This window comes from Streptomyces sp. NPDC051677 (assembly GCF_044453465.1).
In the GTDB taxonomy this organism is placed as follows: Bacteria; Actinomycetota; Actinomycetes; order Streptomycetales; family Streptomycetaceae; genus Streptomyces.
On record NZ_JBITCT010000037.1, the window covers coordinates 55,131 to 109,798 of the forward strand.

At 71.0% G+C, this 54,668-nt stretch carries 59 protein-coding genes and 1 pseudogene (2 of these 60 cut by a window edge); 20 read left to right on the forward strand and 40 right to left on the reverse strand.

Translation table 11 applies throughout. From position 1 onward, the window contains the following. A protein-coding gene (locus ACIBAF_RS34220) for a hypothetical protein (RefSeq protein ID WP_399468088.1) crosses the window boundary here: on the reverse strand, positions 1-562 show its 5' portion. The gene continues 95 nt to the left of window position 1, outside the view; the window shows 562 of its 657 coding nt (coding positions 1-562); its start codon is at positions 560-562; its stop codon lies off the left edge, out of view. Positions 563-676: 114 nt separating this feature from the next. Continuing rightward, positions 677-1,096, reverse strand: a complete 420-nt coding sequence (locus ACIBAF_RS34225) for a helix-turn-helix domain-containing protein (RefSeq protein WP_399468089.1) — start codon at positions 1,094-1,096, stop codon at positions 677-679. Between the two features lie 135 nt (positions 1,097-1,231). Here ACIBAF_RS34225 and ACIBAF_RS34230 point away from each other — a divergent pair, with 135 nt between their 5' ends. Continuing rightward, positions 1,232-1,756: an ATP-binding protein gene (locus ACIBAF_RS34230; RefSeq protein ID WP_399468090.1), complete on the forward strand. Its 525-nt coding sequence runs from the start codon at positions 1,232-1,234 to the stop codon at positions 1,754-1,756. Positions 1,757-1,766: 10 nt separating this feature from the next. Here the strand turns inward: ACIBAF_RS34230 and ACIBAF_RS34235 are convergent, their stop codons facing one another. From ACIBAF_RS34235 to ACIBAF_RS34250, 4 genes are all read right to left on the reverse strand, one after another. Beyond that, on the reverse strand, positions 1,767-3,878 hold the full coding sequence (locus ACIBAF_RS34235; RefSeq protein WP_399468091.1) for a HelD family protein: 2,112 nt from the start codon (positions 3,876-3,878) through the stop codon (positions 1,767-1,769). Between the two features lie 72 nt (positions 3,879-3,950). Then, a complete protein-coding gene (locus tag ACIBAF_RS34240; RefSeq protein ID WP_399468092.1) occupies positions 3,951-4,604 on the reverse strand; it encodes a helix-turn-helix domain-containing protein in 654 nt (217 codons plus the stop codon). Positions 4,605-5,225: 621 nt separating this feature from the next. Next, positions 5,226-7,361: a phosphotransferase gene (locus ACIBAF_RS34245; RefSeq protein ID WP_399468093.1), complete on the reverse strand. Its 2,136-nt coding sequence runs from the start codon at positions 7,359-7,361 to the stop codon at positions 5,226-5,228. A gap of 256 nt (positions 7,362-7,617) precedes the next feature. Further along, the gene (locus ACIBAF_RS34250; RefSeq protein WP_399468094.1) at positions 7,618-8,490 is read right to left on the reverse strand and encodes a winged helix-turn-helix domain-containing protein; all 873 of its coding nucleotides are present in this window, start codon (positions 8,488-8,490) and stop codon (positions 7,618-7,620) included. A 169-nt stretch (positions 8,491-8,659) separates the two neighbouring features. Between ACIBAF_RS34250 and ACIBAF_RS34255 the strand changes: the two genes are divergently transcribed. Then, a complete protein-coding gene (locus ACIBAF_RS34255) occupies positions 8,660-8,845 on the forward strand; it encodes a hypothetical protein (RefSeq protein WP_399468095.1) in 186 nt (61 codons plus the stop codon). Positions 8,846-9,064: 219 nt separating this feature from the next. Here the strand turns inward: ACIBAF_RS34255 and ACIBAF_RS34260 are convergent, their stop codons facing one another. Then, the gene (locus tag ACIBAF_RS34260) at positions 9,065-9,877 is read right to left on the reverse strand and encodes an HAD family hydrolase (RefSeq protein ID WP_399468096.1); all 813 of its coding nucleotides are present in this window, start codon (positions 9,875-9,877) and stop codon (positions 9,065-9,067) included. Beyond that, the gene (locus ACIBAF_RS34265) at positions 9,826-10,704 is read right to left on the reverse strand and encodes a winged helix-turn-helix domain-containing protein (RefSeq protein ID WP_399468097.1); all 879 of its coding nucleotides are present in this window, start codon (positions 10,702-10,704) and stop codon (positions 9,826-9,828) included. The genes ACIBAF_RS34260 and ACIBAF_RS34265 overlap by 52 nt, the downstream gene beginning before the upstream one ends. A gap of 154 nt (positions 10,705-10,858) precedes the next feature. On the opposite strand from ACIBAF_RS34265, the gene ACIBAF_RS34270 reads away from it, so the two are divergent. Continuing rightward, positions 10,859-11,053 (forward strand): hypothetical protein, encoded by a 195-nt coding sequence (locus ACIBAF_RS34270; protein ID WP_399468098.1) that lies wholly within the window; start codon positions 10,859-10,861, stop codon positions 11,051-11,053. On the opposite strand, the gene ACIBAF_RS34275 is transcribed toward ACIBAF_RS34270, so the two are convergent. The 3 genes from ACIBAF_RS34275 to ACIBAF_RS34285 all read right to left on the reverse strand — a co-directional run bounded on the left by ACIBAF_RS34275 (position 11,043) and on the right by ACIBAF_RS34285 (position 14,210). Next, on the reverse strand, positions 11,043-11,951 hold the full coding sequence (locus ACIBAF_RS34275; RefSeq protein ID WP_399468099.1) for a winged helix-turn-helix domain-containing protein: 909 nt from the start codon (positions 11,949-11,951) through the stop codon (positions 11,043-11,045). The genes ACIBAF_RS34270 and ACIBAF_RS34275 overlap by 11 nt on opposite strands. A gap of 323 nt (positions 11,952-12,274) precedes the next feature. Beyond that, positions 12,275-13,516: a GNAT family N-acetyltransferase gene (locus ACIBAF_RS34280; protein WP_399468100.1), complete on the reverse strand. Its 1,242-nt coding sequence runs from the start codon at positions 13,514-13,516 to the stop codon at positions 12,275-12,277. A 127-nt stretch (positions 13,517-13,643) separates the two neighbouring features. After that, positions 13,644-14,210 carry an aerial mycelium formation protein gene (locus ACIBAF_RS34285; RefSeq protein WP_399468101.1) on the reverse strand — a complete coding sequence of 189 codons (567 nt, stop codon included), beginning with the start codon at positions 14,208-14,210 and terminating at the stop codon, positions 13,644-13,646. A gap of 160 nt (positions 14,211-14,370) precedes the next feature. Between ACIBAF_RS34285 and dtd the strand changes: the two genes are divergently transcribed. Next, on the forward strand, positions 14,371-14,796 hold the full coding sequence (gene dtd / locus ACIBAF_RS34290) for a D-aminoacyl-tRNA deacylase (protein ID WP_399468150.1): 426 nt from the start codon (positions 14,371-14,373) through the stop codon (positions 14,794-14,796). Positions 14,797-14,833: 37 nt separating this feature from the next. Here dtd and ACIBAF_RS34295 read toward each other — a convergent pair whose 3' ends face one another. From ACIBAF_RS34295 to ACIBAF_RS34320, 6 genes are all read right to left on the reverse strand, one after another. After that, positions 14,834-15,799, reverse strand: a complete 966-nt coding sequence (locus ACIBAF_RS34295; RefSeq protein WP_399468102.1) for a YgfZ/GcvT domain-containing protein — start codon at positions 15,797-15,799, stop codon at positions 14,834-14,836. A 10-nt stretch (positions 15,800-15,809) separates the two neighbouring features. Further along, positions 15,810-16,256 (reverse strand): Fur family transcriptional regulator, encoded by a 447-nt coding sequence (locus ACIBAF_RS34300; RefSeq protein ID WP_399468103.1) that lies wholly within the window; start codon positions 16,254-16,256, stop codon positions 15,810-15,812. Positions 16,257-16,282: 26 nt separating this feature from the next. Beyond that, positions 16,283-16,858, reverse strand: a complete 576-nt coding sequence (locus ACIBAF_RS34305; protein ID WP_399468104.1) for an FABP family protein — start codon at positions 16,856-16,858, stop codon at positions 16,283-16,285. A gap of 238 nt (positions 16,859-17,096) precedes the next feature. Then, complete coding sequence (locus ACIBAF_RS34310; RefSeq protein ID WP_399468153.1) at positions 17,097-17,243, reverse strand: hypothetical protein; 147 nt, start codon at positions 17,241-17,243, stop codon at positions 17,097-17,099. Then, positions 17,240-17,482, reverse strand: a complete 243-nt coding sequence (locus ACIBAF_RS34315; RefSeq protein WP_399468154.1) for a hypothetical protein — start codon at positions 17,480-17,482, stop codon at positions 17,240-17,242. Before ACIBAF_RS34315 ends, ACIBAF_RS34310 begins: the two co-directional genes overlap by 4 nt. After that, on the reverse strand, positions 17,403-17,690 hold the full coding sequence (locus tag ACIBAF_RS34320; protein ID WP_399468105.1) for a hypothetical protein: 288 nt from the start codon (positions 17,688-17,690) through the stop codon (positions 17,403-17,405). Before ACIBAF_RS34320 ends, ACIBAF_RS34315 begins: the two co-directional genes overlap by 80 nt. 183 nt (positions 17,691-17,873) lie before the next feature. Between ACIBAF_RS34320 and ACIBAF_RS34325 the strand changes: the two genes are divergently transcribed. Further along, positions 17,874-18,236 carry a DsrE family protein gene (locus ACIBAF_RS34325; protein ID WP_399468106.1) on the forward strand — a complete coding sequence of 121 codons (363 nt, stop codon included), beginning with the start codon at positions 17,874-17,876 and terminating at the stop codon, positions 18,234-18,236. Between the two features lie 31 nt (positions 18,237-18,267). Here ACIBAF_RS34325 and ACIBAF_RS34330 read toward each other — a convergent pair whose 3' ends face one another. From ACIBAF_RS34330 to ACIBAF_RS34365, 8 genes are all read right to left on the reverse strand, one after another. After that, on the reverse strand, positions 18,268-18,540 hold the full coding sequence (locus ACIBAF_RS34330; protein ID WP_399468107.1) for a DUF3099 domain-containing protein: 273 nt from the start codon (positions 18,538-18,540) through the stop codon (positions 18,268-18,270). Positions 18,541-18,619: 79 nt separating this feature from the next. Continuing rightward, positions 18,620-18,907 carry a DUF1416 domain-containing protein gene (locus ACIBAF_RS34335; protein WP_020122955.1) on the reverse strand — a complete coding sequence of 96 codons (288 nt, stop codon included), beginning with the start codon at positions 18,905-18,907 and terminating at the stop codon, positions 18,620-18,622. A 33-nt stretch (positions 18,908-18,940) separates the two neighbouring features. Beyond that, complete coding sequence (locus ACIBAF_RS34340) at positions 18,941-19,780, reverse strand: sulfurtransferase (protein WP_399468108.1); 840 nt, start codon at positions 19,778-19,780, stop codon at positions 18,941-18,943. Between the two features lie 136 nt (positions 19,781-19,916). Further along, positions 19,917-20,000, reverse strand: coding sequence for an Ms5788A family Cys-rich leader peptide (locus ACIBAF_RS34345; RefSeq protein ID WP_350818853.1), 84 nt, complete (start codon positions 19,998-20,000; stop codon positions 19,917-19,919). A gap of 211 nt (positions 20,001-20,211) precedes the next feature. Further along, the gene (locus ACIBAF_RS34350) at positions 20,212-20,949 is read right to left on the reverse strand and encodes a DUF2993 domain-containing protein (RefSeq protein ID WP_399468109.1); all 738 of its coding nucleotides are present in this window, start codon (positions 20,947-20,949) and stop codon (positions 20,212-20,214) included. A 117-nt stretch (positions 20,950-21,066) separates the two neighbouring features. Further along, a complete protein-coding gene (locus tag ACIBAF_RS34355) occupies positions 21,067-22,350 on the reverse strand; it encodes a hypothetical protein (RefSeq protein WP_399468110.1) in 1,284 nt (427 codons plus the stop codon). A gap of 2 nt (positions 22,351-22,352) precedes the next feature. Continuing rightward, positions 22,353-22,607, reverse strand: coding sequence for a MoaD/ThiS family protein (locus ACIBAF_RS34360; RefSeq protein WP_399468111.1), 255 nt, complete (start codon positions 22,605-22,607; stop codon positions 22,353-22,355). A 37-nt stretch (positions 22,608-22,644) separates the two neighbouring features. After that, positions 22,645-23,484, reverse strand: a complete 840-nt coding sequence (locus tag ACIBAF_RS34365) for an alpha/beta hydrolase (protein ID WP_399468112.1) — start codon at positions 23,482-23,484, stop codon at positions 22,645-22,647. Between the two features lie 203 nt (positions 23,485-23,687). On the opposite strand from ACIBAF_RS34365, the gene ACIBAF_RS34370 reads away from it, so the two are divergent. The 6 genes from ACIBAF_RS34370 to ACIBAF_RS34395 all read left to right on the forward strand — a co-directional run bounded on the left by ACIBAF_RS34370 (position 23,688) and on the right by ACIBAF_RS34395 (position 29,441). Next, positions 23,688-24,476, forward strand: coding sequence for a winged-helix domain-containing protein (locus ACIBAF_RS34370; protein ID WP_399468113.1), 789 nt, complete (start codon positions 23,688-23,690; stop codon positions 24,474-24,476). Positions 24,477-24,581: 105 nt separating this feature from the next. Further along, a complete protein-coding gene (locus tag ACIBAF_RS34375; RefSeq protein WP_399468114.1) occupies positions 24,582-25,604 on the forward strand; it encodes a LacI family DNA-binding transcriptional regulator in 1,023 nt (340 codons plus the stop codon). A 152-nt stretch (positions 25,605-25,756) separates the two neighbouring features. After that, a complete protein-coding gene (locus ACIBAF_RS34380) occupies positions 25,757-26,866 on the forward strand; it encodes a S1C family serine protease (RefSeq protein WP_399468115.1) in 1,110 nt (369 codons plus the stop codon). Between the two features lie 29 nt (positions 26,867-26,895). After that, positions 26,896-27,138: a hypothetical protein gene (locus tag ACIBAF_RS34385; RefSeq protein ID WP_399468116.1), complete on the forward strand. Its 243-nt coding sequence runs from the start codon at positions 26,896-26,898 to the stop codon at positions 27,136-27,138. A gap of 117 nt (positions 27,139-27,255) precedes the next feature. After that, positions 27,256-27,993: a response regulator transcription factor gene (locus ACIBAF_RS34390; RefSeq protein WP_399468117.1), complete on the forward strand. Its 738-nt coding sequence runs from the start codon at positions 27,256-27,258 to the stop codon at positions 27,991-27,993. Continuing rightward, entirely contained in the window at positions 27,990-29,441 is a 1,452-nt protein-coding gene (locus tag ACIBAF_RS34395) for an ATP-binding protein (RefSeq protein ID WP_399468118.1), read from the forward strand. Before ACIBAF_RS34390 ends, ACIBAF_RS34395 begins: the two co-directional genes overlap by 4 nt. Here the strand turns inward: ACIBAF_RS34395 and ACIBAF_RS34400 are convergent. The 6 genes from ACIBAF_RS34400 to ACIBAF_RS34425 all read right to left on the reverse strand — a co-directional run bounded on the left by ACIBAF_RS34400 (position 29,416) and on the right by ACIBAF_RS34425 (position 31,875). Then, positions 29,416-29,775, reverse strand: a complete 360-nt coding sequence (locus ACIBAF_RS34400) for a hypothetical protein (protein WP_399468119.1) — start codon at positions 29,773-29,775, stop codon at positions 29,416-29,418. The genes ACIBAF_RS34395 and ACIBAF_RS34400 overlap by 26 nt on opposite strands. Continuing rightward, entirely contained in the window at positions 29,772-30,119 is a 348-nt protein-coding gene (locus ACIBAF_RS34405; protein WP_334578861.1) for a DUF6247 family protein, read from the reverse strand. The genes ACIBAF_RS34400 and ACIBAF_RS34405 overlap by 4 nt, the downstream gene beginning before the upstream one ends. 136 nt (positions 30,120-30,255) lie before the next feature. After that, a complete protein-coding gene (locus tag ACIBAF_RS34410; protein ID WP_399468120.1) occupies positions 30,256-30,471 on the reverse strand; it encodes a DUF397 domain-containing protein in 216 nt (71 codons plus the stop codon). Beyond that, positions 30,468-30,671, reverse strand: coding sequence for a DUF397 domain-containing protein (locus ACIBAF_RS34415; RefSeq protein WP_399468121.1), 204 nt, complete (start codon positions 30,669-30,671; stop codon positions 30,468-30,470). The genes ACIBAF_RS34410 and ACIBAF_RS34415 overlap by 4 nt, the downstream gene beginning before the upstream one ends. Further along, entirely contained in the window at positions 30,668-31,492 is an 825-nt protein-coding gene (locus tag ACIBAF_RS34420) for a helix-turn-helix domain-containing protein (protein WP_399468151.1), read from the reverse strand. The genes ACIBAF_RS34415 and ACIBAF_RS34420 overlap by 4 nt, the downstream gene beginning before the upstream one ends. 227 nt (positions 31,493-31,719) lie before the next feature. Beyond that, on the reverse strand, positions 31,720-31,875 hold the full coding sequence (locus tag ACIBAF_RS34425; protein WP_399468122.1) for a hypothetical protein: 156 nt from the start codon (positions 31,873-31,875) through the stop codon (positions 31,720-31,722). Positions 31,876-31,943: 68 nt separating this feature from the next. Here ACIBAF_RS34425 and ACIBAF_RS34430 point away from each other — a divergent pair, with 68 nt between their 5' ends. Continuing rightward, positions 31,944-32,213, forward strand: coding sequence for a hypothetical protein (locus ACIBAF_RS34430; RefSeq protein ID WP_399468123.1), 270 nt, complete (start codon positions 31,944-31,946; stop codon positions 32,211-32,213). Between the two features lie 80 nt (positions 32,214-32,293). Next, complete coding sequence (locus ACIBAF_RS34435; protein WP_399468124.1) at positions 32,294-34,396, forward strand: pectinesterase family protein; 2,103 nt, start codon at positions 32,294-32,296, stop codon at positions 34,394-34,396. 115 nt (positions 34,397-34,511) lie between these two features. Here ACIBAF_RS34435 and ACIBAF_RS34440 read toward each other — a convergent pair whose 3' ends face one another. The 4 genes from ACIBAF_RS34440 to ACIBAF_RS34455 all read right to left on the reverse strand — a co-directional run bounded on the left by ACIBAF_RS34440 (position 34,512) and on the right by ACIBAF_RS34455 (position 41,656). Beyond that, positions 34,512-37,160 (reverse strand): hypothetical protein, encoded by a 2,649-nt coding sequence (locus tag ACIBAF_RS34440; RefSeq protein WP_399468125.1) that lies wholly within the window; start codon positions 37,158-37,160, stop codon positions 34,512-34,514. Positions 37,161-37,383: 223 nt separating this feature from the next. Next, positions 37,384-39,399 (reverse strand): trypsin-like peptidase domain-containing protein, encoded by a 2,016-nt coding sequence (locus ACIBAF_RS34445; protein ID WP_399468126.1) that lies wholly within the window; start codon positions 39,397-39,399, stop codon positions 37,384-37,386. Between the two features lie 5 nt (positions 39,400-39,404). After that, entirely contained in the window at positions 39,405-39,713 is a 309-nt protein-coding gene (locus ACIBAF_RS34450) for a trypco2 family protein (RefSeq protein WP_399468127.1), read from the reverse strand. A gap of 140 nt (positions 39,714-39,853) precedes the next feature. Continuing rightward, positions 39,854-41,656, reverse strand: a complete 1,803-nt coding sequence (locus ACIBAF_RS34455) for a bifunctional metallophosphatase/5'-nucleotidase (RefSeq protein WP_399468128.1) — start codon at positions 41,654-41,656, stop codon at positions 39,854-39,856. Between the two features lie 169 nt (positions 41,657-41,825). On the opposite strand from ACIBAF_RS34455, the gene mshD reads away from it, so the two are divergent. Then, positions 41,826-42,752 carry a mycothiol synthase gene (gene mshD / locus ACIBAF_RS34460; protein ID WP_399468129.1) on the forward strand — a complete coding sequence of 309 codons (927 nt, stop codon included), beginning with the start codon at positions 41,826-41,828 and terminating at the stop codon, positions 42,750-42,752. Between the two features lie 226 nt (positions 42,753-42,978). Here the strand turns inward: mshD and ACIBAF_RS34465 are convergent, their stop codons facing one another. The 5 genes from ACIBAF_RS34465 to ACIBAF_RS34485 form a co-directional block, all read right to left on the reverse strand. Then, entirely contained in the window at positions 42,979-43,593 is a 615-nt protein-coding gene (locus ACIBAF_RS34465; RefSeq protein ID WP_399468130.1) for an ABC transporter, read from the reverse strand. Between the two features lie 74 nt (positions 43,594-43,667). Then, positions 43,668-45,215, reverse strand: a complete 1,548-nt coding sequence (locus ACIBAF_RS34470; RefSeq protein ID WP_399468131.1) for an ABC transporter permease — start codon at positions 45,213-45,215, stop codon at positions 43,668-43,670. Beyond that, complete coding sequence (locus ACIBAF_RS34475) at positions 45,212-46,093, reverse strand: ABC transporter ATP-binding protein (RefSeq protein ID WP_399468132.1); 882 nt, start codon at positions 46,091-46,093, stop codon at positions 45,212-45,214. The genes ACIBAF_RS34470 and ACIBAF_RS34475 overlap by 4 nt, the downstream gene beginning before the upstream one ends. A gap of 157 nt (positions 46,094-46,250) precedes the next feature. Further along, complete coding sequence (locus ACIBAF_RS34480; protein WP_399468133.1) at positions 46,251-47,093, reverse strand: zf-HC2 domain-containing protein; 843 nt, start codon at positions 47,091-47,093, stop codon at positions 46,251-46,253. Positions 47,094-47,160: 67 nt separating this feature from the next. Next, a complete protein-coding gene (locus ACIBAF_RS34485; protein ID WP_319677857.1) occupies positions 47,161-47,712 on the reverse strand; it encodes an RNA polymerase sigma factor in 552 nt (183 codons plus the stop codon). 207 nt (positions 47,713-47,919) lie between these two features. Between ACIBAF_RS34485 and ACIBAF_RS34490 the strand changes: the two are divergent. From ACIBAF_RS34490 to ACIBAF_RS34515, 6 genes and pseudogenes are all read left to right on the forward strand, one after another. Further along, a pseudogene (locus ACIBAF_RS34490) lies at positions 47,920-48,288 on the forward strand (GntR family transcriptional regulator); the annotation flags it as partial. Positions 48,289-48,455: 167 nt separating this feature from the next. After that, entirely contained in the window at positions 48,456-49,376 is a 921-nt protein-coding gene (locus tag ACIBAF_RS34495) for an ABC transporter ATP-binding protein (RefSeq protein WP_399468134.1), read from the forward strand. Next, positions 49,373-50,407 (forward strand): ABC transporter permease, encoded by a 1,035-nt coding sequence (locus ACIBAF_RS34500; protein ID WP_399468135.1) that lies wholly within the window; start codon positions 49,373-49,375, stop codon positions 50,405-50,407. Before ACIBAF_RS34495 ends, ACIBAF_RS34500 begins: the two co-directional genes overlap by 4 nt. Continuing rightward, positions 50,404-51,408 carry a hypothetical protein gene (locus ACIBAF_RS34505; protein WP_399468136.1) on the forward strand — a complete coding sequence of 335 codons (1,005 nt, stop codon included), beginning with the start codon at positions 50,404-50,406 and terminating at the stop codon, positions 51,406-51,408. The genes ACIBAF_RS34500 and ACIBAF_RS34505 overlap by 4 nt, the downstream gene beginning before the upstream one ends. Before the next feature lie 231 nt (positions 51,409-51,639). Next, positions 51,640-53,997 carry an RNA degradosome polyphosphate kinase gene (locus tag ACIBAF_RS34510; protein ID WP_399468137.1) on the forward strand — a complete coding sequence of 786 codons (2,358 nt, stop codon included), beginning with the start codon at positions 51,640-51,642 and terminating at the stop codon, positions 53,995-53,997. Continuing rightward, positions 53,978-54,668, forward strand: the 5' portion of a protein-coding gene (locus ACIBAF_RS34515; RefSeq protein WP_399468138.1) for a CHAD domain-containing protein. 452 nt of this gene lie beyond the right edge of the window; 691 of the gene's 1,143 nt are visible here — the first part of the coding sequence; the start codon lies at positions 53,978-53,980; the stop codon falls past the right edge of the window. Before ACIBAF_RS34510 ends, ACIBAF_RS34515 begins: the two co-directional genes overlap by 20 nt.

The following is a 54,668-nucleotide window of genomic DNA, read 5'->3' on the forward strand; positions in this document are numbered from 1 at the left end:
TCTTGGCCTCGGCCGGAGCGGGCTTCGGCTCCGCCTTGGCCGCGGTCGGCTCGGCCGCGGGCTCGACCACGATCGCCAGCTCCTCGATCTCCTCGGCGGCCTCGCCGCGCCAGGTCTTCACGGCCTGCTCGCCGTGCTCGGCGACCTTCTCGTACGTCTCACGGGCCTTGACGGCGTACTCGGCGGCGACGCCGACGCTGCGCAGCGCGAGGTCCTGGGCGGACTCGCCGAGCTTCTTCAGGTCGGCGTCGAGGGTGCTGCCGAGCTTCTTGATGTCCCCGTCGAGGGTGCCGATGAAGTCGGTGACCTTGGCCTGGAGGGCCTCCTGCGCCTCCTTGGCGCGGGCGGTCGCCTCCTTGGCGCGGGCGCCGGCCTTCTCCTGGACGGCCTTGGGGTCTGTGTTGCGGACGGCCTCGAAACGGGCCGGGGCCTCGGTGCGCAGCTGCTCCACCAGGCCCGGCACCTTCTTCGCCTGCTGCAGGGCGAGGTCGGCGGTGCCTGCGGCGAAGTAGAGCGGAGTCGGGTCGCTGAAGGTCTTGCGCAGGTCGTCGGTGATGGCCATGGTGAAGGTCCTCCCGGATTCACGTTCTCGGTGTACGTCGTGTATGTCGTGTACGTCGTTTTTCGGCTGAGGGTCGTGCAGGTCCGCAGTGGGGCGGCCGGTCCCCTGGTCCGGTCAACCGGCCGTCTGCTGCGGATCGGCGTCGCTCTCGTGGTCCTGGGCGTCCGCCGCACCGTCGCCGTCCACGAATCCGTTCTCCTTGCGGAAGGACTCGTAGATCTGGAGCAGCACCTGCTTCTGCTGCTCGGTCAGCGTGGGATCGGCGAGGACGACGGCGCGCGTCTCCACTTCGTCCCGGTCCCGCTCCGCATCGAGAATCCCGGCCCGCACGTACAGCGTCTCGGCGGAGATCCGCAGGGCCTTGGCGACCTGCTGCAGCACCTCCGCGCTCGGCTTGCGCAGCCCGCGCTCGATCTGGCTCAGATACGGATTGGACACCCCGGCGGCGTCGGCAAGCTGCCGCAACGACAGCTGCGCGTTGCGCCGCTGCTCGCGCAGGTACTCACCGAGATTGCCGACGTTGAGCGATGCCATGTCTCCACTGTGCCCCACCCCCGCTAACTATTGCAAGCACATGCTTGCAATAGTGTCTCGCGCCACCCTCTCCGAACCGGCTCACGACACCAAGCGCTCGTTTCCGGGGGGCGTGGGGCGCTAGCGTCAGGGTGCATGATCGTATGGCTCAACGGCACTCACGGCGCGGGCAAGACGACGACCAGTGCACTCGTGCAGCGGCTGATCCCGGATTCGCGGGTGTTCGACGCCGAGAAGGTCGGCGAGACACTCATGGACATCACGCCGGGGCTGCCCGTGACGGACAACTTCCAGCACTGGGCGCCGTGGCGGCCGCTCGTCGTCGAGACCGCCCGCCGGGTGCTCGACTACACCGGCGGCACCCTGGTGATGCCCATGACCGTCCTGGTCGAGGAGTACTGGCGCGAGATCAGCACGGGCCTCGCCCAACACGCCATTCCCGTACGGCACTTCGTCCTCCACGCCGACCAGGACACTCTCCGTGGGCGCATCGCGGGCGACATGGTTCTCGGCCCCGACTCCCCGTTCCGCCTCCAATACCTGGAGCCCTACGCCGAGGCGGCCCGCACCTGGCTGCACGACGAGGCCGAGGTCATCGACACCACGCACCTCACCCCCGCCCAGGCCGCCCAGCAGATCGCGGAGGCCCTCAAGAACTGAGGCCCGCCACTCATCCCTCCCAGGGCAGTTCCCGTGCGTGGACCACGTCCAGGCGGGACACTGCGCGGGTCAGGACCACGTAGAGGCGGTTCAGGCCTCGTTGTTCCGATTCTGCGATGGCGGACGGCTCGACGGCGACGACGTGGTCGTACTCCAGGCCCTTGGCGAGGGTCGCGGGGACCATCGTCACCCGGGCGGCCGGGTCGTCGGGGCCGGAGCTCGGGATGCCGGCCGCGGTGAGGGCCTCGCGGACGCCGTCGAGCTGTGCGTCCGCGGCGATGACGCCGACCGAGCCCTCGTGGGTGAGTGCGTCGCGTACGGCGGCGACGACCGCGGCGTGCAGGTCGCCGTGCGCCCGCCGGATGCGCAGCTCGCCGTCCCGGCGCAGGGAGTGGGCGCGGGGCACGTCGGCGTCGAGGCGGTCGAGGAGGCGGGTCGCGAGGGTGAGGACGGCGGCCGGGACCCGGAAGCCCGCGGTCAGGGGGACGATCGTCGCGTCCGGCTTGCCCAGGTGGGCCAGTTGCACCGGCCAGGAGGTCGCCGCCCAGGGGGCGGTGCCCTGGGCCAGGTCGCCGAGGACGGTGAGCGAGCCGAAGGGGACCCGGCGGGCGACGGCCCGGCACTCCATCGGGGAGAGGTCCTGGGCCTCGTCGACGACGACGTGGCCGTACCCCTGCGGGTGGGCGAGGAGGCCGGCGATCTCGTCGAGGAGGACCAGGTCGGCGGCCGACCAGCGCGCCGACTTGAACGAGCGGGGCGGGCGCGGCCAGTGCAGGGCCTGCTGCTCGTCGGGGTCGAGGAGCCCGGCCGCGGCCCGCGCCAACTCCTCGGGGCAGGTGAGGAGTTGGGCCAGCACCTCCTCCGGGCGCGTCTTCGGCCACACGGCGTCCACGCACTCGCTGACCGCCCGCGCCCGTTCGATCCGGCGGATCCAGGCTCCCGGGGGCGGCCCGCTCCGGCGTTCGGCCTGCTCCTGGATCCGGCGGACGATCCGGCTGCGCACCCGCTCCCGCCCGGTCTCGTAGGGCAGCTCCTCGGCGAGCACACCGGCGACGATCTCCGCCAGCGCGGGGCCCGGGACGCGCCAGCAGTAGGAGCCGTCCGGGACGGAGAGACCCTCGGCGCGGTCGGCCCTCACCCGCCCGTACAGCGCGCGGCGCAGCACCTCGGCCATCCGGGCGTCGTGCTTGACGGCGGCGGTCTCGTCGGGGTCCGCGCCGGTCACCGGGTGGCGGGCGATCTCGTCGTGGAGGGTCGACTGTCGTACGCCGGTCTCGCCGAGGGAGGGCAGGACCTCCGCGATGTAGCTGAGGAAGGTGCGGTTGGGGCCGAGGATCAGCAGACCGCCGCGCTGGATGCGACGCGGATGGGTGTAGAGGAGGTAGGCGGCCCGGTGCAGGCCCACGGCGGTCTTGCCGGTGCCGGGCGCGCCCTGCACGCACACCGACTCGGTGAGTTCGCCGCGTACGAGGTCGTCCTGCTCGGGCTGGATGGTCGCGGCGATGTCCCGCATGGGGCCGACGCGGGGGCGTTCGATCTCGCGGGCGACGATGCCGCCCGGCGCCGCGGGCCCGCCTGGGCCGAGCTGTCCGTCGGCGGGCCGCTCACCGCTGCCCAGGCGCTCGTCCTCCAGGCCGGTGAGGTCGGTGGAGTCGCCGCGGCTGCCGGGGGCCCAGCCGAAGCGGCGGCGGACGGCCACGCCCTGGGGGTCGCGGGCGCTCGCCTGGTAGAAGGCGCGGGAGACGGGGGCCCGCCAGTCGACGACGAGGGGCGGGGCGGCGGGGTGCTCGCTGATGCGGAGCCGGCCGATGTGCTGGGCGAGACCCTCGTGCTCGCCGCCCGTTCCGTGCGCGAAGTCGAGCCGGCCGAAGAACAGGGGACCCTCGGGCAGCTCGTGCAGAGCCTTGGCGTGGCTGCGCAGCCGGTATCCGAGGACTTCGGCGTCGGCGCCGGACGCGGAGACGTCCTCGCCGGTGATCACCTGGAGGTCGGCGCCCTCGACCATCGCGGTGAGGGCGGTGCGGCAGGTCTCGTGGTGGGCGCGTTCCTGGAGGAGGGCGGTGTCGAGGTCCTGTGAGTCGGGGGCCGCGGAGTCCTTCGGGGTGAGTTCGGGTGCCGTCATACGGCCAGGGTAACCAATAACGTGACCGAGTTACATGTTTTACCGAGTATCGATATGGCGTCGGGGTCAGGATCAGGTCAGCCGCGGCAGACCCGCCGCCAGCACGGCGAACGCACGCTCCGCCTCCGCCACCGCGTCCTCCCGGACGTCCTCCAGCCGCTCCCCCGCCGAGATCCGCCGCCAGTTCTCCTCGGCGAGGATCCGCCGCACGGCGACGATCTGGCCGGCCGCCAGGCGGGCGTCGAGGGCGCCGGGCCGGTCGTCCCCTACCGAGACGCCGAGCGCGTCCGCGAGGGCCTCGGCGAGGGCGGCCTCCGAGCGCTCCAGGTAGCCGTACAGGCGGGCGACCAGGGACGGAGTGCCGTAGAGGAGGTCGTAGAAGGCGCGGACGCCCGGGTGGTCGTTGAGGCCGGTGACGGGGTCCTCGGCGGCCAGTCCGTCGAGGAAGTGCCGGCGCAGGGCGGGCAGCGGGGCGACCCCCTCGGCGTGCGCCGCGGCGACGACCCGCGCCGCCTCCTGCTCGTGATCGGCGAGCCGGTGCAGGACCAGGTCCTCCTTGGCCGGGAAGTACCGGAACAGGGTCGGCTTGGAGATCTCGGCGGCGGCGGCGACCTCCGCGACGGACACCGCGTCGAACCCGCGCTCGATGAAGAGCCGGACGGCGACGTCCGACACGGCCTGGAACATCCGCTGCCGCTTGCGCTCACGCAGCCCGGTCTCACTCATGGGGCGAGCCTACGGCGACCCGTCCCCGCCTGACCTCATCCGCGGCCATGGTCCAAGACCTCACACACGCACACCCAATCGACGATGCACCGACCGATCCCGGTCCGGCGACTGGTCCCGCTCCGGCGACCGATCCCAGTCCGGCGGGCGGCCCCAGTCCGGCGGGCGGCCCCAGTCCGGCGGCCGATCCCAGTACGACGACCGGCCCCGATACGGCGACCGATCCCAGTACGACGACCGATCCCGCTCCGCCGACCGGCCCCAGTACGACGACCGATCCCAGTACGACGACCGGCCCCAGTTCGACGACCGATCCCAGTACGACGACCGGCCCCGATACGGCGACCGATCCCAGTCCGGCGGCCGATCCCGCTCCGGCGGCCGATCCCAGTACGACGACCGGCCCCAGTACGACGACCGATCCCAGTACGACGACCGGCCCCGATACGGCGACCGATTCCAGTCCGGCGGCCGATCCCGCTCCGGCGGCCGATCCCAGTACGACGACCGGCCCCAGTACGACGACCGATCCCAGTCCGGTGGCCGATCCCAGTCCGGCGGGCGGGCCCAGTCCGGCGGGCGGGCCCAGTCCGGCGGGCGGGCCCGGTACGGCGGGCGGGGCTAGGCCAAGGCTCGTGCCAGGTATGGGTTTGCCGTTCTTGATACCGGGAGGCCCAGGGAGGCGGTGGCGGCTGCGAGGGTGCCGGCGTAGGAGTCGACGGCCCGTCGGACGTTGGGGGCGTCCAGGCTTGCGCGGGTGGCGAGCCGGTCGAGGTCGATGTACGCGGAGCGGACGATCTCGATCCAGCGGTAGACCGACCAGTCCTTGTTCCAGTCGCTCGTGTACCGCTGCGGCAGCTTCTGCTCCCACCGCCGGAACATACGCGTCCGGATCTCCGGCCGGGTCGGGGTCAGGTGCATGTGCCGGACCAGGTCGTAGAGCGGATCGCCGACCAGGGCCATCTCCCAGTCGATGATGGTCAGGGCCAGCTCGTCGTTGCGGCGCACCAGGTTCCACGGGTTGAGGTCGCCGTGCAGCAGGGCCGGCGCCCGGTGGCTCACCCGGTGCCGGGAGAGGATCTCCCGCAGCCGCCACTCGTCGGGCAGCCCCAGCGTGCGGGCCAGCTGAAGCGACTCCTTCGGCAGGTTCCGCACCAGGCCGACGAGTTGCTCCTTCAGCCACTCGTAGAAGTCGACCCGCCCGGCGTGCGGGTCGATCGACGCGTGGTCCACGCCCGTCAGTTGGCACAGCTGGTCGATGAGCGCGTCCGCCTCGTGCGGGAGCAGACCGTTGACGGGATGGCTCGGCGGCTGGTCGATGCGGGTGCCGACGTAGGTGTGGATGCTGAAGGCGTCGTCCGGGTAGCTCTCGCCCAGCGCCAGGACCTTCGGCGCGGCCACCCGCACCCGGGACTCCTGGATGGCCCGCAGGACGGCGTGCTCGCTCAGATAGCTCGGCTCCCGCCGTGAGACGTTGCGCAGCTTGCGGCGCACGACCACGGGGGTGGGCATGTCCCGCACCCAGACCACCGAGTTGAGATGCGCGGTCCCCTTGAACACCCGGTCCGCGGGCGCGGCCCCCTCCGCGAGCAGGGCCTCCCGCACGGCGGACGCCGGGAAGAGCGGGTTCTCGGGCAGCCGCGGGTCCGGCTGCCAGGCGGTGGCCTTCGCGATCCAGTGCCGGCCGCTGACCCCTCCGTCGCCCCGCGACGCCAGCCAGCGGAAGAGGGCGCTGGCGATCTCGTCCTTCGCCGGGACGTTCCTCAGCCGCAGCGGCTCCGCCGCCGTCTCCAGCGCCCGGCGGACCTCCGCGGTGGCCTCGTCCATGCTCTTCTGCGTGAACGACTCCTGCAGCGACCGTGCGGCCCGCATCACGTCCGGGTAGACGGACTGCGCCCGCTCGAACGCGACGTAGTGGCGCAGATCCTTGGTCCGGCCCTTGACCGCGCTGGGCCGCAGCTCCTGCATGGCCTCCTCCCACGCGTTGACCACCTCGTCCCACTGGTGGTCGGGGTACTGCATGCGCACCAGGTGGGTGGCGAGGTCGTGCAGGGGGTCGCCGTAGGTCGCCAGCTCCCAGTCGACGCAGACGAGCGGCGGGGCGCCGTCGTAGGAGACGATCAGGTTGTCCCGGTGCAGGTCCGCGTGGAGCAGGCTGTACGGCCGCCGGGTCATCGCGGGCACCCGCTCGGCCAGCCGGAGCAGGGCGTCGTCGGCGATGCCCAGCGCCTTGAACAGACCGCCGAACTCACGCCAGTTGGGCTTGCGGATCTGTTCGTCGGCGAGATGGGCGAGGGTCTTCAGGAAGGCCTGGCTGTCGCTGTGGTTGGCGGGCCAGGAACTCGGCAGGTCCGGCAGCGCCGCCCGGCGCACCTGGGTCATCCGCGCGAGCAGCCCGGCCAGCGCCTTCATCAGCAGGGTGTCGACAGGCTTACCGTTTCCGCAGATGGTGGAGAGCGGTACGCCTTCCACATGGCTGTGGATGGCGTAGCCCGGTGTCTTGAGCAGGCACTCGGGCGCGTGCGGCAGGGCGCCGTGGACGGCGTCGAGGATGTCCGCCTCGTCCTGCCAGGTCCTGATCACCACGGGCAGCGCGTCGGAGCGCCGGATGCGCACGATCACCGAGGCGCCGGCCTCCCGGCCCACCAGCCGGGCCACGCCCTCGGTCAGGGGTAGCACATAGTTGCGATTGTGATGGCCGCTGGATTCCTTCATCGATTCGGCGGCCCTGACAAAGGCCCGGAGCACCCCGGGCATGTCCTCGGCGGCTCGTTCCCCGAGGTGACGAGGGGGAACAAGGTGGTCGACCACTGGCCGCTCCGGATACTCGCGCTGGGCTGGTTAGGGCAAACGTAAAGGCGCCGCACGACCGGAGCGATGATCAAGTGAGCCAATGGGTGGTGTGCCACTCATCCACGTCAGGCCGTCCGAGACTGGCTGGTTCGCCGTCTCATACGTATGGACGGGAGCGATTGCTCGCGCGATTGAGGAATGCTAGCGCACGCCGTCCCCGCTATTCGGCGAGAAGGTTCCATACGGAGTCGAACCACGCCTGCCAGCTGTCGACGAACACGGTGCCCTGTGAGGTCGGGTCGTCGTCCTTCACGTAGTGGGTGAGCGTGGCCCCGAGACCCAGCACGTCGAGAGCGGTGATCTCTTCGCCGGAGTCCAGGCGGATGGGCCGTTGCATCACCTCGTACGGTCCGAGCAACGCCTCCGTGCCGTTGAGGAGGTACAGCTTGAACGCCGGCGTCAGGGAAGCGTGCCGGATCTGGATGTCGACGGACGGCACCAGTCGCTCGGTCTCGAGGTCCTGCAGGACCCCGGTGAGCGATTCGGTGTGCCGCCGGGTGATCGCCAGCAGCCGACGGCGCAGACGGGGGTCGTTCCTGTCGTCCTTGGCCGTCGGATAGGGCAGCTCCAGGCTCTCGGCGGGCAGGAGCATCCGCAGGCCGATGTGCTGGGGGGCGATCAGTCCCATGTGCATCCGCTCGGCCTGAAGCCGGATGTGCCCGTACAACGACTCGGACGTCAACGTGTAGACGTCCAGGGTGACTTCCGGCTGTTCGAAGGCCTCGCTGAGCAGTGGCTGCAGGGTGACGCCCTGACGCTGGCGGGTGGCCTTGGCCGTCGAGGACTGGATCCGCTGCCGCTTGACCACCCGGGACCCGCTGCCTTGACGGGACTGGATCCACCCCTCGCTGGCGAGTTCCCGCAGCACGCGTTGGACCGTGTCCCGGGAGACCCCGAACTCACCGGCCAGGTCGCGTTGGGACGGCAGGAAGGAACGCAGCGGATACGTCCCGTCCGTCATCCGGGCACGCAGTTCGTCGGCGACACGGTGGAACTCCCTGCCGCCGACGTCAACGGTCCGCTTTTCGCCCACAGACCGACCGTACCGCCATCGGTCCACGAGCAAACCAGTGTCAGTCAAATCCCGGATGACACAGGCCGATTAAGGATCAACAAGCCAGGGGAAAGCCACTTCAAGGCAACCAGTCCAATTGGACCGGGACTTGCAAGGTTCACTGAGAATGGCAGGGAGGTGGAAGGCCATGCTCCTGTTATCGGCAGTCTGGGAACTCCTCGCGTTCTTCGCGGGATGGACGGTGCAGGCCAAACTCGGGGCGGTGGGCGTGATGCTGCTGCTCACCGTGGCCGTGGGCGTCCGGGCCCGGCACAACGCGCTCGCCGTCGGAGCGGCCGTCGTACTCGTGGCCCTGCTGCTCAGATCTCCCTGACCGCTACTCAGGTCTCCCTGGCCGCTGCTCAGATCTCCCTGGCCCCTGCTTCAGGTCTCCCTGACCGCTGCTCAGGTCTCCCTGGCCGCTGCTCAGGTCTCCCTGGCCGCTGCTCAGGTCTCCCTGGCCCCTGCTTCAGGTCTCCCTGGCCACTGCTTCAGGTCTCCCTGACTCCTACTCAGGTCTCCCTGGCCGCCGCTCAGGTCCGGTGGACGGCCCTCAGATCTGGCGGGCCGCCTCCAGCACCGGCTCCAGCGAGTTCACGACCCGGGTCGCGCCCGCGCCCCTGAGCACCTTCTCCTTGCGCTCGTTACGCGCGTAGCCGAGGAAGGGCACGCCCGCCTCCCGGGCGGCCAGGAAGTCCGAGGGGGTGTCGCCGATCATCAAGGCGGTGCCGGGCGCCGAGCCCATCGCGCGCAGGGCGCGGTTCAGACAGTGCGGGTGGGGCTTGAGGTGGCGCAGCTCCTGGGTGCGGCCGTAGATGTGCGGCGCGAAGCAGGAGGTGAGGCCGCGGGTGTCGAGGTAGGTGTCAACCACCCGCGGGGAGTTGTTCGTGGTGATCGCCAGGCGCTGGCCACGGGCGGTCAGCGTGCGTATCAGGGGGTCGGCGTAGGGCGTGGGCATCGCCGTGGACGTGGCCTTGAGCTCCTCCTGGGTGAGGCGTTCCTCCAGCTCCGTGACCAGGTCGCTGCCCTGGTGCCGGCGGTCCACGGCGCGCAGCACGACGTGCGGGTCGAGCGACTCCCGCTCGGACTCCGTGAGCAGGCCGTGCAGGCCCCGGCCTTCGAGCCACTGCACCAGCCCCTCGGCCACGCTCTCCGCCGAGTGACCGGCGAAGAGGCGACAGATGGGCCCGTCGAAGTCCCACAGGACGACCCGCGCCTGCCTGATCACTTCCCGCAGATCCGCCGCCTCGGTCTCGGTCTCGGTGACGGGGGGCGCGGGAGGCGCCTGTTGAGTCTGCTGCGTATCAGAGGTCACTAGGAGAGTGTCAGGTCCGTGGTGATGGTTTCCCAGAGGGCGTCGAACCACTTCTGGGATTCCTCCACGAACGCGGCGTCGCGCTGACCGGCCGCCTTCTCGAAGGAGAAGAGGAGGGACTCGGTGCCCAGGACGTCGTACATGTCGAGCGTTCCGGTCTCGGTGGGCTCCTCCCGGCGCGCGATCGTGTAGTACGCGATCAGCGCCTCCCTGCCGTTGAGGAGGTACAGCTTCATCGGCGGGGTGAACGGCAGCGCGCGGAAGGTGACGTTGACCTCGATGCCGTGCGAGCGCAGGGTCTGGAGGTTGTGGCGCAGCACCTGCCCCTGGGCGTTGCGCATCGCCAGCCAGCGCTGGTGCACGGGGTCGTCCTCGCTGCGGCCGTCGACCGGCACCGGGAAGGCCAGGGTGATGTTCCGGGACGGCAGCAGGATCCGGAAGTCGATCTTCCGGGGGCGGGCCTCGCCCCCGTGGACCAGGCGCAGGGGCTCGCTCAGGGCCAGCAGCAGGCTCTCGGCGGTGAGGCAGGCCGCGTCGACGCGTACGTCGGCGGCGGCGAATGCCTCGGTGAGCCGGGGGGCCAGGCTCACCATCGTGGGCTGGGGCTCGTCGCGACCCGGGGCGGGCGGTTGGGCGATCCGGGGCGGGCTGCCCTTGCTCACGTTGGTGAGGAGACCGTCGTTCTGCAGTTCCCGCAGGGCCTGGCGCACGGCGCCGCGCTCCACGCCGAACTCGTCGGCGAGTTCGGCCTGGGTGGGCAGGCGGTCACCGGCCTTGAGCTCCCCTGCGCGGATGCGTTCGCGCAGGGCATCGGCGATCTGCTGGGGCGTGACGCTTCTGCTGCCGTTCACTGCCACGTTCTCCTGAGTCACGACCAAACGCTACAACTTCTACCCATCTGACGGGAGTTGCTGGAAAGTTGTTTAGCGGTTGCTGCCAAGTGGGGACAACATAGTTGTAGTTGGTTGCCAACTTTAGCAAGTTGGCGGAAGGTTTGCTTCCCACTCCCTACCTCCGAAGGGGGGAACCACCGTGCCCGTCCTCGTCCTCCTCTGCGCCGTCTTCGTCGTCGGCGTCGAGCAGACCATCCAGTGGAAGTACGGCACCGCCGGCGCCGTCGGGCTGCTCCTGCTCAGCGTCGGCATCAAGGCCAAGAGCCCCATGATCAGCTCCGTCGGGGCCGTGATCCTCGCCCTCCTCGCCAGCGGGCCGGCCGTCAGCTCGTGAGCACCAGCTCCGAACTGATCGTCTCCCACAGCGCGTTGAACCACAGGCGGGACTGTTCCACGAACGTCGTGTCACGCGGTCCGGCTCCCTGTTCGAAGGCGAACAGCACCGACCGCGTGCCCTCGGCGTCGTACATCTCCAGGTGCTCCTGGTCGATCGTCTGCTCGCCCCGCTTCACCGTGTAGTAGGCGAACAGCGCTTCCGTCCCGTTGAGGAGGTACAGCTTGACGGGCGGGGTGAACGGCAGTGCGCGGAAGGTGACGTGCACATCGATGCCGTGCGTGGAGCGCAGGGTGAGCAGGTTGTGCCGCAACACCTGACCCTGGGCGTTGCGATGGGCCAGCCAGCGGCGTTGCAGCCGCCCGGTGGCCGAGGTGTCCACCGGCACCGGGAAGGCGAGGTCGATGTCCCGGGACGGCAGCAGGACCCGGACGTCGATCTTGGCCGGTTTCAGTCGCCCCGCATGGATCTGACGCAGGGGTTCGCCGAGCGCGGCGGTCAGCGAGACCGCCGTCAGACACAGAGCGTCGACCTTGACGTGTTCGGCCGCGAAGGCCTCGGTGATGCGGGGCGGAAGCCCGACCATCGCGGGCTGGGGCGCGGCGCCGGAACCGACCGGAGGGAGGACCGCGCCCGGCCGCACGGCGACCGTCGCCGGGCTTCCCTTCGAGACGTTGGTGAGAAGCTGCTCGGACTGCAGAATGCGAAGCGCCTGGCGTACGGCACCCCGCTCGACACCGAACTCGTCCGCCAACTTGGCCTGGGTGGGCATGCGTTGACCCGGCCGCAGCACCCCGGTTCTGATCCGGGTGCGCAGCTCGTCGGCCACCTCGCGGTGTGACCGCTGCGGCCGCTCCGCCCCCCTCCGTGCAGTGACGGAGGCATTTTCCGGCTCCACGTCCGCACAGTACAACTTCCCGCCATCTTTGGGCAGTTCAAAGAGAGATGGTTATAGGACGCTTCCAAACGGACATAAGTACAGTGAAGTTGGTCGCCAACTTCAACGACATGGTCAAACTTCCAGACGGTTGGCCGATCGGACTCCCTTCCGGAGGGGAGCCGGGAGCCCGAACAGCCGACACCGACGTACAGCCACAACTGAACATCCCGCACAGCCACAACTTCAGAGCGACCGCACAGCCACAACTGAACAGCTACGGATGCACGAACAACACGGACACAACGACAGAGAACACACGGACAGTCGGTCGGAAGGAGCCGTCAGAACATGTCCGGGCACCAAGGGCGCCCGGACGCACGCAGCAGGGCGTCGGCCCCTCGGGCGGCGCCCTCTCGTTCTTCCCGGAGCCGGCCCAGCGCCGCCAGCCGCCCCGCCGACTCGTCGCCCAGCCACAGCGTCGCCAGCTCGGCGACGTCCAGGGTGAGGTCGGCGCTGCGGGTGGTCGGCGCACAGGAGGCGCCGTCGGGGGTCGCGTCCAACAGGAAGCGGCCTCCGGCCAGGCCGGCCCGGTCCACCACCTCCAGCACCAACGTGCCCGCCGCGTCGTACGCACGCGTCTCGAGGGCCCGTACGACGTCCAGGATCCGCACCCACAGCCAGTCCGCCTGGGTGGTGATGCGCGCCGCGCGCGGGTCGGGCAGGTAGAGGGGGGCCAGGTCGTCGGGGGCGCGCCACCCCGTCTTCACCCGCGTGATCCAGTCCATGGAGCACAAGTAGTGCCACAGGGCGCGCTCCGCGGCCGGGGTCACCGCGATCAGCCAGTTCGCCTTCGCCGTGTTCACCGGCTGCTTGCCGTCGTTCCACTCGTCGTCCGTCTCGTACGAGACCAGACCCTCCACCGTGCCGTCCGCCGCGCGGTACACCGCGAAGAAGGGCTCGGTCCAGGAGTCGTCGTACTGCCGCAGCAGCCCGGTCTGCGCCGTCCACCAGTGCTCGTCCCGGCTGACCGCGCCGGGCTGGGCGCGCCGCAGCCGCTCGTGCAGCTCGGGGCCGACCTTGCGGACCTCCTCGCCGTCGACGAGGTCGATACGGCCGCCGTCGCCGGGCACCGGCCCGCGCGGGTCGAAGCCGGCGCGCGGCACGTCGATCGTCCACTCGGTCATCGTGGTGGCCGGGCCGAAGCCGTACCGCCCGTAGATCCGGTACTCGGCGGCGATCAGGGTGGCGACGACGTCCCCGCGTTCCTTCGCGGCCGTGAGGTCGTCGTTCATCAGACGGGTGAGGAGGCCGCGGCGGCGGTGGGTGGCCACGACGGAGACGTTGGAGATGGCGTCGGCGGGGACGGGCGCGCCGCCCACCGCGGTGAGCTCCTGCGGGAACGAACGGAACGTCGCCACGCACCTGCCCTCGTCGAAGGCGCCCGTGGTGCGGGAGTCCACGGTGGCCGTCCGACGGTCGGCGACGGCTCGGTCGGTGACCGTGGGTGGGCGCAGGAAGCCGGTGCGCAGGGCGCGTATCCAGTCGGGGAGGTCGGCGTCGGTGATGGGGCGTACGTCGGTCATGGAGCCACGGTAGGCAGGTGGGGGGTGGGTGTGCGGGGATTTTTTCGCCCCCGCCGCCCCTGCCCGTCCCCTCCCTGGGGCGGCGCCCAGCCCCCGGGCCCGCCCCCGGACGGGCTGAGAGGTGCGCTCACACCAGCAGGTCCTCCACCTGGGCCTCGCCCTCCCGGTATCGCCTGCTGATCTCCGCGCCCGATTCGTCGGCCGTGCGCTGGAGGTGCTGGCGGCGGCTGGAGACCTGCTGTTCGTAGCGGATCAGGCGGGCCATCGCCTCGTTCAGCTCCGGGTCGGTGCGGGCGTCGAGGTCGGAGAGCTCGACGTCGGCGAGCATGTCGGCGGCCAGCCTGCGGTACTCCTCGCTGTGCGGGGTGCCCAGCGTGACGTGCCGGGCCGAGGAGCGCTGCCGGGCCGGGGCGTCGGTGAGGATCTCCGGCAGCCGGTCGACCACGGAGGCCGCACCCGACGGGGACCGCCTGGCCAGCTCCGCGCGCAGGATGTCGATCCGGCCCTGGAGCAGCCGTCGTACGTAGCTCAGGTCGGCCTCGTCGCGCTGGGCGTCCCGGCGCAGGGTGCGCAGTTCGGGCAGGCTCAGCCGGGCCAGGTCGGGCTCCGGTGGTTCCGCGGGCAGCACGGGGCTGTCGCTGCGCTGTGTCGGCGGCCGGTGGGTAGCAGGCCGCCCGGTACTCGGTGTGCTCATGTCCCTCTACCGTCCCCTCGACCGGCGTGTGGTGGAAGCATCGTGCCACCCCAAGTCGCCGCTATGTGACCGAGTCCCCCCGAACGGCCCAGATAGGGGCTTAAGGATCAAAAATGGGCCCCCCACGAGTGCGCGCCGGGGACCCGGCATCATGGTCCGCATGCGAGCGGTGGTGCAGAGAGTGGACGGCGCGAGCGTCGTCGTGGACGGCGAGACGGTCGGGGAGATCAGCGGCGAGGGCCTGTGCGTCCTGGTCGGTGTCACCCACGAGGACACCAAGGAGAAGGCGGCCCAGCTCGCCCGCAAACTCTGGTCGATCCGCATGCTGCAGGACGAGAGGTCGTGCAGCGACATCGACGCCCCGCTGCTGGTGATCAGCCAGTTCACGCTCTACGGCGACGCCCGTAAGGGCCGCCGCCCCACGTGGAACGCGGCCGCCCCCGGCGAGGTCGCCGAGCCCCTCGTCGACGAGGTCGTCGCGCAACTGCGCGCCCTGGGCGCGACGGTGGCGACGGGCCGGTTCGGCGCGCAGATGCGCGTGTCGCTGACGAACGACGGCCCGTTCACCGTCCTGATCGAGATGTAGACCGAGACGTAGCAGCGGGCTGGCCCAGGACCGGGAACTAAGGTTCGACGATGACTTCCTGGGCCGCTGCCGTCGTGCCGGCCAGCAACGGGGCGTCCACCGGAACGTTGCGCTTCACCAGGGCCAGGGCCACCGGGCCGAGCTCGTGGTGGCGGGCGGACGTGGTGATGAAGCCGATCTTGCGGCCGTCGGGGTCCTCGTCGGCGACCCGGAGCTCGGTGCCGGCGACCGGAAGGTGCACCTCGCTGCCGTCGAGATGCAGGAAGACCAGGCGCCGGGGCGGCTTGCCCAGGTTCTGCACCCGGGCGACGGTCTCCTGCCCCCGGTAGCAGCCCTTCTGCAGATGCACCGCCGTGCCGATCCAGCCCAGCTCGTGCGGGATGGTGCGGTGGTCGGTCTCGAAGCCGAGGCGCGGACGGTGCTGCTCGACGCGCAGCGCCTCCAGCGCGAGGATCCCGACCGGCGGACCGGCCTGGTCGGCGTACGACTCCAGGTCCACGCGAGGGAGGAAGAGGTCGCGGCCGTAGGCGGTCTCGCGGACGACGACGCCGGGCGGGACGGGCGCGATCGACCCCGCCGGGAGGTGGACGACCGCGAGGTCCGCCGTCCGGTCGGCGACCTCGACCCGGTAGAAGAACTTCATCGACTCCAGGTACGCGATCAGCGCGTCCTGGGTGCCGGGCTCGACGTGCGCCCAGACCGTCTCCCCGTCGTCCACCAGGTAGAGCGCGTGCTCGATGTGGCCGTGCGCGGAGAGGATCAGCGCCTCGGCGGCCTGGCCGACGGGAAGGTCGGTGACGTGCTGGGTGAGCAGCAGGTGCAGCCAGCTCAGCCGGTCGTCGCCGGTGACGGCGACGACCCCGCGGTGCGAGAGGTCGACGAAACCGGCGCCGTCGGCGAGGGCACGCTGCTCGCGGAACAGGTCGCCGTAGTGGCCGGCGACGCCTTCGTCCACACCCTCGGCGGGGACGGCGCCGGGCAGGGACAGCAGAGGGCTCTTCATACGCCTAAGCCTACGACTCGGTAGTTGAAGCCTTGAGGGAGCAGTCCTTACAGCGGCCGAAGATCGCGAAGTGCTTCATGTCGGTCTCGAAGCCGAACGTCCCGCGCAGCTTGGCCGTGAACTCGGCGGCCACCTGGACGTCCGCCTCGATGACGTTCTGGCAGTCCCGGCAGACCAGATGGAGGTGGTGGTGCCGGTCGGCCAGGTGATAGGTCGGCGCGCCGTGCCCCAGGTGGGCGTGGCTGACCAGCCCGAGCTCCTCAAGGAGCTCCAGGGTCCGGTACACGGTGGAAATGTTGACCCCCGACGCCGTCTTCCTCACTTCCACGAGGATGTCGTCGGGGGTCGCGTGCTCCAGGGTGTCCACGGCTTCGAGCACGAGTTGCCGCTGCGGGGTCAGCCGGTAGCCGCGCTGCCGCAGATCGCTCTTCCAGTCGGTGCTTCCAGTGTTCACCACACCGAAGAGTCTAGGACCGTCCGGGACTACTTGAAGAAGGCGATTCCGTCGTCCGGCATGTCGTCCGGCAGGGCCTTCGCCCAGCGTTCGACGTCCTCCGGGGTGACGACCTTCTTCAGGTGGGCCGACATGTAGGGGCGCAGCTCGACCTCGGGGGTCTGCTTCTCGCCGACCCACATGAGGTCGCTCTTCACGTAGCCGTACAGACGCTTGCCGCCGGTGTAGGGGCCGGAGGCGGCCGTGCGGGCCACCGCGTCCGTGACCAGGTCGATCTGCGGCTTCTTGGCGGCCAGGTCGCCGTACCAGATCTCGACCACGCCGTCGTCGCGGACCATGGTCACCTCGACCTTGCGGTCGGCGTCGATGCGCCAGAAGCCGGACTCCGACTCCAGGGGCCGGACCTTGTTGCCGTCGTTGTCCAGGACCCAGGTGTGGGAGTGGTACTCCAGGAAGTCCCGGCCGTCGTGACCGAAGGTGACCTCCTGCCCGAAGTTGCACTTCTCCGAACCGGGGAAGTCATGCACGCCCGCGCCCGCCCAGGCGCCCAGCAGAAAGGCGAGGGGGACGAGGTCCTTGTGGAGGTCGGACGGAATCTCGATCATGAGTGGCAGTTCCTCGGGTGGATCAGCGCTGGCCCTGGTACAGCTTCTTCACGGTCAGACCCGCGAAGGCGAGGACACCGACGCAGACCAGGACCAGCAGGGTTTCGAAGAAGATCTCCACGGGGTGCTCCTCGGATGAGCGTGTCGGTTCCGTACGGACAACAAGGCCGGACCCCAGCTTACGCGGCCGGGGTCCGGCCCTCCTTGTCAGGTACGCCCTCACGGTGGGGGGCGGGGGTCAGTCCAGCAGCTGGCTCTGCAGGGCGACCGTCTGCTGGAAGGGGACGGCCGCCGCAGTGCCCTGGCGGGACTGCAGGACGACGGCGATGACGTCGCCGGCGCGCAGGTAGGCCTGCCGGAGGTGCTCCGCGCCGTACGGCTTCACCTCGTTGTAGACGTAGGCGCGACGTCCGGGGCCTCGGCCGTGTACAGCCCGACCCGGCCTGCCACGCTCTCCGCTGTGTCGTGCACGTACGCCATCCCGTTGCCGTCCCCCGTGCCGGGGACGGGCCAACTGCGGGTGTCGTCCTGCCCGCCGGCCCAGTCACGGCCGCTCTCGGCCCAGTCGGCCGCCGCCGGCTTGCTCTCCTGGCGGAACTGCACGAGCTGGATCTTGACGTACAAGTCCCCCACCCGCCACGCGGAGGTGGCCGCGCGGCGGAACTCGTCGTCGGCGGTCCTGCGCCGCCGACAGCGGCTCGACCTCGCCCTTGGCCTGTCCGACGACGGGCTGGGAGAGCGGCGGCAGAGCGGTGGGCGCCCGGTCGGCCTGGATCAGGTAACCGGTGCAGGCGCCGGCGACGATGCCGAGCACGGCGGCCCCGGCGATCATCAGCGTCGTACGGCCACGGGGGCGGGGACCGGGGCGAGGGCTGGACGGTTCAGCCTCTTCGACCCTTTCCGGACCTTCCACAACATCCCCCTCAGAAGTGTGAAGAGCGCGTTCCGCAACGCGCTCCAGAGGACACCCATGGTCAACACCGGCAGTTGTAAGGGAGTTGATTACGATTCAGTCATGTCGAAGAAGCTCGTGATCAAGGTGACGGCGGGGGCCGATGCCCCCGAGCGGTGCTCTCAGGCGTTCACGGTCGCGGCGGTGGCCGTGGCCAGCGGGGTCGAGGTCTCCCTGTGGCTGACCGGGGAGTCCTCCTGGTTCGCGCTGCCGGGCCGGGCCGCCGAGTTCGAGCTGCCGCACGCGGCCCCGCTGCCCGACCTGATCGACTCGATCCTCGCGGGCGGCCGCCTCACCCTGTGCACCCAGTGCGCGGCCCGCCGGGACATCACGGAGAAGGACGTCCTCGAGGGCGTACGGATCGCGGGCGCACAGGTGTTCGTACAGGAGGCGCTGGGAGACGACACGCAGGCCCTCGTCTACTAAGGCCTGTCCTGTTACTAAGGCCTGTCCTGCACTAGGGCCTGTCCTGGGGGCGGCGTCTCTTGCCGTCCAGCTCGTCCCACCACTCGTCGGACTTCGGGTCGCCCGAGGGGTCGTCCCACCAGCGGTCCTCGGGGCCTCGCCGGTTGGCGACCATCGCGGCGAGCGGCGGAATGACCATGGCCACCACACACATCCCGACGGCCACGGGGATCGACCAGATGCGCACGACTCCCCACGCCAGGACGAACAACCCGATGCAGGTCCCCATCATGGCGAAGTAGACGTGCCGACGGCGGGCGTACATACCTTCAGGGTAGGCCTGGACAGGCCGGAAGGGCCGCACCCCGGGTGTCCACCCATGGGGTACGGCCCTTCCGTCGTGCTCAGACCGCGATCGCGACCTCCGCGAGGCCGCCCTGCTGGGCGACGACCGTGCGGTCGGCGGTGGCGCCGGGAACGAGGGCGCGGACGGTCCAGGTGCCCTCGGCCGCGTAGAAGCGGAACTGTCCGGTGGCGGAGGTGGGGACCTCCGCGGTGAACTCGCCGGTCGAGTCCAGGAGGCGGACGTAGCCCACCACCGGCTCGCCGTCGCGGGTCACCTGGCCCTGGATCGTGGTCTCACCGGGCTTGATCGTCGAGGCGTCGGGGCCGCCGGCCTTCGCTCCACACATGTGCTTCTCCAGAGGTCGTTGAAAGGGGCGGTCTTACTTGTTGGCGCCGAGCTCGATCGGGACGCCGACCAGGGAGCCGTACTCGGTCCAGGAGCCGTCGTAGTTCTTGACGTTCTCCACGCCCAGCAGCTCGTGCAGCACGAACCAGGTCAGGGCCGAGCGCTCGCCGATGCGGCAGTACGCGATCGTATCCTTGGCCAGGTCGACCTGCTCGTCGGCGTAGAGCTCCTTGAGCTCGTCGTCCGACTTGAAGGTGCCGTCGTCGTTGGCGTTCTTCGACCACGGGATGTTGCGGGCGGACGGGACGTGGCCCGGACGCTGCGACTGCTCCTGCGGGAGGTGGGCCGGCGCGAGCAGCTTGCCGCTGAACTCGTCGGGCGACCGCACGTCGACCAGGTTCTGCGAACCGATGGCCGCCACGACGTCGTCGCGGAAGGCGCGGATGGACTTGTCCTGCGGCTTGGCCTGGTAGGAGGTCTCGGCGCGCTCGGGCACCTCCTCGACCAGCTCGCGGGCGTCCAGCTCCCACTTCTTGCGGCCACCGTCGAGAAGCTTGACGTTCTCGTGGCCGTACAGCTTGAAGTACCAGTAGGCGTAGGACGCGAACCAGTTGTTGTTGCCGCCGTACAGGATCACCAGCGTGTCGTTGGCGATGCCCTTCGCCGACAGGAGCTTCTCGAAGCCCTCCTGGTCGATGAAGTCACGGCGGACCGGGTCCTGCAGGTCCTTGGTCCAGTCGATCCGGATGGCGTTCCGGATGTGGTTCTTCTCGTACGCGGACGTGTCCTCGTCGACCTCGACGATGGCGATGTCGGCGTTGTCGAGGTTGGCCTCGACCCAGTCGGCGTCGACCAGGACGTCGCTGCGGCTCATGCTCGTTCTCCTCCGGGGCAGTTGCGGCGGGGGTGTGCAAGAAAGGGGGTGCGCGACCGGGTCTCGCCGGCGGCCGGCGCACGGATGCCCTCGGGTGAGGGCGCCGGGAGGCGCGGAAGGCCGGCGGCGCTTCCGCTCAGAAGGGGCGACAGAGCATGGCGGCGACGCGGCACAGGTCTACTGCCCGCCGCTTCGTGAGATCCGCCTGTCGCTGCATCATGTCCTCGATCGTAGGGACGGACAGGCGGGCGTGTCACCAGCACTCCGAATGGTGAGATGCGATCGTCCGCATGTTGGGACACGCAAAGCGCCCGGGCCGTCGGTGCGCGGCTTCCGGGCGCTTGTATCCGTCATCACATCTACGGTGCGGACGGCGGCGTCTCGCCTGTCGGACATCTGCTGTCCACCAAAGGGTTGGCCAAGGATCAGCCTTACCCGGCCAGCCTGACGTTCGAACCCTTCACCGAGATCTCCACACCGTTCTTCGCGGCCACGACCTTGTCGAGCTTGATCCCGCCGGGCAGGTCGTCGATCTTCTGCTCGAAGTCGGTGATCGAGCGCACCTCGTTCTCGGCGGCCCGGACCCCGCCGAAGCTGGGCAGCGAGTCGGCGTGCACCCGAACGGTGTCGCCCGAGACGGTGACCGTGCTGAGGACGTACACGGGCTGCGGCAGCTTGGTGCCGAGGACGGTGGCCTCGACGGCGACCTTGATCTTGCCGTTGCCGCCGTCGGAGAGGCCGATGACGTTGGCGGTGACGCCCTGCACCACCTGCGTCGGCTCGGACTTCGCCGTCTTCAGCAGCTCGGCGTAGGTGATGGACGCGGTGCCGGTGGCGCTGGCCGCGGTGGCGGAGCTGTAGTCGCCGGAGAAGTCGACGCCCTTCATGTCGGCCTGGAGGTCGTCGATGCGGATCGTCTGGCCGCTGGTGCCGGTGGCGGCCTCGTAGTCCTTGATGCCGACCTCGACGTCGTCCAGCGAGCCGCCGACGACCTGGGTGAGGAACGGGAAGCCCTTGATGGAGACGTCCGGGGTGGTGGCGAGGCCCTCGTTGGCCTTCAGCTTGTCGGCCGCCTCGCTCTCCGCGAAGTTCACGGCCAGCCGGTCCGCGAGCACGAACAGGCCGCCCAGGATCACGACGACGACCAGCAGTATTCGAAGCGCACGCATGCGGTGGTTCCCCCTGACACCTGACATCACTGACGAGGGTTCAAGGTAACCCGCCGCGGAAGGGCGTCCACCGAATTGTCGATCACCTGTGACAGACCCTTACCGCCTCTTACCTCCTTACGCCAGCGCCCGCCCCAGCACGTACACCGCCGGCGCCGCCGCGGCCAGCGGCAGGGCCACGCCCGCCGTGAAGTGGACGAAGCGGGAGGGGTAGTCGTAGCTCGCGACCCGGTGGCCGATGAGCGCGCAGACCGCCGCGCCCGCGCCGAGCAGCGCGCCCTTCGCGCCCAGCCCGGTCATCTCCCCGACCGCGATGCCCGCGCCCGCCGCGGCGAGCAGGGCCACGACGACGGAGGCCGGGGTGGGCAGCGGCAGCGCCCGCGCCAGGACGGCCACCGCGACCGCGGCCGCGCCGACCGTCACCGCGTCCGGCTCGGCGCCGAGGTGCCCGGTGGCGAGGATGGCGAGCGCCGAGGAGGCGACGGTCGCCATCAGGCCGTACATGCGCTCGTCGGGGTCGGCGTGCGAGCGCAGCTGGAGGACGAGGCAGAGCAGCACCCAGACGCCGAGGGAGCCGAGGATCGCGGCGGGCGCGTTCTCGCGGCCGGCCGCGAGGAGCGCGACGTCCGAGACCAGCGCGCCCAGGAAGGCCAGCGCGATGCCCTGCCGGGCCGGCCACATGCCGTTCAGCCGGAACCAGCCCGCCGCCGTGACGGCCTGCAGCACGACGAGCGGGACGAGAAGCGCGTACGAGCCGATCGCCGCCGTGCCGGAGAGGAGGAGCCCGAGGAGCGCGGTGAGCGCGGCGGGCTGCATCCCCGGCTCGATGATCGGCGAACGGCCCTCCAGGCGGGCCCGCTGGGCGTCGGTGATGCGGGCGTTGCCGGCGAGGGTGGCGGGCCCGTAGGTCGCGGCGGTGGCTCCGGCCGCGGGCGCCTGAGGCTGTGCGTGTGCGTGTGCTTGTACGGGTGCCGGGGCCGGTGTCGGCGCGGGCGCCTGGGCCGGTGCGGGGGGTGTGTAGGCCTGCGGCTGCTGTGCCTGAGCGGGTGCCTGCTGCTGCCAGTTGCCGTCGGGCGCGTAGCCGTGGGCGTAGTCGCCGTACGCGGACTGCGGGTCGCCGTAGGCCGGGGCCTCGCCCGTCTGGGGCGGCAGGTAGGCCGTCCGCTCCGGGTCGGCCGCGGTGACCGACGGCTGGACGCTCGTCTCCCAGGTCTCGCCCTGCCACTGCTGCGTGTACTGGAGGTGAGCCTGCGGGTTCGGGTCGTCGTAGCCCTGCCCCTGCTGCCCCTGCTGCTGGCCGGGCCACTCCTGCTCGTCGTAGCCCTGGTAGCCCTGTTGTGGCTGGTACCCCTGATGCGGCTGATGCGGCTGGTATGGCTGATACGGCTGCTGGTCGGTCATCGTCACCCTCCTGCGAACGGCGGGAGCACCTCGACCGTGCCGCCTTCGGCCAGCCGTACCGTCTCATGTTCGCGGGTGCCCACGGGGTCACCGTCGACGAGGAACGAGCATCGCTGCAGGACACGCACGAGTTCGCCGGGGTGTCGCGCACGCGCGGCGTCGAGGGCCTCGGCGAGGGTGTCGGCGTCGAACGGCTCCTCGGCGACCCCGGCCGCGGCCTTGGCGGCCGCCCAGTAGCGCACCGTGACCTTGGGCATCTCGTTCCTCAATCAATCGGCTGTGTACACGGTCAGGCTAGCCCGCCCGCGTGACCGCCCAGTCCCCGATCCGGGCCAGCAGGCCGTCGTCGGCCGCGTGCTCGGCGTGGCCCATGCCGGACTCCAGCCAGAGTTCGCCGTGGTCACCGGCGGCCTCGGCGAGCATCCGGGGATGATCGAGGGGGAAGTAGCCGTCCTGGTCGCCGTGCACGATCAGCAACGGGGTGGGGGCGATCTTCGGGACCGCCTCGACCGGAGAGAGCGGTACGGGGTCCCAGTCGCGGCGGTGGATCCGGGTGCGGAAGCCGTAGCGGCCGACCAGGCGGCCCTCGGGACGGGTGACCAGCCAGTGCAGGCGTCGCATGGGGGCGGTGCCGCGGTAGTACCAGCGGGCGGGGGAGCTCACGGAGACGACGGCGTCCACCGTCCCCGCGTGCAGCGCCGCGTGCCGCAGGACCACCGAGCCGCCCATCGAGAAGCCGACCGTCGCCACGCGCGCGTGCCCGAGCGAGCGCGCCCACCGCACGGCGGCGTCGAGGTCGAGCACCTCGCGGTCGCCGACGGTGGAATGCCCGCCGGAGCGGCCGTGCCCGCGGAAGGAGAAGGTGACGACGGCCCCGTGGCGGGCGAAGGCGGACGCCACGCGCCGCACATGCGGGCGGTCCACGTCGCCCGTGAACCCGTGGGCGATCACGAACGCGGGATGACCGGTGGGTGGCGCGGAGGTGTCGTATACGACCTCACCCGGTTCGTATACGGAATCGATGGAAATCCCGTCGCCGGTGGGCAGAAACGTCCGCAATGGGGTGCGCGTGCCCGTCTCGGAATTCGGACGAACGGTGGAACGTGCCACATGACCTGCCGGACTGCTGCTCATGTGGGCTATTCTGCTGGACAGAGGACTCGGGCAGCGTAGCCCCCGGGTCCTTTTGTGCTTTCGGAAGCGTTGTATACAAAGCGGCGACCGGGTGGGAAATGCCAGGTGGACGCGGGTGTACGGCCTCCCCGGGAACGCAGCGCAGACCTAGTGCAGTGCCGCAGTGCCCACGTCCTCGCAGGGACCGAGGAGGAACCAGACGTATGAGTTCTCTGCTGCTCCTGACCAACGCTCTCCAGCCGTCGACGGAGGTGCTCCCCGCTCTCGGCCTGCTCCTGCACAACGTGCGAGTGGCTCCGGCGGAGGGCCCCGCCCTCGTCGACACCCCAGGCGCCGACGTCATCCTCATCGACGGACGCCGTGACCTGCCCCAGGTCCGCAGCCTGTGCCAGCTGCTGCGCTCCACGGGCCCCGGCTGTCCGCTCATCCTCGTCGTCACCGAGGGCGGCCTCGCCGCCGTCACCGCCGACTGGGGCATCGACGACGTCCTCCTCGACACCGCCGGTCCGGCCGAGGTCGAGGCGCGGCTGCGACTGGCCATGGGCCGGCAGCAGATCGTCAACGACGACTCCCCGATGGAGATCCGCAACGGCGACCTGTCGGTCGACGAGGCGACGTACAGCGCGAAACTGAAGGGCCGGGTCCTCGACCTCACCTTCAAGGAGTTCGAGCTGCTGAAGTACCTGGCCCAGCACCCGGGCCGGGTGTTCACACGTGCACAGTTGCTCCAGGAGGTCTGGGGCTACGACTACTTCGGCGGCACCCGCACGGTCGACGTCCACGTACGACGTCTGCGCGCGAAGCTCGGCCCGGAGCACGAGTCGCTGATCGGCACCGTGCGGAACGTGGGTTATCGATTCGTTACCCCTGAGAAGGGGGAGCGGGCCACGGACGACGCGAAGGCCAAGTCGGACCGGTCGGACCGGTCAAACGCGGAGGATGCGGACAACGCGACCGCCCTGGACGCCGAAGAGGTCTCAGCGGAGGCGTAGTACCCGTCGGTAGGCCCGAGCGCCCGCTCAGGAAGGGCATTGCTCCCGCACAGGAAGCTTCCGTATGCCCTGCCCAGGGCGGGTCCATCCGCGTAGACTCCGCGCGTGGCCAAGGTGACTCGGGATGATGTGGCGCGGCTGGCGGGGACTTCCACCGCCGTCGTCAGTTATGTCATCAACAACGGACCCCGGCCGGTCGCCCCGGCCACGCGCGAGCGTGTCCTCGCCGCCATCAAGGAGCTGGGGTACCGGCCCGACCGGGTCGCCCAGGCGATGGCGTCCCGGCGCACCGACCTCATAGGCCTGATCATCCCGGACGCCCGTCAGCCGTTCTTCGGGGAGATGGCGCACGCGGTCGAGCAGGCCGCCTCCGAGCGCGGAAAGATGGTGCTGGTCGGCAACACCGACTACGTCGCCGAGCGCGAGGTCCACTATCTGCGGGCGTTCCTCGGCATGCGCGTCTCGGGCCTCATCCTCGTCAGCCACGCCCTGAACGACCAGGCGGCCGCCGAGATCGACGCGTGGGACGCCCGCGTGGTGCTGCTGCACGAACGCCCCGAGGCGATCGACGACGTCGCCGTCGTCACCGACGACCTGGGCGGCGCCCAGCTCGCCGTCCGCCACCTCCTGGAGCACGGCCACGACTACGTGGCCTGTGTCGGCGGCACCGCCGAGACCCCTGCGGTCGGCGACCCCGTCTCCGACCACGTCGAGGGCTGGCGGCGCGCGATGGACGAGGCCGGGCTGAGCACGGAGGGCCGCCTCTTCGAGGCGCCGTACAACCGCTACGACGCCTACCAGGTCGCCCTGAAGATCCTCGCCGGGCCCCAGCGCCCGCCCGCGATCTTCTGCTCCACCGACGACCAGGCGATCGGCATGCTGCGCGCGGCGCGCGAACTGCGCATCGACGTGCCGGGCGAGCTGGCGGTCATCGGCTTCGACGACATCAAGGAAGCCGGCCTCGCTGACCCGCCCATGACAACGATTGCATCGGACCGCTCGGCGATGGCCCGCGCGGCGGTCGACCTCGTCCTGGACGACGGGCTGCGGGTCGTGGGCTCGCGGCGCGAGCGGCTGAAGGTGTTCCCGTCGCGGCTGGTGGTCCGCAGGTCCTGCGGCTGTCAGTAGCCTCCGACGGCCTGCGGCCAGGCTTTATGAGGCTTGTCTGAGAGGCCTGCGCAGCCGCGCGGGGCCGTCTTTATTTCGGACGAACGAGCTTCTGGCGGCGTTCTCAGGGAGCACTCAGGAAGCTCTCATGGTTGAGCGACAAGCTTCCTTCCATGACCGAGAGCATCCGCCGCAGCGGCGAGTACGAGAACTTCGAGAACCCGTACCAGGCCCCGTACGAGGGCGCGAACGCTTCTCCGGTGAACCCGGAGTGGCCGCCTCCGCCGGCGTACCAGCCCGTCGAGGGCGACGGCCATGGCGGCCACGGCAACCACGGCGGCTACGGCGGCCACGGCGGCGGAACCGCTCACCAGATCCCGGTCGCCGCCGAACCCGCCCCGCGCAGGAAGCGCACCCGCGGTCCGCTCGCGCTGCTCGCCGCCGTGGCGATCGTCGCGGCGGCCATAGGCGGCGGCACGGCCTACGGCATCCAGGAGCTGACCGGCAAGGACGAGGTGGTCTCCTCGTCCACCACCACCAACGTGGTGCCCTCCAGCAAGACGGGTGACGTGGCGACCATCGCGGCGGCGGTCAGCCCGAGCGTCGTCGAGGTCAGCGCCACGCTCAGCAACGGAACGTCCACCGGCTCCGGTGTGATCATCACCAGCGGCGGCGAGGTCGTCACCAACAACCACGTCATCTCGGGCGCGAACTCGATCAAGGTGACGACCAGCGACGGCAAGTCGTACACCGCGAAGGTCGTCGGCACCGACAGCAAGAAGGACCTCGCGCTGATCAAGCTGGAGAACGCCTCCGGCCTGAAGGCGGCGACCCTCGGGAACTCCGACGGCGTCAAGGTCGGCGACACGGTCGTGGCGATCGGCTCCCCCGAGGGCCTGACCGGCACCGTCACCAGCGGCATCATCTCCGCGCTGAGCCGGGACGTGACCGTCTCGACCGACGAGAGCCAGGGCCAGCAGCAGGGCGGCGGCGACGGCAACTGGCCGTTCCAGTTCGGCGGCCAGCAGTTCAACGGCGACACGGGCACGTCCACGACGACGTACAAGGCGCTCCAGACGGACGCCTCCCTCAACCCCGGCAACTCCGGCGGCGCGCTCATCGACGCCAGCGGCAACATCGTCGGCATCAACTCCGCGATGTACTCCGCCGCGGCGGACTCGTCCTCCTCCGACGCCGGCAGCGTCGGCCTCGGCTTCGCCATCCCGATCAACACCGTCAAGTCAGACCTCGCCACGCTGCGGGCCGGCGGCTCCGACAGCTGACCACCCACCACCCAGTCAGGGAGTACGTCATGATCCAGCAGATCAAGCAGATCAAGCAGGTTTCGCACACGGTGACCGGTTTCGGTGCGGCCGACCTCGGCCTGGCCCTCGACGTGGCGTACGAGCTGCACCCGCCGGTCGCGCCGACCCGCGCGCCGGAGGTGGCGGCCCCGCAGCTCACGGCACCGCAGCTGATGGGCCTGCGCACCACGCCCGCCCGCCCGCACCTGCGCAAGGTTCAGCTGAACCGGCTCGCGGCGCTGCACGGCTGATCTCACCCCAACCCGGTCTTTACGCGCACACCGGGAACCGTGCGAGGCTGAAGCCACTCAGCACGATCAGCAGGTCCAGCCTCCCGTCGTCCCACCGCACCCGAGGAATCCACGCCCATGAGCCCCGCCGAAGGCGACCGTGACACCCAGCGCATCCTGATCGTCGACGACGAGCCGGCGGTGCGCGAAGCACTCCAGCGCAGCCTCGCCTTCGAGGGCTACGACACGGAGGTCGCGGTCGACGGCGCCGACGCCCTGGACAAGGCGACGGCCTACCGCCCCGACCTGGTGGTCCTCGACATCCAGATGCCCCGCATGGACGGCCTCACCGCGGCCCGCCGCATCCGCGGCGCGGGCGACACCACCCCCATCCTGATGCTGACGGCCCGCGACACGGTCGGCGACCGCGTCACGGGACTGGACGCCGGCGCGGACGACTACCTGGTCAAGCCGTTCGAACTCGACGAGCTGTTCGCCCGCGTGCGGGCGTTGCTCCGCCGCAGCTCCTACGCGGCGGCGGCCGGCGCGGGCGCGGTCGAGGAGGACGAGGCCCTCACCTTCGGCGACCTGCGCATGGACCTCGCGACGCGGGAAGTGACGCGGGGCGGGCGCGCGGTCGAACTGACCCGCACCGAGTTCACGCTCCTGGAGATGTTCATGGCGCACCCGCGTCAGGTCCTCACCCGGGAGCAGATCCTGAAGGCGGTCTGGGGCTTCGACTTCGAGCCGTCGTCCAACTCGCTGGACGTGTACGTGATGTACCTGCGGCGCAAGACGGAAGCGGGAGGCGAGCCGCGTCTCGTGCACACCGTGCGAGGCGTGGGTTATGTCCTGCGACAGGGCGGCGCGGAGTGAACAAGGTCCTACGACGGCTGCGGACCCTTCCCATTCGGGCCCGGCTCTCGATGCTGGTCGCTGCCGCTGTGGCTTTCGCGGTGGCGGCGGTCTCGGTGACGTGCTGGTTCATCGTGCAGGGGAAGCTGTACGACCAGGTGGACAACCAGCTCGACGGTGCCAACGTGCGGCTGAACCAGGAAGAGATCTCGGCCCTGCTGGCCGCCTGTCCGAAGGACGCGAGTGATTCGTCCGGCAGCATGCGCCCCAGGGACTACTACGTGCAGGTGGTGAAGTCGGACGGCACCGTCTGCGTGTTCAGCGATTCTGCGGGAACGGTCAACGCCACGGCGCGGGACAGGAGCGTGGCGGCAAACCCCTCCCCCGGTGTGAACACCTTCCACAACACCACCGACACCGACGGCAACGACGTGCGCGTACGGACCACTCCCCTCCTGGTGGGGTTCGGACCCGCCACCCAGCTCTACCCCGACTACGCGCTGGTCCTCGGCGTCTCCCTCAAGGAGACCCAGAAAACCCTCAATGACCTGGCCCTCATCCTTCTCCTCGTTTCCGGCATCGGCGTCCTCGGCGCGGGAGCTGCCGGTCTGGCAGTCGCCCGTGCGGGTCTGCGACCGGTCGACAAGCTCACGGAAGCCGTGGAGCACGTCGCCCGCACCGAAGACCTGAGCGTCCGCATCCCCGTCGAGGACGACAGCGACGACGAGGTGGCCCGGCTCTCCCGGTCCTTCAACTCGATGACCGCCTCCCTCGCCAACTCCCGTGAGCTGCAACAGCAGTTGATCGCGGACGCCGGGCACGAGCTACGCACTCCGCTCACCTCCCTGCGCACCAACATCGAGCTCCTCACCCGCAGCGAGGAGACGGGCCGTCCGATCCCCGAGGCGGACCGCAAGGCGCTGCTCGCCTCCGTGAAGGCGCAGATGACGGAGCTGGCGGCCCTCATAGGCGACCTGCAGGAACTCTCCCGCTCGGAAGGCCAGCGCGGCGAACGCGTGCAGGTGGTCTCACTGGAGGACACGGTCGAGTCCGCCCTGCGCCGGGCACGGCTCCGCGGCCCGGAGCTCACCATCACCGCCGACCTGCAGCCCTGGTACGTCCGGGCGGAGCCCTCCGCCCTGGAGCGGGCGGTCGTGAACATCCTCGACAACGCCGTGAAGTTCAGCCCCGAGGGCGGCACGATCGAGGTGGAGCTCGGCAGCGGCATCCTGACCGTCCGCGACCACGGCCCCGGCATCCCCACCGAGGAACTACCGCACGTCTTCGACCGCTTCTGGCGCAGCCCCAGCGCGCGGGCCCTACCGGGCTCGGGCCTGGGCCTGTCGATCGTCGCGCGGACGGTGCAGCAGGCAGGCGGCGAGATCACCCTGGCCCGCGCGGAGGGCGGCGGCACGGTGGCGACGGTACGACTGCCGGGGGCGCCTACTCCTCCGCCGGAGGTTCCTTAGGAAGTTCGTAAACCTGCCAGAAGACCTCCATCACCAGGATCTGCGGATCCGCAGAGCGTGGAACGAAGGTGTAGACCAGCCAGCCATAGTGGTTGTCGAAATACACGATGCGCGGTCCCTTGGGATCGCTGGACCGTACCGGCTCGACGTACATGGTCTCCGGGAGGTCGCGATCGGTGTCGATCCCGCGGAAATACGGGTCCTTCGCGATGACCAGCTCGGCGCGAACTTCGTCGACCATCTTCCGTACACGCTCCGGCAGTGCATCACGGCTGGCGAGAGCATCGAGCCGCCAGTCCATCTGCCAGGGCGGCCCCATGAACTCGTCGGTCACTCGCCAGGCTCCAAATCCCGCACGCTGTAGCGAATCTTCGCCACCTCTTCGAGGAGAGCCTTCGCCTCAGCGATGTCGGTCGCCTCTGCCGCACGGTGCTGAAGTTCGGTCACATGAGCGTCGAGCTTCGGATCACGTGCAATTGCGTATTCGCACCACCAGCGGGCCAGGAACGCGGACACGGGACCAACGTCGTACGTGTCACCGATCGCCCGCTTCCAGTGCGCGTCGAAGTCGGGGAGAAGGCCGGGGGCGTCTTCAGCGATGGCCCTGCGCAGCGCCATCGGCGTCCGCTCGGGCATGGAGGGGACGGCCGAATCGGATTCTGCAGCGTGGGCAACCATGCTCGATGTCCTCCTTCGACACTCTGTGTCTACGACCATAGCCGCCTCGCACTCCGTGGATCAGTCGTTCGTGTCGTGGTCACGAGGTCCAGCGTGTTGGCGGCGACGCCTCGAACATCAGCACTTCCGGCATATGTCACCCGAATGTGCGCGGACCGGCCTCCCCCTTGACCGCTGCCATGAACCGGGACCAGGACGGGCCCGAAAAGACCAGCGGGCGGGCCGTCGGGGTCTTGCTGTCCCGGACGGGGACTATGCCGGGGTAGCCGTCGGCGACCTCGACGCAGTTGTTGTCTCCACCGGCGCTGTAGGACGACTTGCGCCACACAGCGGTGCTGAGATCAGGGGTCACACCGTCTCCCGTGCATCGCTCACGAACGCCGACCAGGCCTCCGCCGAGAAGACCAGCGGGCGCACGGCCGGGACCTTGCTGTCCCGGACGGGGACTATGCCGGGGTAGCCGTCGGCGACCTCGACGCAGTTGTTGTCTCCACCGGCGCTGTAGCTCGACTTGCGCCAAATGGCGACGCTGAGATCGGGGGTGTGCTTCATGATCTGTGCTCCTCCAGTACGTCCCTGAGGAACGCGAGCGAGTCCGCCGGGGACAACGCCAGGTCCCGGAGCCGATCGTAGGACAACCGGTGCCGTAGGACGCTCTCCGGTTCCTCGGTCAGCTCGCCCCCGGTGTTGCCTTCCGTGTAGGCAACACCGCTCCCGTCCTTCTGCCACAGCATCGTCAGCGATCCCTGCATGTGGTGGTGTACCCCGGCGGCGAAGGGCAGCACCTGAAGTGTCACGTTCGGCCACATCGCGACGGTCTCGATGCGGAGCAGCTGGTCCTCCCAGGTCTTCGGAAGGGCAGCGGGACGCCGGAACGCGAACTCGTCCATGACGATGCGGACGTTGGGTTCCGGCTTCTGCCGCAGCAGGTACTGCCGTCCGATGCGAGCCGCAACCTGTTCCTCTACCCACTCGTCGTCCTCGGGTGTTGTCTGGAGCCCAGACAACACCTCCCTGGCGAAGTCCTCGGTCTGCAAAAGCCCAGGCACACCCAGCGCGAACTTCCACATGATCCGCGCAGTCGTCTCGAGCTCCATGAACCTCTTGAACTGGTCCATGAACGCATCCAACCGCGCCGCATGCCAGTGCCGAACCAGCAGGTCACCGGCACCGAAGTACCCGTCCAGGTCCTCCATGACGGTCACCTTGGACAGTCGCTCGCCCGACTCCAGGCGGCTCAGATAGCTCTTGTCGTAGCCGGTGTCGTCGGCCAGCTGGCCCAGCGACTTGCCCGCCTTCTCGCGGAGGAACTTCAGCGTTCGGCCCAGTACGGCCCGGCCCGACTCCCGTTCTCCGTCAACCACTTCGGCCATGTCACCCCTCCCCGTTGCCTGGCGCTCCAGGCAACACCGAACCTCTTCCGCAGAGTACGTCGCGGCTGTGACGATCAGGGCACGAACGGTAATCACCGCTCGTCAGGCCAATGCCACGGCAGACGACAGAAACCCCCGCGGTCGACTGCACTCGACCCGGGGGCGTGGCCGACGTACTCAGAAGGACCGCCAGCATGAGGGAACGTATCGCGGGTTTTCGCGAGTCGCTACTGCGCACACTTGCGCGAATCCTGCCGCCCGCCCGGCACCCGCACCCGCACCCGCACCCGCACCCGCACCATGACGTCCAGTCCGAACCACCCAGCCAGGGCCTGCTGCCGACAACCCCCGTCGACGCGCCGCGGCCGCAGCGGGTCCCGCATCTCCTCAGCTTCGAAAGGGTCCAAGAGCTCTACGAGCTCGAGAGGCGCAGGGAAGAGGAGGCCTCCGCGTGAGCGGCTTCCGTCTCCTGCCCTGGACCGGCCTCGACGGCAAGCCCTGCTACCTCGACACCGACGACGACCACAGCCGTCTCTCCCTCCTCGCCGACAACGTCGAAACCGCTCAACTCGCCTCGGCGGAACACGTACTCGGCGGTGCCAGAGCCGTGCTCGCCGATCCCGGGGCGGGCGAGCGAGCGGTGCGCTTCGCGCTCACCAGGGCGGTGGAATCGCTGGGGGACGTCCTCCGTGTCGCGGTCAGCCGGGACGGACGCAGCTGAACTGCTGAACACCGGCAACCTTTCCGTACGGGGTGGCGACTCACGGGCAGTCAAACCCCCCGCACGGAAAGGTTCGCCGCATGAGCGACCACCGCCGCACGTCGCCCGAGTCGTCCGCCAAGCCTCGTCATCGGAGAAGCAAGCGGGCGCTGGCCGTCGGTGTCCCCCTCGCCCTCACCGCCGCCGGCACCCTCGCCTACGGCACGGACGTCGGCCTGTTCGGCATGGACGCGCAAGCGAACGCCTCGGCCGCGACCGCCGCCGCGCCCGCCTGGGCGACCGCCGTCGCCGACGGCTTCGCCTCTGTCAACGCGCTGGGCCAGAACGGCACTTACGGCGGCCGGGACGGCAAGACCGTCACCGTGAAGACCCTCGCCGATCTCGAGAAGTACGCGACCGCCGGCGAGCCGTACGTCATCGTCGTGGCGGCCGCGATCAACATGAACCCGGTCGGGAAGGAGATCAAGGTCCAGTCGAACAAGACGATCGTCGGGTCCGGGACGTCCGGGCAGATCGTCGGCGGCGGCTTCTTCCTCGGGCAGGGCGTCCACAACGTCATCATCCGGAACCTGACCATCCGGGATGCGTACCAGGGCACCTGGAACGACAAGGAACACGACTACGACGGCATCCAGATGGACGGCGCGCACCACGTCTGGATCGACCACAACGACATCCGGCACATGGCCGACGGGCTCATCGACAGCCGCAAGGACACCACCTACCTGACCGTCTCCTGGAACAAGCTAAGTCAGGAGAACAAGGCGTTCGGCATCGGCTGGACCGACAACGTCACCGCCGACATCACGATCCACCACAACTGGATCCGCGAGACCGAGCAGCGCAACCCCTCCACGGACAACGTCGCCCACGCGCACCTGTACAACAACTTCCTGGAGGACGTGGCGGGGACGGACATCAAGTCCTCCTACGGCAACTACTCGCGCGGCAAGACGAACATGGTCCTGGAGAACTCCTACTTCCAGGGCATGACCAACCCCGTCGTCCGGGACGCCACCGCCACCCTCGTCCAGCGCGGCAACGTGTTCTCGGGGACCAGCGGGAAGAACGAGAGCGGCGGCAGCGGCGCGGCCTGGGACCCGAAGACGTACTACGGCTACACCCTCGACAAGGCCGCGGACGTGCCTGCCCTCCTCAAGTCGGGCGTGGGGCCCCGCACTTCCATCGGCACGACGAGCAGCACGAGCACGAGCACGAAGGCTGCCGCCGTCACCACGCTCACCGTCGCCAAGGACGGCAGCGGGCAGTACTCGACCGTGCAGGCCGCCGTGAACGCCGTACCGGCGAACAACCCCTCGCGCGTCGTGATCGCGGTCAAGCCGGGCACGTACCGGGAGCTGGTCAAGGTCCCGGCCAACAAGCCGCACGTCACCATCCAGGGCACCGGCGGCAGCCGCAAGGACACCACGATCGTCTACAACAACGCGTCGGGTACGCCGAAGCCCGGCGGGGGCACGTACGGCACCGGCGGCAGCGCCAGCGTCGCCGTCGACGCGGACGACTTCCAGGCCCGCAACCTGACCATCTCCAACGACTTCGACGAGGCCGCCCACCAGGACATCGCCAACCAGGCGGTCGCCCTGCGCACCTCCGCCGACCGGATCTTCCTCGACGGCGTCATCGTCAGCGGCGACCAGGACACGCTGCTGGTGGACACCGCGTCCAAGGACAAGCTGGGCCGCGTCTACATCGCCAACTCCTACGTCGTCGGCAACACCGACTTCATCTTCGGCCGCGCCACCGCGGTGATCGACAAGTCCGTCATCACCCTGAAGAAGCGCTGGAACGGCACCTCGGCCGGCTATGTCACGGCCCCCAGCACGGCCGCGAACCGCAAGGGCATCCTGATCGCCAACTCCACGGTGAACGGCGACGTCTCGGACCGCAGCTTCTACCTCGGCCGCCCTTGGCACGCCGGCGGTGACGCGAGCCTCGACCCGCAGACCACCGTCCGCAACACGACCCTGAGCGCCGCGATCAAGACCACGCCCTGGACCGACATGAGCGGCTTCTCCTGGAAGGACGACCGGTTCGCCGAGTACAAGAACACCGGCGCCGGGTCCGGGGCCGCGAGCGGCGACCGACCCCAGCTGAGCGACTCCCAGGCCACCGGCCAGGAGGTCGCCGACTGGCTGGGCGACTGGACCCCCACCGCTTCCTGACATCCCCCTGCCCGCTGCTCCGCCTCGTGGCAGTTCCGTCAGCCCTTGTGCGCGACCGGCCGACGCCTCGGGGCGGGCTTGCGGGTCGGGAACCGACCGCGTACCAACCGCGTACTCACACAGGCCATATGAAGGCGAGGAGTCGCTCCGCGCTCTGCTTCGCCGCAGTGTTGAAGTCGTCACCGTCGACCACCGTGCGGAGGGCGTCGACGGCCGTCTGACGGAACTCCTCGCCGAGACCGATCAACGCCGAGGCAGCCCTGCCGCGGTCGGCGTCGGCGGACCACCTGTTGGTGACGACGGCCACGAGATGTTCGACGGCCAGCGGCCGGTACCGGTCCGCGAAACCTGTCAGGAACAGGGCCAGCTCCAGGTGGACGGCAGGATCCGCCGTCGGGCCGCTGCACACGGCCCGAAACGCCGCCACCGCCTGGTGGGCGTAGGAGTCGCCGAAGCCGGCCAGCACGTCCGCCGCCTCCCTGCGAACGATGGCGGACGTCCCGCCGCGTCCGATGACGCGCCGCAGCATTCGCGCGGCGGCCGGCTTGTGACTCTCGCCCATGCTCGCCGTGTGTGCGGCCAACCTGATGCGGTCCTGGGAGGACAGGAACAGGCCTCCGAAGGCGTCGCGAAGGCCTGCCACGCCCTCGGAGCAGCTGTAGACGATGGCCGCCCACGTGGACAGCTGGGCAGCCTCCCGAGGGGGAACGCTCCTCAGCACAGCCTTGGCGGCGGTCGACCAGTGCTCAGCTCCCAGCTCGTGGAGCAACTGCGCCGCGGTATGACGGTCTCGTGCGTCGGTCCTGCGTGCCGTGGCGACAGCGCGCAGCGCCCGGGTGGCCTCGTTGACATGCTCTGTGCCGACGCAGAGCAGGGCGCGGGCGGCCAGGAGCCTTTCTCTTCCGTCCGCCGCAGGGTCGCGGGCAAGGCGGCACAGGATCTTTGGTTCCGTGGGCACATGGCCGCCGCCGAGCGCCAACAGGCCGCGCGCCGGGCTCCATCCCGGCCGCCCGCTGTCGGCGCGCGGTCCGGTGTCGGCGCGCGGTCCGGAGTCGGCGCGCGGTCCGGAGCCGGCGCGCGGTCCGGAGCCGGCGCGCGGTCCGGAGCCGGCGCGCAGTGCCGCGGCGACCTGATCCACCCAGGCCCCACCGAGCGCGTGAAGCGTCACGGCGACCGCCCGCCGGCCCTTGGCTCCCACCGCGGGGTCCATCAGGCTCCGGCACATCCAGGCCAGGACGGTCTCACGCTCACCGGCACCGGCGCGGGTCCCGCGCAGCGCCTCGATCACCGGTCCCGAGCCCTGCGGCCCGGCCTCCGCGTCGAGGATCAGCGCTCGCAGCAGTGTCGCGTCGAGCGGGACGGGTTCACCGAGGACGAGCAACGCGCGAGCCGCGGCGACAGAAAGGTTCCGGCCCTCCTTCGCGCCTCCCTTCCCGCGTCCCTTCGCGTCTCCCTTCGCGTCTCCCTTCGCGTCTCCCTTCGCGCCTCCGAGCGTGCTCCGGAGCACCGCGGCCGCCCTCTCCAGGTGCGGTGCGCCCAGTGCTCGCAACTCCGCCGCGGCCCTGGCCCGTTCGTATCCGTGGCTGCGCGGATCGGTCAGGACGCCGCACAGGGCATCCGCCGCCTCGTCCGCCGCGGAGCCGCCGTACGCGGCCATCCGGATCCCGGCGCGCAGCCGGGCCGCGGGAAGGGCTCCGCCAGTCCTCAGCGCCTCTCGCCAGGCCGCCACCTCCTCGGCCGGCGTCTCCCGGGGCGCCCAGTCCAGGATCGCCTCCGCGTTCCTGCGGGCGTCCCTGCTGCTGTCGTGGGCTTCGAGTATGTCCTGGGCCCGGCGCCGCGCCTCCTGTGCGTAGGCCCCGCCGAGCCGCGCCAGGTACCGCCCGGCATACGCGCGGTCACCGGAGTCCAGGGTCGCGTCGTCCATGATCGCGCGACTCGCCGCGGCGGCCGTGTCGGCGGCCTCGGAGCCGAGGTGGGTCAGCTCCATCGCGGCTCGGATCCGGTCCCCGTAGAGATCGGCGGTCGAGTCGGCGGCCATGGCTTTCAGGACGTCGGCGGCCTCCCCGACGTATGCCCTGCCGAGCGAGGCCATGAGCCGGGCAGCGTTCCGCCGGAGGTACGCCGCCGTCAGCGGGACGGCCATCAGATCTCGCAGTGCGCTCGCCGCCATCAGCCGGTACGGCTCGCCGAGTTCGGCCAGCGCACCCGCGGCGGACAGACGCTCGGGGCCGTCCTTCAAGCGGTCGGCCGCGATCCGGCCGAGCCGGATCGCGGCCTCGTGCGCATGCTCCTCCCCGAGCCCGAGGAGGGCCTCGGCCGCCTCCCGCCGCACGTGGTCGGGGGAGCGCCGATCGCAGACGGCTCTCAGCAGGAGGGCCGCTGCCTCCGCCTCGTGCTCGGGATGCGAGTCGGCCAGCACCCTGGCCGCCTTCACCAGTTCGTAGGAGTCCACGTACCGGTCCAGGGCGGCCTGCGCCAGAATCCGCGCCGCGCTCGCCGGATCGTGGCCGATCAGGGCCCGGCCGGCCGCCACCCGGCGCCAGTCGCCGGCCCGCTGTGCCGTCTCGGCCAGATACTCCGTCACCTCGGGATGCCGGATGCGGGCCAGCAGCTGCCAGGTGGGGGCGAAGACGCGCGGGCGGCGCACCTCGGCCGTCCCGAGAAACCTCCGGCAGTGCCCGTCCTCCGCCGGACACCCCTCCGCCAGCAGCTCCCCCGCCAGCAGCTGGTTCCCGCGCCCGTCCTCCAACAGCCGATCCAGCAACTCCCGCCCACCCGCGCGATACCGGTGGCAGTAGTGGACCAGCGCGGCGACATACAGATCCCGCAGCGGATGCTCGGTGAGCCCCGACGCGGCCAGCAGCGCCGCCCGCCACTCCTCGCGCCCGAGGTCGAAGTCCTCCGGAAGCCCCGCAACCAGCTTCTCCGCCGCCAGATGCTCGGCGAAGGTCGTGTGCAGGAACGCGACGCCATCCCCCTCCCGTACGTCATCCCCCTCCCGTACGCCGCCCCCCCTCCCGTACCAGCAGGCCCGTGGCGAGGAGGGCGTCGAGCACGACGTTGCGCCAGCCGTCCAGCGGTGGGACCGCGCCGAAGCGGCGGCCTGTGTCGTCGGTGGCCGTCTCCTCCCACCAGCGCAGCGCCTCCCGGAGCAGGTCCTGCGCGCCCGTGGCGACCTGGGCGTGGGCGAGGTGGCCCACCAGCTCTTCGAGGTGCGCCCTCAGGTGGGCCACGGCTGCGGGCCCGCGGTGGATCCCTTCGGCGGACAAGGTCAGCCGGCGCCAGCGGTCGTCCGTCTGGTCGCGTTTGGCGGCCAGCAACTGGACGCGGCACTGCTCGTACAGAGCCCAGCGGTTGTCGGGAAGCGGTGACGCGGGCGCGCTCTCGAAGACGAGGGCCGTGACGGTCGCGAGCAGCGGGTTGCGCAGCAGGTCGCCCAGTCCGGCCGCGTCCACCTGAGCGAGGAAGCGCGCCGCGCCTTCCGGGCGGCCCGAGTCGTTGCGGCCCGAGTCGTTGCGGCCCGAGTCCTTGTAACCCGGGTCCTTGCAGCCCGCGTCCTTGAACCAGGCGTGGGCGAACTGCTGCAACCGCTGCCGGGTGAAGGGGGCGAGGAGGTACTGGTGGAAGCCGGACTCATCGAACGCCTTGACGGCCTCGGGGTCGCGGCGGGTGGTGAGCAGTATCCGCAGGGGCGCCGACGCTGCGGCGGCCCCCTCGCGGGCGTGGTCGGTGAGGCGATGGATGAGCCGGTTGCGGCGGTCGAGGGGCACCTCGTCCAGGGCGTCGATCAGCACGAGCCAGGTGGCCCCCGGCGGCAGCCGCGGCAGGGCGCCGTCCTGCGTGCCCAGGCCTGTGGCCATGGCCACCGCGCTGTCCAGGGAGTCTTCGAACTCAGCCAGCGCGGGGGCCGTGACCAGCAGGGGAACCAGCCGTCCGGACGCGGCCGGCGCCGCGAGGGCCGCGCGCCCCAGATCGAGACAGCACCTGTGCAGGAGCGTGGACTTCCCCTCCCCCGGCCCGGCCACGACGACCAGATGCCCGCCGTCGTCGGGGGCGAGCGCCTCGTCCAGGACGTCCTCCAGCCGCCGCGAACGCCCGGCCCGTGGCGTGTGCCCACCCGGTACGGCGCCGGCTCCGCCGTTCCTCGAGGGCTCCGCGCCCTCCTGGGGTGGTTCCGCCGGGCTGTCGAGGACCTGGCGGACATGGACGTCGGTCAGTCGGCGGGGCCTTCGGTCCTGACGGAAGCGGTAGGGGAGTTCGTCCGCGGCGTTCAGCTGCCGGCGCAGCACCCTGCGGACGGCGGACGGGATCCAGTGCGCGGGCTCGGTCATCGCGGGGGCGCCGGCGGTCGCCTGCCGCACGGGGAGGGGCGTCGGCTCGAGGCCGTGCTCGCTCAGCAGCGCGACGAACTCCGGGTCCCGCAGGTCGCACAGGTCCGTACCGGTGAGGTTTCTGCGGTCGCCGGTGGGCCGGTGACTGGTGACGACCCCGGCCAGCAGTCCTTCGTGGACGGTGAGGATGCCCGCGCCCGAGTATCCGGACCACGGCGACTGCTGCGGTCCCCGCGGCGGAGGGTCGCTGGTGGCGACGGACACCTGTATCTGGTGATCGGTGCGGTCCGACCCGAGTTGGATCGTGCCGTCCATCTGGTGGCCGCGCGGCCGGCCCTCTTCCAGCGTGAACCACGGGAAGCCGACCGCGTGCACGTCGATCCGCCCCAGGTCGTGGGGCAGGTCCGCGAACCCGATCGGCGGAAGTGAGACGCGGTCCGCGTCCAGCGCCAGCAGGGCGATGTCCCGCCCGGCATGGGCCACCACCCGGCGAACCGCTGTCCGTCCGGCGGATCGCGCGGTCCGTACCTCGTAGCGCGCGGCCGGGTCTCGCACCGCGTGAGACGCGGTGATCGCCAGATCGCCCACCAGCAGCAACCCCGACGCCACGGCACGAGGCCGGCCGTCCGAACCGGTGGCGACGACCTGGACGACGCGCTCGGCCCTGCTCATCGCCGTCAGTCTGCGAGCAGTACGGCGTCCGCCTCGCCGAGTCCGGTGAGCACCCGTCCGCCGTCGGTCGTCTCGGCCTTCAGCTGGAGCGACACCGTGTGGGTGGCGCTGATGGTCTGCGAGGCCTTCCCGTCGGCCGACACTACCCAGAACTTGACCCCGCCGCCGCCCTCCTCGGCCTGGGTGACGGCGACCTGGAGGTCGAGGTTGACCGTCTCCACGTGCAGCCGGACGGGGTGCCCGGCGGACTCCCGCATCGCCTCGGCCAGCTCGTCCCGGAGCGCCTTCAGGGCGTCCGCAAGCCCGATCTCCATCTCGTCCTCCCCCTTCGGCCCTGTGCGCGGCCGATCCCGGCATCGTAGTGGGCGGACGCTTCGCGGCAGGCGAGTTGCGGCAGCCGGGCAGATCTCCTGCTCGGCTGCCGCGGGGCTGCCGCGGAACAAGCGCGGTTCGGCTAGCCGACGATCGTGATCCGGTTCGGGACCGGCGGGGCGATCGGGGCCGTGGCCGAGGAGCTGGCCGTCAGGTACTGCTGCAGGGCCGTCAGGTCGTCGGTGCCGACGAGGTCGTTCGTGCCCTGGCCCAGGGTGGTGAAGCCGTCGCCGCCGCCCGCGAGGAAGCTGTTCGTCGAGACCCGGTAGGTCGCGGCCGGGTCGATCGCCGCGCCGTTCAGCCGGATGGAGTCCGTGACGACACGGTCGGCGCCGCTCTTCGTCAGATCCAGCGTGTACGTCAGGTTGGCGGACGGCTGAAGGATCTTCGGCGCGCTCGCGTTCGTGCCGCTGACCTGCTCCTTGAGCACCTGGATCAGCTGGGCGCCGGTGAAGTTCTGCAGGTTCACCGTGTTGGAGAACGGCTGCACGGTGAAGCCCTCGGCGTAGGTGACCACGCCGTCGCCCTCACTGCCCTTGGCCGCATAGGTGAGGCCGGCCCGGACGCCTCCCGGGTTCATCAGGGCGAGATCCGTCTCCGGGTCGAGCGCACGGCCGTACCAGAGCTGGGCGTCCGCGATCAGGTCGCCCATCGGGGACTCGGTGCCCGTGTTGGGGACGTCCGCGGATATGTAGCCGATCGCGCGGTTGCCGACCGGGGCCGCCAGGGTGTTCCACTTGCTGATCAGCTCGGTCATGTCGGGCGCCTTGGCGACGGTCCGGGTGACCACGTGGTTCGCCGACTTGACCGCCGTCCGGGCGATGTCACCGGTGAAACGGTCGTACGTCAGCGTGGTGTCCGTGTACAGACGGCCGAAGGACGCGGCCGAGGTCACCGTGCGCGGCTTGCCCGAGGGGTCCGGGATCGTGCAGGCGTACGCGGCGTGCGTGTGGCCCGTCACCAGCGCGTCCACCGCCGGCGTGATGTTCTTCGCGATGTCGACGATCGGGCCGGAGATGCCGGCGCCCGCGCCCGGGGAGTCGCAGTTGTAGTTGTACGCGCCCGAGGCCGGCAGGCCGCCCTCGTGGATCAGCGCCACGATCGACTTCACGCCCTGCTTCTGCAGCACCTTGGCGTACTTGTTGATCGTCTCGACCTCGTCCTTGAACTTCAGGCCCTTGACGCCCTCGGCGGAGACGACACCGGGGGTGTCCTCCAGCGTCACACCGATGAAGCCGATCTTGACGTCCTTCTTCTTCCAGACGTAGTACGGCTTCAGGATCGGCTTGTTCGTCTTCTCGTCCAGGACGTTCGCCGCCAGGTACGGGAAGTCGGCGCCCTGGAACTTCTTGTCGGTGTAGCAGCCGGCCGTCGGGTGGCAGCCGCCGTTCTGCAGGCGGGCCAGCTCCTTGGCGCCCTCGTCGAACTCGTGGTTGCCGACGCTCGTGACGTCCAGGTCGAGCTTGTTCAGCGCCTCGATGGTGGGCTCGTCGTGGAACAGGCCCGAGATCAGCGGAGACGCGCCGACCATGTCGCCGCCGGCCGCCGTGATCGAGTACGGGTTGCCCTTGCGCGCCTCGCGCAGGTGGGTCGCGAGGTACTCGACACCGCCCGCGTCGATCGTCTTCGTCGTGCCGTCCGCCTGCAGCTCGGTGACCCGGCCGGAGGAACCCGACGGGGGCTCCAGGTTGCCGTGCAGGTCGTTGAAGGACAGCAGTTGCACGTCCTGGTAGCGGCTCGGCAGCGGCTTGCCGTGCCTGCCGTCGTGGGCGTCCGCCGGGAGGGCGGCGGCCAGGGCGCCGACGGTGGCGAGCGTGGCGGCGGTCCCGAGCAGACGGTACGTACGACGTCTGCGGCCGGGGTTCGGCTGGGATGTGGCTGGCATGCGCCCCCCTGTGAATCGGCTGAGGTAAGTGACAGGTAAGTGGCCCCGTTCGGGCGCAGCCTAGAGTCAACGCGCGTAGCGCGACAGGGGGTTCAGGGTTACATCCTGGTTTCCCTTTGCCCTCTCCTTTGCCGCCACTTTGCGCCGTCCTCCCCTTACCCTCGTACGCATGACCAGCGACGACACCGCACGGATCCCCGGCTCCCGATCCATCGAGACCCACTCCGAGCTCACCCCCGAACAGATCGAGGCCGTCCTCGACCTGCTCGCGGAGGCCGCCCGGACGGACGGCCAGCAGGCGGTGTCCGAACAGGGCCGGCTGCAGCTGCGCGGAGGGGCCCGCGAGGGCGTCTCCCACCTGGTCCTCACCCTCGGCGACGAACTCGTCGGCTACGCCCAGCTGGAGGACACCGACCCGGTCGAGGCGCCCGCCGCCGAGCTGGTCGTCCACCCCTCCCACCGCGGTCACGGGCACGGGCGGGCGCTCGGCTCCGCCCTGCTCGCCGCCTCCGGCAAGCGGCTTCGCGTGTGGGCCCACGGCGGGCACTCCGCCGCCCGGCACCTCTCCCAGGTCCTGGGCCTGTCGCTGTTCCGCGAACTGCGCCAGATGCGGCGGACGCTGACCGACCTGGAGCTGCCCGAGCCGGTGCTGCCCGAAGGCGTGACCGTCCGCACGTTCGTGCCCGGGCAGGACGACTCCGCGTGGCTCGCCGTCAACGCCGCCTCCTTCGCCCACCATCCCGAACAGGGCTCCCTCACCCAGCGCGACCTCGACGACCGCAAGGCCCAGTCCTGGTTCGACCCCGCCGGCTTCTTCCTCGCCTTCCGCGGTGAGCGGCTCGTCGGCTTCCACTGGACGAAGGTCCACGCCGAGGAGCAGCTCGGCGAGGTGTACGTCCTCGGCGTCGCACCCGGTGTGCAGGGCGGCGGCCTCGGCAAGGCCCTCACCACGATCGGGCTGCGGCATCTCGCGGGGCAGGGTCTGCCCACGGCGATGCTGTACGTCGATGCCGACAACAAGGCGGCGGTCTCTGTGTACGAGAGGTTGGGGTTCACCACGTACGAGACGGATCTGATGTACCGGACGGAGACGTGAGCACCCGTCGTCCGGTGACCGGAGTCGGTGACCGAAGGTGGTGAGCGGAAGCGGAGGTGGTGAGCGGAAGTGGTGAGCGGAGGTGGTGACCGGAGTCCGTGACCCGAGTCCGTGACCGGAGGTGGTGACCGGAGTCCGTGACCGGAGGTGGTGACCGGAGGTGGGGTTGGCGCCCCTCGGGGCTGCCGCCCCCAGTCCCCCGTTTCGGCCCTGAAGGGCGTAGTCCTCAAACGCCGGACGGGCTGCAGAACCCGCGCCCCTTCAAAGGCTCCGGTGTCCATATCGCGCTCAGCGTCACCGTCGCGCCCAGCACCACCGCCCATCTCAGCTGGGTCGCCGCCCAGTAGGGGTCGTGGGGTGTCCCCAGCAGGCCCCACCTGTTGGGGACCAGGAGTGTCACTCCGGCCGCTACCCCCAGCCAGATCGCCGTGCCTCTGCCCACCTCCGCGGTTTCGGTGAAGCGGACGGCGATCGTCGCGAGGGCGAGGGCGGCGCAGGCCATCGCCGCTGCTTCCAGGGTGGCCGGACCGACTTCGGGACGGGTCGCGGCGGGGACGAGGAACAGGGCCGTCGCCCACCAGAGGAAGGTGAGCGGGGCAACGAGGGCCAGGCGCAGGACGGTTCGCCGGGCGCGGCCCACCGGTGTCCCCACGGTCGTGTTGCGGACGGGGTCGTCCAGGAGGAAGGCCAGGCCCAGTGCGCCGGTGAGTGCGGTGAGGCGCAGCACCAGCCGGCCCAGGTCGGCGTCCGGCGCGTGCTCCGGCAGCCGTGGCGTCGCCGCCAGCAGCAGGCCCATCCCACCGGTCGTGGCCAGCGCCGGCCAGGGGAGACTGCGCCACACCGGCGGCAGCAAGGACCGGAGCAGGGCCGCGGGGACCCGCCTCGCTGCCGCTTCGACTTCCGCTTCTCGTCCTCCTACTTCTCGCACTTCTCCGCCTCCTTCGGCACCGCGACGCCCAGCAGCTTCGCCGCCTGGGCGGTCGTCGTGCTCGCGGACGTCAGCTTCGCCCAGTGGGCTTTGACCCGGGCCGTCATCTCGGCGCGCGGGCGGGCCAGGAGTTCGCGGACCACCGTCGTCTGCGTCGCCGTCATGCTCAGTCCGTTCGTCGGGGCCAGGACCTGGTCCGAACCGCTGGTGGTGTCGTTCAGCCGCACGTGCTGGAACGTGGCCATCGGGGTGGGGTCGGCGCCCAGGACCAGCCACATGACGGTCACCGTGCGGGCGTCGCACATCTCCTGAAGCGTCACGCTCTCCGATCCGCCCACCAGGACCGAGGCGGCGCCGACCGCGAACTCGGGGACGCGGTTGCCGCCCCAGCGCGTGCCGACCGTCACCTCACCCCGGGTGGAGGAGGGGTCCAGGGCGGCGTCGACCTCCTCGCCGTTGTAGATGCGCTGGCGGACCGTCAGAGGAGCCTTCGCCGCCGAGCCTCCCGCCAGCGACTGGAGCCGGTCGACGATCTCGGCCCACTCGGGGCGCGTTCCGTTCCACTCGGGGAACGAGCAGTACGTCGAGCCGCCGTACCGTGTGCACGACTGGACCTTCTGCGGGGTCTCGGACGCCGTCTTGCGGGCCGCGTCCAGGGCCGCCGTGTCGCGCGGGATCTGGCCGATCGCGCCGACCGCGGCAGCCGCGAGGGCGAGAGCGGTCGCCGCCTTGACGGCTCGAGTGCGCCCGCCCGCGAGCAGCAGTGCCGTGCAGGCCAGCAGGACGCACACCGCCGTCAGATACAGCGCGTGCCAGCCGGCGGGGCGGCCGAGAAGGTCGGCGGGGACCGGGTGGCCGCCGCCGGACTCGGAGAACACGATCGGGGAGAGCCAGCCCACCCACTTGCCCTCGATGCCGACGAGGCCGGAGGCCATGGTGATCAGCACGTACACGGCGATGACGAACAGTATGGGGATGAAGGGGGAGGGCAGCAGGCGGGCCAGCAGCGCGCCCATGATGCCCGCCAGCAGGACGCTCAGCGGCCCGACGGCCAGTTCCCCGAACGAGCCGTGGCCGATCGCGCCGGGCTTCAGGGCCTCCCGGGTGAACTCGGCCCCGACGACGAGCGCGGTGAGTGCCGCGTACGGGATCACGGACAGCACATGGGCGAGGGTGCGCCGCCAGGGTTCCATGGGCAGCACGTCGAACTGCTGGACCGTGCCGTGCTTGCGTGAGCGCAGCGCGGCGGAGTTGGTGCAGACGAGCAGGGCGACGGCGAAGAGCAGGGGCGCCGCCTGCGTTCGGCGGTCGACCGTGTTGAGGACGGGGAAGTCGTCCATGCCGTCTTTGCTCATCAGCCGCAGGGCGACGAAGCCGACGTAGAGGGCGAAGAAGAACAGCACCGGTACCTGCTGGAGCAGTTCACGGGCCTCGAAGCGGGCGAGGGCGAGGACCGATCCGGCGCGGTGGCCCTGGCGTGGGGGCTCGCTGCGCATGGGGGCCGGCTGGGTGGCCGTCGGGGTGCTGGTGCTCATGCCGGCGCCTCCGCGCTCTCGCCGTCGAGGGCGAGCAGATAGCCGTCCTCCAGGGTGGGTTCGAGGAGGTCGGCGCCGGTCGGCGGGTCGCCGATGTTACGGAAGGCGCCGGTGCCGGTGCGCCAGCCGGCGAGTGCCTTCGGGTCGCGCTGCGCGCTGCTCCAGACCCGGCCGGCCGCGCGGGCCGTCAGGTCGGCCGGGGTGCCCTCGAAACGGACCCGGCCGCCGGCCAGGACCACGACACGGTGGCAGAGCATCGCGACGTCCTCGGTCTGGTGGGTGGACAGCAGCACCGTGCGGCCCTCGCCCGCCTGGGCGATCAACTCACGGAATCTCATGCGCTGTTCGGGGTCGAGGCCGACGGTCGGCTCGTCCAGCACGAGGAAGCCGGGGTCACCGACGAGCGCGGCAGCCAGGGCGACGCGCTGCCGCATGCCGCCGGACAGCCGCTTGATGCGCTTGCCGCGCACCTCCGAGAGGTCGACGGCCTCCAGCACGCGCCGCACCTCGCGCAGCCGGGCGGCGCGGTCGGTGAGCTCCTTCAGGATCGCCACGTAGTCGACGAACTCGAAAGCGGTGAAGTCCGGGTGGAATCCCGGGGTCTGGGGGAGGTAGCCGAGGGTGCGGCGCAGGTTGAGGCGGCCGGTGGCGGTGCCCGGGTCGTGGCCGAGGGCCGTGAACGAGCCCCCGTCGGGCGGCGCGGCCGTGGCCAGCACCCGCAACAGAGTGGTCTTTCCGGCGCCGTTGGGTCCGAGCAGCCCGGTGACGCCGGGGCCCAGCCGCAGCGACACCCCGTCGAGGGCACGGGTGCCGCCGAAACGCAGGGAGAGGTCGGTGACCGTCACCGTGGTGGAGCCGGAGGCAGAGGCCGTGGTCATGGGGAACTCCTGAAAGTCGAGCGGTCGACCTGAGCCGGGGATGTCCGGCTGAGAGCGAGGGCCCTCGGCGCGGGAGCCCCAGGGGCGGGGACGGCAGTGACGGGGCCGGCGGCGGCAGAGCCCGCCGGGACGAGAGGCGTTGGGGTTGGGGGGTGGGTCATCCTGTGCCGCCTTCTGGGAAGCGGGCCAGGGGGCGGGCGTCGAAGCGGTCTCGGGACTGGTAGAGCAGGAGGGCGGCCAGGGCCGCCATCGCTGCCGCGGCCGACTGGCCCGCCGCCGTGAAGGGGGCGAGTGTTTCGTGCTCGGGCGTCCGGGACGTCGCCACCACCAGCAGGGTCAGCCATGCGCCGCCGACCAGGGCGGGCGCGACGACCGGGCCCAGGCGGGCGGTCAGCGCGAGGCCCGTCGCGGTCAGGGCGAGCGCGGGCAGCAGCCAGGACAGGGCCAGCAGCCCGTACCCCGGAAGGGCCAGCGTCGCCAGGCCGTTGAAGACCAGGCCCGCGGTGAGCACCGCGACCGTACGGATCATCAGCAGCCGGAAGCCGTGCAGCGGAGCGACGACGGCCATCTCGTACGTCGGATCCAGGGACGGGCCGTAGGACAGGGCGACGCCTGCGAGCGGGAGCAGCGGGGCGAGCGCGAGGAACAGCGCGGGCTGGTGCGCGACACGCACCGCCAGCACCGTCATGACCAGCAGGAACAGCACGGACAGCAGCCAGGAGCGGCGCAGTACCGGCGTCGCCGCGAGCAGCCGCGCGGTGTGGTCGGCCACGCCGAGCCGCACCAGCAGCCGTTCGAGCAGGCTCGGGCGCGGCGCGTCCAGCTCGGCGTCCAGCCGCTCCCAGCCGGTGTCCAGCGCGACCGGGTCGGCGGTCGCCGCGAGCCGGGCCCGGCACTGTGCGCACCCGGTGAGGTGGGTGTCGGCGGACCACAGCAGGGGTGGCGCCAACTCGCCGTGCGCGTAGGAGCGCAGGTCTTCTTCCGCCACGTGCCACGTCATGCCAGGTCCTCCCTCGACTGCTCGCCGCCCACGCGAACGCGCGAGCCCGCTCCGCACACGTACCGCCTCATGCCAGCGCCTCCCGCAGTTGCTTGCGGGCACGCTGGGCCCGCGTCTTGACGGTGCCGGGCGGGATGCCGAGCAGAACGGCCGCCTCCCGGGTGGTGAGTCCGTCGATGACGGTCGCCTGCAGGACGGCCCGCAGCTCCGGCGAGAGCCGGACGAGGGCCCCGGCGAGGTCTCCGTGCTCCACCCCCGCGAGCACGCGTTCCTCCGCCGACGCCTCGTCGCGGTGGCGCAGTCGGGCCAGCGCCTGGCGCAGCCGGCCGCGCGCCCCGTCGCCGCGCACGGCGTCGACCAGGCGGCGCGCGCCGATGCGCCACAGCCAGCCGGCGGCGTCGCCGGAGGCGCTCTCCTCGCGATAGCGGGCGGTGCCCCGCCACACCGCGAGGAACGTCTCCTGAACGACGTCGTCGACTATCCCGGCGTCGGCGCAGCGGCCGCGCAGGCGCGCGGTCAGCCACGGTGCGTACCGCCGGTACAGCTCCTCGAAGGCGTGACGGTCCCGGTCTGCCGCGATGGCCCGCAGCAGCTCCCCGTCGCTTCTCGTTTCGCTCACAACCCCTCATCGGACGAGCCCCGCCGATCGGTTCACGATTCCCCACACGATTTTTTTCGGACCCGCCGACACCCCCCGCCGCCCCCCACCTCGCCAACCGCCCCCAACCTCGCCGACCTCCCCCACCTCCCCCGCCTCCCGATCTTGACTTCCGCGCCCCCTTCCACCACCCTTTCACTACTCAATTAGTGAAAGGGTGGTTGTCCAGTGGTCGAATACCGCATCGACCGGCACAGCGGCGTCGCCACCTACGTCCAGATCGTCCAGCAGACGAAGCAGGCCCTGCGCCTGGGCATGCTGCAGGCCGGCGACAAGCTGCCCACCGCACGCGAGGTCGTCGAGGCGACCGCCATCAACCCGAACACCGTGTTGAAGGCGTACCGCGAGCTGGAGCGCGACGGGCTGGTGGAGGCCCGGCGCGGCCTCGGCACCTTCGTGCGGCGCGGGCTGAACACCGCCCCGGCCGACTCGCCCCTGCGCACGGAACTGGACGGCTGGGCGGTCCGGGCCCGGGCGGCCGGGCTGGACCGCGACGACGTTTCCGCGCTCTTCACCGCCGTACTCGACGAACAGTTCGCCGTACCCGCCGTACCCGCCGTGCCCTCCGTGCCTGCCGGGCCCGAAGCGCCTGCTGTGCCTGCTGTGCCTGCTGTGCCTGCTGTGCCTGCTGTGCCTGCTGTGCCTGCCGTATCCGACCCCCACACCGCCCGCGTAGAGCGAGAGCACCCCCAGGGAGACCCCTCATGACCGACACCGCCATGGCGGCAACCGCGCTCGGCAAGCGCTTCGGCCGACGCGGGGGCTGGGCGTTGCGCGACTGCACGTTCCGGCTCCCCGCCGGGCGCGTCTGTGCCGTCGTCGGGCCCAACGGCGCGGGCAAGTCCACGCTCCTCTCCCTCGCCGCCGGTCTGCTGGCCCCCACCGAGGGCCGGATCACCGTCCTCGGGACGGACCCGGCGTCCGCCCGCGCGCGTGTCGCTTACGTCGCCCAGGACAAGCCGCTGTACCCGCAGCTCACCGTCGCCGAGACGCTGCTCGTGGGCGCCGACCTCAACCCGGGCCGCTGGGACGCCGCCACCGCCGAGCGGATCGTTTCCGCGGGGGACCTCGACGGCAAGAAGAAGATCCGCTCCCTCTCCGGCGGCCAGCGCACCCGCGTCGCACTCGCCCTGGCCCTGGCCAAGCAGCCCGAACTGCTCCTCCTCGACGAGCCGATGGCCGACCTCGACCCGCTGGCCCGGCACGAGCTGATGGGCGCCCTGATGGCCTGCGCGGCGCAGTACGGCACGACGATCGTGATGTCGTCGCACGTGGTGGCCGAACTGGAGGACTCCTGCGACCACCTGCTGCTGGTGGGCGGCGGTCGGGTGCGACTCGCCGGTGAGATCGACGACCTGCTCGCCGCCCACACGCGCGTGAGCGCACCGACGCGGTCCACCGCCTCGGACCTCGCCCGGGAGCCCGCCCGGGATCTCGCCCCGCACACGGTCGTGGAGTCCCGGGTCACCGGCCGTCAGGTCTCCGCCCTGGTGCGGCCCGCGGGCCCGCTCGCCGACGACTGGCGCACCTCGGCGCCCTCCCTTGAGGACCTCGTCCTCGCCTACCTGCGCAACCCGCAGGCCGCCCCGCTCACGCCGGCCGTGCCCGAGGAGGCCGCCGTATGACCGCCCTCGCCCTCTCCCCTGCCGCCTCGAAGGACGCCCCGGGACGCCCTCCCGGACCGCGCTGGCTGCTGCGGCTGCACCGGTCCGCCCTGTACGCCTGGACCGCTCTCGTCGCCGTCCTCGCCGTCGCCCTGGTGTGGCTGTGGGGGCCGCTCACCGACAGTGCGGCCGACGCCTGGCAGCAGTACCGCGCCTGCCCCGACGACGGCCTCTGCACATACGACCAGGACGCGATCGTCCGCTTCAAGAGCGTGTACATGTACACGACCGGTGCGCTGACCGCGCTCCCCTTCCTCGTGGGCGCCTGGGCGGGCGCCTCCCTGTTCGGCCGCGAGCTGGAGCACGGCACCGCACAGCTCGCCTGGACGCAGGGGGTGTCCCCGACCCGCTGGCTGGCCACCAAGCTCGCCGTGCCCGCCGTCCTGGTCGCCGTGGGCACGGGCCTGCTGGTCGCGCTGCATCGCCTGATGTGGTCGGCGGGCACCGGGCGCATCGACACCACCAAGTCCTGGTACGACAACCTCACCCTGCACACCAACGGCCCCACCACGGTCGCCTTCGCCCTGACCGGACTGGCCGGCGGCGCGCTCGCGGGCGTCCTGCTGCGCCGCACCCTGCCCGCGCTGGTCCTCGCCCTCGGTTTCGTCGGCGCCGCGCGCGTGCTCGCCGACCAGGCCCTGCCGCACCTGTGGCCGGGCGTCACCAAGGTCACGAGCCTCAGCGCCGGCCCCGGCTGGGAGGGCATGACCGTCGACACGGGCCTGGTCACCTCCACCGGCGCGCACATCCCGGACATCGGCTGCGCGTCGGTCCTCCCGGACGGCTGTGCCGACGCGTACGCAAAGCTCGACGCGACCGGCTACTACGCCACCTACCACCCCGAGTCGCACTACTGGCCGCTCCAGCTGACCACGACCGCCCTCCTGCTGACGGTCGCCACCGCCCTCACGGTGGCCGCGTTCGTCCTCCTCAGGCGCACGACCGCCACCTCCCCGCGCGCGGGCGAGGCGGGTAAGGAGACCGCCGTATGACCACCGTCGCCGACGTGAGTCCCCAGGCCGCAGTCGGCCGCCCCGGCCCACGCCCCGGTACGTGGGGCACCGCCCGCGCGGTGCTGCGCGTGCACCGCGCGGCCCTCGTCGTCTGGGCCGGCCTCGTGGTAGCGCTGTGCGGATGGCTGGTGTGGATCACCGAGGCCACCGGCAGGGACGCGCGCGCGGCCGCGGAGGTCTGTGACCGTGCGGGACCGGACCTGTGCGACACGACCATCGCCTGGACCGGCTACAGCGTGACGGTCGACTGGATCGGCCTGCTGACCTCGTACCTCTTCCTCGCCGTGGCCGCGTACGCGGGCGGCGCGCTGATCGGGCGCGAGCTGGAGAGCGGCACCGCGCGGTTCGCCTGGACCCAGGGCGTCTCCCCCGCCCGCTGGCTGGCCGCCAAGCTGGCCGTCCCCGCGCTCGTCGTGACCGCCGGCGCCACCGCCCTGGTCCCCGTGTACCGCTGGGCCTGGAGCGCCAACCAGGACCCGCTGTACCACGGCTGGATGTCCGACGACGCGTACCTCTCCCGCGGCCCGGCCACCGTCGCGTACGCCCTGTGCGCACTCGCCGTCGGCGCCGTCACCGCGCTCCTGATACGCCGCGCGCTGCCCGCCCTCGCGGTCTCCGTGGCCGCGACCGGGCTGCTCGGCTACGTCGTGGCGCAGCTGCGCGCCTCCTTCTGGCCCGCCGTGACCATCACCGCGTCGCCCGAGGAGCTCGACTATCCCGCGTCCGCGTGGGTGGTGGAGAGCGGCGCCGTGGTGCACGGCCGACATGTCCAGGACCTCGACTTCACCCGGTGCTACGGCGGCTCGACCGGCAGGACGCAGGCGTGCCTGGACGACATGGGCGTCCAGGGCTCCTACCTGACCTACCACCCCGAGTCCCACTACTGGCCGATCCACCTCGTGGAGACCGGCGTGGTGCTCGCCGTCACGGCCGCCGTGACCGCCGCCGCCTTCTGGCTGCTGCGCCGCCGCACCGCCTGAACCAGCGAGACCAAGCGAGACCAGGGGCGCGTACGTCCCTCCACGGGGGGAAGGACGTACGCGCCTCTCGCGTTTCCCGCTGCGTTTCCCGCCGGCCGCCGGCCCGCGAGCCCGCCCACGCCCCACCCCCACGCCCCACCCCCACGCCCCACCCCCGCGAGCCGCCCCCCGATATCCCGCACGCCATGTCGCCGTAACCGTCGGTTCAGATGACCTTGCGACGCTCGGCGAATGAACCCCGCCGTGCCCGAGCCTTCGCCGCCCCCCGAGGGGGATCAGCCCCCCGAAGGGCCCGCCGCGATCCCGCCCGCACGTTCCGACGCGCCTGTCACGCTGCTGGCGCGGAAGAATGGGTTTATGAGCCAGTCAGACACCACGGCAGAGGTCCAGCACGCACAGCCCTCAGTGGGCTCCATAGCCGCGCACCGCCCGCACACCGTGTCGGCCGCGGTCTCCGACCTGGAACCCGACATCGACGCCGACCTCGACGCGTACGAGGAATCGCCGTACGACGGGCCCGAGCTGCCCCAGGGGCGTTTCCTGGACCGGGAGCGCAGCTGGCTCGCGTTCAACGAGCGGGTCCTGGAGCTCGCCGAGGACCCGAACACGCCCCTCCTCGAACGCGCGAACTTCCTCGCCATCTTCGCCAGCAACCTGGACGAGTTCTTCATGGTCCGGGTGGCCGGACTGAAGCGCCGCATCGCCACCGGCGTCGCCACCCGCTCCGCCTCCGGTCTCCAGCCGCGCGAGGTGCTGGAGATGATCTGGGCCCGCTCCCGCGAGCTCATGGCCCGGCACGCCGCGACCTACCACGAGGACATCGCGCCCGCCCTCGCGGAGGAGGGCATCCACCTGGTCCGCTGGAGCGAGCTGACGGAGAAGGAGCAGGCCCGCCTCTTCACGCTGTTCCGGCACCAGATCTTCCCCGTCCTCACCCCCCTCGCCGTCGACCCCGCGCACCCCTTCCCGTACATCTCGGGTCTCTCCCTGAACCTCGCGGTCGTCGTGCGCAACCCGGTCAGCGGCCACCCGCACTTCGCGCGCGTCAAGGTGCCGCCGCTGCTCTCCCGCTTCCTGGAGAGCTCTCCCGGCCGCTACGTCCCCATCGAGGACGTCATCGCCGCGCACCTGGAAGAGCTCTTCCCGGGCATGGAGGTGCTGGAGCACCACGCCTTCCGGCTCACCCGCAACGAGGACCTCGAGGTCGAGGAGGACGACGCCGAGAACCTCCTGCAGGCCCTGGAGAAGGAGCTCATGCGGCGCCGCTTCGGTCCGCCGGTGCGCCTGGAGGTCGAGGAGTCCATCAACCGCGAGGTGCTGGACCTGCTGGTGCGCGAGCTGAAGATCTCCGAGGCCGAGGTCTACCCGCTGCCCGGCCCCCTCGACCTCACCGGTCTCTTCCGCATCCACGGGCTCGACCGTCCCGAGCTGAAGTACAAGAAGTTCATCGCCGGCACCCACCGCGACCTCGCCGAGGTCGAGTCGGCGTCCGCGCCCGACGTCTTCGCGGCGCTGCGCTCCCGGGACGTGCTCCTGCACCACCCGTACGACAGCTTCTCCACCTCCGTCCAGGCCTTCCTGGAGCAGGCGGCCGCCGACCCGGACGTCCTCGCCATCAAGCAGACGCTGTACCGGACCTCGGGCGACTCCCCGATCGTCGACGCGCTCATCGAGGCCGCCGAGGCCGGCAAGCAGGTCCTCGTCCTGGTCGAGATCAAGGCCCGCTTCGACGAGCACGCCAACATCAAGTGGGCGCGCAAACTGGAGGAGGCCGGCTGCCACGTCGTCTACGGCCTGGTCGGCCTGAAGACGCACTGCAAGCTGTCGCTGGTGGTCCGGCAGGAAGGCGACACCCTGCGCCGCTACTGCCACGTCGGCACCGGCAACTACCACCCGAAGACGGCCCGGCTCTACGAGGACCTCGGTCTGCTCACCTCGGACCCGCAGGTCGGCGCGGACCTCTCGGACCTGTTCAACCGGCTTTCCGGCTACTCCCGCCGCGAGACCTACCGCCGGCTGCTCGTCGCCCCCAAGTCCCTGCGCGACGGCCTGATCTCGCGTGTCGACAAGGAAGTCCAGCACCACCGCGCCGGACGACCCGCGCACATCCGCATCAAGGTCAACTCGATCGTCGACGAGGCGCTCATCGACTCCCTCTACCGCGCGTCCCAGGCAGGCGTGCCGGTCGACGTGTGGGTGCGCGGCATCTGCGCGGTGCGCCCGGGCGTGCCGGGACTGTCGGAGAACATCCGGGTCCGCTCGATACTCGGCCGCTTCCTCGAACACTCCCGTGTCTTCGGCTTCGGCAACGGCGGTGAGCCCGAGGTGTGGATCGGCAGCGCCGACATGATGCACCGCAACCTCGACCGCCGTATCGAGGCCCTGGTCAGGGTCACCGACCCGGCCCACCGGGCGTCCCTGAACCGGATGCTGGAGACCGGCATGTCCGACGCCACCGCCTCCTGGCACCTCGGCCCGGACGGCGACTGGATCCGGCACGCGACGGACGCGGACGGCGCGCCCCTGCGCAACGTCCAGGAGATGCTCATAGACGCGCGGAGGCGCCGGCGTGGCACAGCGACACCATGACCTGACGGACCCCCAGGCCGGGCCCGTGACCACGGGGGACGCCCTCGCGGGCTATCTCCGTGAGCAGGCCACGGAATTCCTCCGCGCCCTGCGTCTGCACCGGGAGACGGGGGGCGCGACGGCGAACGGCTCGTCGGGCGGTGCGGCGGGCGGCGCGGCGGGCGGCGCGGAGGAGCGCGTCGACGCGGTGCGCGCCCTGCGCCGCTCGGCCCGCCGCATCAGCGGCAGTCTGCACACCTTCCGGCCGCTCCTCGACGCCGAGTGGTCGGAGGGCATCCGCCCGGAACTGGCGTGGCTGTCGGGCGTGTTGGCCCTGGAGCACGCTTACGGGGCCCGGCTGGAGCGGCTGCTGCTGGCGCTGAACCGGCTGTCGGGCACCGCACCGACGCCGGCGCCGACGCCCGTACCGGCCCAGTCGGCCCAGTCGGCCGGGGCGAGCGCGGGCGACCGGTCAGCCGACCGGGCCGGCGCCGCCCGTACGACGGCGGTCCCGGACCGCGGCAATCTCACCGTGGGCGCGGCGAAGGCGGGCGCCCTGCTGGACCGTCAGCTCACCCTCGCCCGCACCCGGGCCCACTCCACCGCCCTGCAGGCCCTCGGCTCCTCCCGCTTCCACGCCGTCGCGGACCAGGTCGCCGTCCTCGCCAGCGAGGTCCCGCTCACCCCCGTCG

Bases quoted from the DNA above. Each gene is read 5' to 3' on its own strand.
- dtd (WP_399468150.1), top strand. From the start codon at position 14,371: ATGCGAGCGGTGGTGCAGAGAGTGGACGGCGCGAGCGTCGTCGTGGAC.
- ACIBAF_RS34385 (WP_399468116.1), top strand. From the start codon at position 26,896: ATGATCCAGCAGATCAAGCAGATCAAGCAGGTTTCGCACACGGTGACC.
- ACIBAF_RS34240 (WP_399468092.1), bottom strand. From the start codon at position 4,604: ATGAGTGAGACCGGGCTGCGTGAGCGCAAGCGGCAGCGGATGTTCCAG.
- ACIBAF_RS34345 (WP_350818853.1), bottom strand. From the start codon at position 20,000: ATGATGCAGCGACAGGCGGATCTCACGAAGCGGCGGGCAGTAGACCTG.
- ACIBAF_RS34370 (WP_399468113.1), top strand. From the start codon at position 23,688: ATGAGTTCTCTGCTGCTCCTGACCAACGCTCTCCAGCCGTCGACGGAG.
- ACIBAF_RS34285 (WP_399468101.1), bottom strand. From the start codon at position 14,210: ATGAGCACACCGAGTACCGGGCGGCCTGCTACCCACCGGCCGCCGACA.
- ACIBAF_RS34435 (WP_399468124.1), top strand. From the start codon at position 32,294: ATGAGCGACCACCGCCGCACGTCGCCCGAGTCGTCCGCCAAGCCTCGT.
- ACIBAF_RS34245 (WP_399468093.1), bottom strand. From the start codon at position 7,361: ATGCCCGGGGTGCTCCGGGCCTTTGTCAGGGCCGCCGAATCGATGAAG.
- ACIBAF_RS34510 (WP_399468137.1), top strand. From the start codon at position 51,640: ATGAACCCCGCCGTGCCCGAGCCTTCGCCGCCCCCCGAGGGGGATCAG.
- ACIBAF_RS34470 (WP_399468131.1), bottom strand. From the start codon at position 45,215: ATGAGCACCAGCACCCCGACGGCCACCCAGCCGGCCCCCATGCGCAGC.
- ACIBAF_RS34360 (WP_399468111.1), bottom strand. From the start codon at position 22,607: ATGCCCAAGGTCACGGTGCGCTACTGGGCGGCCGCCAAGGCCGCGGCC.
- ACIBAF_RS34320 (WP_399468105.1), bottom strand. From the start codon at position 17,690: ATGATCGCCGGGGCCGCCGTGCTCGGCATCGTCGCCGGCGCCTGCACC.
- ACIBAF_RS34425 (WP_399468122.1), bottom strand. From the start codon at position 31,875: ATGCGGGACCCGCTGCGGCCGCGGCGCGTCGACGGGGGTTGTCGGCAG.
- ACIBAF_RS34480 (WP_399468133.1), bottom strand. From the start codon at position 47,093: ATGACGTGGCACGTGGCGGAAGAAGACCTGCGCTCCTACGCGCACGGC.
- ACIBAF_RS34405 (WP_334578861.1), bottom strand. From the start codon at position 30,119: ATGGTTGCCCACGCTGCAGAATCCGATTCGGCCGTCCCCTCCATGCCC.
- ACIBAF_RS34365 (WP_399468112.1), bottom strand. From the start codon at position 23,484: ATGAGCAGCAGTCCGGCAGGTCATGTGGCACGTTCCACCGTTCGTCCG.
- ACIBAF_RS34255 (WP_399468095.1), top strand. From the start codon at position 8,660: ATGCTCCTGTTATCGGCAGTCTGGGAACTCCTCGCGTTCTTCGCGGGA.
- ACIBAF_RS34350 (WP_399468109.1), bottom strand. From the start codon at position 20,949: ATGCGTGCGCTTCGAATACTGCTGGTCGTCGTCGTGATCCTGGGCGGC.
- mshD (WP_399468129.1), top strand. From the start codon at position 41,826: ATGACCAGCGACGACACCGCACGGATCCCCGGCTCCCGATCCATCGAG.
- ACIBAF_RS34445 (WP_399468126.1), bottom strand. From the start codon at position 39,399: ATGAGCAGGGCCGAGCGCGTCGTCCAGGTCGTCGCCACCGGTTCGGAC.
- ACIBAF_RS34455 (WP_399468128.1), bottom strand. From the start codon at position 41,656: ATGCCAGCCACATCCCAGCCGAACCCCGGCCGCAGACGTCGTACGTAC.
- ACIBAF_RS34420 (WP_399468151.1), bottom strand. From the start codon at position 31,492: ATGGCCGAAGTGGTTGACGGAGAACGGGAGTCGGGCCGGGCCGTACTG.
- ACIBAF_RS34230 (WP_399468090.1), top strand. From the start codon at position 1,232: ATGATCGTATGGCTCAACGGCACTCACGGCGCGGGCAAGACGACGACC.
- ACIBAF_RS34500 (WP_399468135.1), top strand. From the start codon at position 49,373: ATGACCGCCCTCGCCCTCTCCCCTGCCGCCTCGAAGGACGCCCCGGGA.
- ACIBAF_RS34390 (WP_399468117.1), top strand. From the start codon at position 27,256: ATGAGCCCCGCCGAAGGCGACCGTGACACCCAGCGCATCCTGATCGTC.
- ACIBAF_RS34235 (WP_399468091.1), bottom strand. From the start codon at position 3,878: ATGACGGCACCCGAACTCACCCCGAAGGACTCCGCGGCCCCCGACTCA.
- ACIBAF_RS34450 (WP_399468127.1), bottom strand. From the start codon at position 39,713: ATGGAGATCGGGCTTGCGGACGCCCTGAAGGCGCTCCGGGACGAGCTG.
- ACIBAF_RS34335 (WP_020122955.1), bottom strand. From the start codon at position 18,907: ATGTGTGGAGCGAAGGCCGGCGGCCCCGACGCCTCGACGATCAAGCCC.
- ACIBAF_RS34280 (WP_399468100.1), bottom strand. From the start codon at position 13,516: ATGACCGACGTACGCCCCATCACCGACGCCGACCTCCCCGACTGGATA.
- ACIBAF_RS34305 (WP_399468104.1), bottom strand. From the start codon at position 16,858: ATGATCGAGATTCCGTCCGACCTCCACAAGGACCTCGTCCCCCTCGCC.
- ACIBAF_RS34330 (WP_399468107.1), bottom strand. From the start codon at position 18,540: ATGTACGCCCGCCGTCGGCACGTCTACTTCGCCATGATGGGGACCTGC.
- ACIBAF_RS34355 (WP_399468110.1), bottom strand. From the start codon at position 22,350: ATGACCGACCAGCAGCCGTATCAGCCATACCAGCCGCATCAGCCGCAT.
- ACIBAF_RS34295 (WP_399468102.1), bottom strand. From the start codon at position 15,799: ATGAAGAGCCCTCTGCTGTCCCTGCCCGGCGCCGTCCCCGCCGAGGGT.
- ACIBAF_RS34225 (WP_399468089.1), bottom strand. From the start codon at position 1,096: ATGGCATCGCTCAACGTCGGCAATCTCGGTGAGTACCTGCGCGAGCAG.
- ACIBAF_RS34505 (WP_399468136.1), top strand. From the start codon at position 50,404: ATGACCACCGTCGCCGACGTGAGTCCCCAGGCCGCAGTCGGCCGCCCC.
- ACIBAF_RS34380 (WP_399468115.1), top strand. From the start codon at position 25,757: ATGACCGAGAGCATCCGCCGCAGCGGCGAGTACGAGAACTTCGAGAAC.
- ACIBAF_RS34495 (WP_399468134.1), top strand. From the start codon at position 48,456: ATGACCGACACCGCCATGGCGGCAACCGCGCTCGGCAAGCGCTTCGGC.
- ACIBAF_RS34475 (WP_399468132.1), bottom strand. From the start codon at position 46,093: ATGACCACGGCCTCTGCCTCCGGCTCCACCACGGTGACGGTCACCGAC.
- ACIBAF_RS34340 (WP_399468108.1), bottom strand. From the start codon at position 19,780: ATGAGCCGCAGCGACGTCCTGGTCGACGCCGACTGGGTCGAGGCCAAC.
- ACIBAF_RS34415 (WP_399468121.1), bottom strand. From the start codon at position 30,671: ATGAAGCACACCCCCGATCTCAGCGTCGCCATTTGGCGCAAGTCGAGC.
- ACIBAF_RS34325 (WP_399468106.1), top strand. From the start codon at position 17,874: ATGTCGAAGAAGCTCGTGATCAAGGTGACGGCGGGGGCCGATGCCCCC.